Genomic DNA, 57,671 nt, shown 5'->3' on the forward strand with positions numbered 1-57,671 from the left:
CTGAGCCAGGATCAAACTCTCAAGTTGAGAATTCAATCATTGACTATTGTCACGTTATTCTGAATCGACGAGAACTCACATCAATTTCATCCAAGCATCTCTGCTCGCAAAATTGGTGTTGTCTCATTAAAACGTGACCGTCAAAGTCTATTCCATCAGAGCCTGAATTCCTTCAGACCCCGCAAGCTTCGCCGCCCACGTTTCTCTTTCTTCTCATATTCAATTGTCAAAAAACAGACCGCTCAATGCAGTCACAAAATCAAACCCCAAAAGCAAAAGCCCCTGGAAAACAACAAGCAGTCAGCTCATCAACATGATTTCTTTAGAACGAAAGACTTCGTCGCCAGCAGCGCCGCCGCCCTCGTTCAGTGAGCGGACTTATAAGAGATCACCCTCAAACAAGTCAACACACCAAAATACAAATTCTAAAAAAAACATTCAAAGTATTGATTTTAAAGGATAGTTTGAAATTAGTCATACAAACTAACAGATTTTAACGTTTCGGAGCTGCATGACGGGAGCTAGGACTTTTCCTACCACGACGAGGGCGCTCTCTTGGGCATTGCAGGCATTGCGCCCTTCCCAGTCTTATTCGGAAGACGGGCTGAAACGGGCGACCAGAGCGTGCGCATTGCCGGGATAGGTGAAGCGTACATAGGTGACGGCACCCGAATTGCTCCATGTGCGCCGCTCCACGACAAGGCAGGCCTGCCTGTCGGAGATACCCAACAGGCGTGCCACATCTTTCGAAGGCGTTTCGGCACTGATGCGGTGTTCGGCATTGCTCCAGGGAACATGGCCAAGCAGCCAGGGTCCGGGTGCAATCTCCGTGAAGTCGATTTCAGCGGCATCGGGAACGGTTGCCAGATTGACGAGACGCTGCTCGATACAGAATTCCCGCGTGCCCGCAAAATGAATGCAGACGATATCGAGCAGCGATGTACCAATGGCAATATCGAGACTTGTCCGATCCTCACGCTTTGCGACACGCTGCGTGCGCTTCAGAACCTTGAAGCCATATTCCAGGCCAAGGGATTCGACTTCCGCCCTGATATCGTGGATTTCGAGAACCGCGGACTGGATCTGCGGCTGGCGGACGAAACTGCCGGATTTCTTGCGGCGCTCGATCAAGCCGGCCTTCACAAGCTGGCCCATGACCTTGTTGACGGTCATTCGGGAGCAATCGTAGTGGGCGGCGAGATCAACCTCGAAAGGCAACCGGTGACCCGGCGGCCATTCGCCCGATACGATCCGGCCCTCGATATCACCGAGGATTCGCTGGTGCAGGGTTTGCCCGGCCGATGCTTTCGTCACGTCCGCAATGCCTTCCAACGGCTCGATGTCGTTCCTATCGAGCGCATATCAGCTATCGACAAGTTCGGCCATGACCTTGTTGAAGCGATCCGATATTTCATGGCGATGGACGTGCCGGCCCGCTTGCACCAGTTTTTTACCGCGCACCCAGACGGTATCGACATGGACGCTACTCGCGAACATCCACTGGTCGAGAATCTGGGATGCCGGAAGATGGGGAATGGCCGAGCAATCAAGCGCGACAAAATCAGCGCTTTTTCCCGCTTCTATCTGATTTTTTGAATCCAGCGCCCTGCCACCGCCGTGAAGCGCCTGCTGGAACAGTTTCTCGCCCGTGGAACGACCGGCATCGGCGATGACATTTCGCGCCCGAAGCGACAGGCGCTGCGAATATTCGAGCATCCGCAATTCTTCCGGCACGGAGATCAAAATGTTGGAATCCGAACCGACACCGTAATGGCCGCCTTCCGCGATGAAACCGGGAGCGGGGAAGATGCCGTCGCCAAGATTGGCCTCGGTGATGGGGCAAAGGCCGGCAACGGCACCGCTTTTTGCCATGCGGCGGGTTTCGGCTTCTGTCATATGCGTCGCATGGATAAGGCACCAGCGATCATCGACCGGCGCATTCTGCAAAAGCCACTCCACCGGCCGCGCACCTGAAAAGGCGAGCGAGTCCTCGATTTCCTTGACCTGCTCCGCCACATGAATGTGGATCGGGCCGCCTTTCGCCAGCGGTTCGATCGCCGCCAGTTCTTCACCAGTTACGGCACGGAGACTGTGTGGCGCGATGCCGAGCGTTGCACCCGGAAGCCCATTCACCACGGCTTGGGCGCCCTGCATGAGCCTTTCGTAACTGTCGAGCGAATGGATGAAACGTTTCTGACCGTCGATCGGCGGCTGACCGCCGAAACCGGAATGCGCATAAAATACCGGCAGCAAAGTCAGGCCGATCCCCGTTTGCGAGGCGGCGGCACCGATACGTTCGGCCATTTCGGCGATATTGCCGTAATGCGAACCATCCATATCGTTATGCAGGTAATGAAATTCACCGACCCGTCCAAAACCGGCTTCCAGCATTTCCATATAAAGCTGGGCAGCAACCGCCTCGACATGATCCGGTGTCATTGACAGCGCGAACTTGTACATGACCGTGCGCCAGCTCCAGAAGCTGTCATCGGCAGGTCCGCGAATTTCAGCAAGCCCTGCCATGGCCCGCTGAAAGGCATGGCTGTGGAGATTGGGCATGGCTGGCACGATAACGGCATGCCGTTCATCCTGCGGCTGCGGAGAAACACCGGTTTCGACGGATGAAACAGCACCGCCCCTGCAGTGGATGCGAACATCTTGCACCCACCCATCGGCCAGAAGTGCTGCGCCCGCGTGAATTACCGTCATGCCACCCTCTCCTCTTGATCTCTTCTGACAAGGCCACGTCGCATACGAAATTACGGCTTGCCAACATGATTATTATGTATATACATTTGGCACATAAAAGAAAGGCGAAAAGCAAATGCCAGGGAACAAATATACAAAGGGAATGGCGACGGGTGACACTACCGCATTGTGGCGCAATGCCCGGCTGGCGACGTTTGATCCTACCATGGATGGCATCGGCGCTATCGAAAATGCTGCCATTGCCATACGCAACGACCGCATCGTCTTTGCCGGCGCCGAAAGCGATCTGCCCGCCGACCTGGCAACGGCCGACGAGATAACCGATTGTGAGGGACGCTGGATCACCCCGGCCTTGATAGACTGCCACACACATTTGGTCTTCGGCGGCAACCGCGCCATGGAATTCGAAATGCGCCTCAATGGCGCGACCTATGAGGAGATCGCCAAAGCGGGCGGTGGTATCGTTTCTTCGGTACGCGACACGCGCGCCCTCTCGGAAGAGGCTTTGGTGGCACAGGCATTGCCCCGTCTGGATACGCTTCTGGCGGAGGGTGTCTCGACCCTCGAAATAAAATCCGGTTACGGTCTTGATATCGAAACCGAACTGAAAATGCTGCGCGTCGCCCGCAAACTTGAGACGTTACGGCCCGTTAGAATCGTCACCAGCTACTTGGCCGCGCATGCGACACCGGCCGAATATAAGGGCCGTAACGCCGACTACATTATGGACGTGGTTCTGCCGGGGCTGGAAAAAGCCAATGCGGAAGGACTGGCGGATGCGGTTGACGGTTTTTGCGAAGGCATCGCCTTTTCCGTTGAGGAAATGACCCGGGTTTTCGAAGCGGCAAAACAGTACGGTCTTCCCGTCAAGCTGCATGCCGAACAGCTTTCCAACCTCGGCGGTACGGAGCTTGCCGCATCCTACGGTGCGCTTTCCGCCGATCATCTGGAATATCTTGATGAGGCCGGTGCAAAAGCATTGGCTAAAGCGGGAACGGTGGCCGTGCTTCTGCCCGGGGCCTTTTACGCGCTCCGCGAAAAACAGCTGCCCCCGGTTCAGGCCCTGCGCGATGCAGGCGCTGACATCGCGCTGGCTACCGATTGCAATCCTGGCACCTCACCACTGACTTCCCTGTTGCTGACCATGAACATGGGTGCCACGCTTTTTCGCATGACGGTGGAGGAATGCCTGACGGCGACCACGCGTAATGCCGCAAAGGCGCTCGGCCTGCTTGCGGAAACTGGCACGCTGGAAGCAGGAAAATCCGCTGATTTCACCATCTGGGATATCGAACGCCCGGCTGAACTTGTCTACCGCATCGGCTTCAACCCGCTCCACGCCCGCATTTTCAAGGGACAGAAGGTTTCTACATGACTATCACGCTTCACCCAGGCAATGTGACCCTTGCTGAACTTGCCGCAATCTACTGGGATAACGGCAGAGCGAAACTCGACCGTTCGTTCGATGCCGGCATAGAAAAAGCAGCGGCCCGCATCGCCGAGATCGCCGCCGGCAACGCTCCGGTCTATGGCATCAATACCGGTTTCGGCAAACTCGCCTCGATCAAGATCGACGCAGCCGATGTGGCGACGCTGCAGCGTAACCTCATCCTGTCACATTGCTGCGGCGTCGGTGCGGCGCTTCCGGAAAATGTCGTGCGCCTGATCATGGCGCTGAAGCTGATTTCGCTTGGTCGCGGCGCCTCCGGCGTGCGGCTGGAACTGGTGCGGCTGATTGAGGACATGCTGGAAAAGGGTGTCATCCCTTCCATCCCGGAAAAGGGTTCGGTCGGAGCGTCGGGGGATCTCGCGCCGCTTGCCCATATGGCCGCCGTGATGATGGGCGAAGGCGAGGCTTTCTATGAAGGTACGCTTCTGCCCGCCGGCGAAGCTCTCACTAAAGCCGGGCTGACCCCGGTCGTGCTCGCCGCCAAGGAAGGGTTGGCGCTGATCAACGGCACGCAAACCTCGACGGCGCTGGCGCTTGCCGGTCTTTTCCGCGCTCACCGCGCGGCACAGGCAGCGCTGATAACAGGTGCGCTTTCCACCGATGCCGCCATGGGTTCTTCGGCTCCCTTCCATCCCGATATTCACACATTGCGCGGCCACAAGGGCCAGATCGATGCGGGGGCTGCACTGCGCAACCTGCTGGAAGGATCCGAAATCCGTGTCAGCCATATCGAAGGCGACGAGCGCGTTCAGGATCCCTATTGCATCCGCTGCCAGCCGCAGGTGGACGGCGCCTGCCTCGATCTTCTGCGGCAGGTAGCCCGCACGCTTGAAATCGAAGCCAATGCCGTGACGGACAATCCGCTGGTGCTTTCCGACAATTCCGTCGTATCCGGGGGCAACTTCCACGCTGAACCGGTGGCATTTGCCGCCGACCAGACGGCGCTTGCCATCTGCGAAATCGGCGCGATCGCGCAGCGCCGCGTGGCGCTGCTTGTCGATCCGGCTCTATCCTATGGCCTTCCGGCATTTTTATCGAAAAAACCGGGGCTGAATTCCGGCCTGATGATTGCCGAAGTCACCTCCGCTGCGCTGATGAGCGAGAACAAGCAGATGGCTCATCCGGCTTCGGTCGATTCGACGCCAACCTCAGCCAATCAGGAAGACCATGTATCCATGGCCTGCCACGGCGCGCGCCGCCTGCTACCGATGACGGAGAACCTTTTCGCCATCCTCGGCATCGAGGCGCTTTCGGCGGTTCAGGGCGTTGAGCTGCGTGGGCCATTGAAAACCAGCCCGGAGCTGCAAAAGGCAATCGCCGTGCTGCGTCAGGCGATCCCTTCACTGGAAGAGGACCGTTATATGGCACCCGATCTGAAGGCGGCATCCGACCTTATTGCTACCGGCGCTCTTGTGTCCGTGATTTCCGACGGCATTCTTCCGAAGCTGGAGGCGTGAGATGCGCGTCTTCGATATTAAAGAAGGCACATCGCCCGTCATTCTCGGCCTGCCCCACACCGGCACCGATGTTCCCGCAGCGATTTGGCAACGCTTGAACGACAACGGCAAGATGCTTGCCGATACCGACTGGCATATTCATGATCTCTACGCGGATCTGCTCCCCGACGCGACGACGGTTCGCGCCACCTTTCATCGTTATGTGATCGATGCCAACCGCAATCCTGAAGGCGTTAGCCTCTATCCGGGACAAAACACCACAGGCCTTGTTCCGGAAACCGATTTCGACGGCAAATCGATCTGGAATGAGGGGCAGGAACCGAATCAGGACGACATCGTCTCTCGGCTGGAAACGTTTCATGCACCCTATCACGCGGCCCTTGCCGCGGAAATCGAGCGGGTTAAGGCCATTCACGGCATCGCCATTCTCTATGATTGCCATTCGATCCGCTCGCATATCCCGTTCCTGTTCGAAGGCAAGCTGCCGGATTTCAACATCGGTACGGATATGGGCAGGACCTGCGACCCAGCCATCGAGACAATGGCGGTCGAAGCGACCGCTTCGGCAGAAGGTTACACCAGCATTCTCAACGGTCGCTTCAAGGGTGGCTGGACGACACGCCACTACGGAAAGCCCGAAACCGGCGTGCACGCCATCCAGATGGAACTGGCGCAATCCACCCATCTAACGACAGAGGCACTGCCGTTTGCCTATGACGACGCCAAGGCCACCAAGCTTCGTATCCACCTGAAAGACATTCTCACGCGCATCGAAACGACTGCGCTGACACTCCCACACACCAAAAGGGGAACCAAATGACCAATCCTCGTCACAATATCCGCGACGTCCGCGCTGCGCGTGGAACCGAGCTGACCGCGAAATCGTGGATGACAGAAGCGCCGCTGCGCATGCTGATGAACAATCTCGATCCTGAAGTGGCCGAGAACCCGCATGAACTTGTGGTTTATGGTGGCATCGGCCGTGCCGCCCGCACCTGGGCGGATTTCGACAAGATCGTCGCGACCCTGCGCGACCTTAACGAAGACGAAACGCTGATGGTCCAGTCCGGCAAACCGGTCGGCGTGTTCCGCACCCACAAGGATGCGCCGCGCGTGCTGATTGCCAACTCCAACCTCGTGCCGCACTGGGCGACATGGGATCATTTCAACGAGCTGGATAAAAAGGGTCTTGCCATGTACGGCCAGATGACCGCCGGTTCGTGGATCTATATCGGCAGCCAGGGCATCGTGCAGGGCACCTACGAAACCTTCGTGGAGGCCGGTCGCCAGCACTATAACGGCGATCTCACAGGCAAATGGGTTCTGACCGGCGGCCTTGGCGGCATGGGCGGCGCCCAGCCACTTGCCGCCGTGATGGCCGGTGCCTGCTGCCTTGCCATTGAATGCAATCCCGATTCGATCGATTTCCGTCTGCGCACCCGCTACGTCGATGCCCGCGCCGAAACTCTTGATGAGGCGATGGAGATGATTGAGCGCTGGACAGCCGCCGGTGAGGCAAAGTCCGTCGGCCTGCTCGGCAACACCGCTGAAATCCTGCCGGAAATGGTCCGCCGCGGCATCCGTCCAGACATGGTAACCGACCAGACCTCGGCGCACGACCCGATCAACGGCTATCTGCCGAAGGGCTGGACGATGGCCAAGTGGAAGGAAAAGCGCGAGAGCGACCCGAAAGCCGTCGAAAAAGCTGCCCGTGCCTCGATGCGCGAACATGTCGAAGCGATGATTGCCTTCCAGGACATGGGCATTCCGACTTTCGACTACGGCAACAACATCCGCCAGGTGGCAAAAGAAGAAGGGCTGGAAAACGCTTTCGCCTTCCCGGGCTTCGTTCCGGCCTATATCCGCCCGCTGTTTTGCCGCGGCGTCGGCCCGTTCCGCTGGGCGGCACTATCGGGTGACCCGGAAGACATCCGCAAGACCGACGCCAAGGTGAAGGAACTGCTGCCCGACAACAAGCACCTGCACAATTGGCTTGATATGGCCGCCGAGCGCATCGCCTTCCAGGGCCTGCCGGCGCGTATCTGCTGGGTAGGCCTTGGTGATCGCCATCGTCTCGGTCTTGCTTTCAACGAAATGGTCAAGAACGGCGAGCTCAGCGCTCCGATCGTCATCGGCCGCGACCACCTCGACAGCGGCTCCGTCGCCTCGCCGAACCGCGAGACCGAAGCCATGCAGGACGGTTCGGATGCCGTATCCGACTGGCCGCTGCTGAACGCGCTGCTCAATACCGCATCCGGCGCGACATGGGTTTCCCTGCACCACGGCGGCGGAGTCGGCATGGGCTTTTCCCAGCATTCCGGCATGGTCATCTGCTGCGACGGCACCGATGACGCGGCCCGCCGCATAGAGCGCGTGCTGTGGAACGACCCGGCAACCGGCGTCATGCGCCATGCCGATGCCGGTTACGAAATCGCCGTGGAATGCGCAAAAGAGCAGGGCCTGCGACTGCCCGGCATTCTCGGTAACTAAAGAAAAAACTCGGCGCAGTCTTCAGGCTACGCCGTTTATCTGATCCGGGAAGAGAGCCGCGATCCACCCATCGTACAGTGCCGACAGCGGTGCCGCATCAGTTTCGACGCCGCTGTCGGCGCCCGGTGGAACTTCTGTTCTGTCTGCGGCTTTCTTCCGTTGCTGTTTTTAACCGACCGACTGTATGCTCGTTTGAAAGCCGCGCTAACCGTTAGGCAGGCATGAAGGACATGGTAGATCAAAGAATGGCGCACAGGTTCCTTCCGCTTGCCTTTACCCTCCTGCTCGGGGCACTTCTTCCGGTTTCCGCTACGAATGCCGTGGCGTCCGAAAAGCAGCAAAATGTTCCCGTGCGGATCGATGTGGGCGGCTACAAGCTGAACAGCATCTTGGTCGAGCCGGGAAAAAGCGCCGAGCTTCCGCCGATCCTCTTCATTCACGGCGCAAGCGCCAGTCTCTATGATCCGATGTTTTCGTTTCTCGAAAAGCTGAGAGGCCGTGCAAAACTGCTATTTGTCGACAGGCCAGGGCACGGCAATTCGGATATCGGCGGCAAGGCAAATATTCTCCCGGATGGACAGGCGGACGCCATTGCCCAGCTTATGAAAAAGCGAGGCGTCCCGAGAGCGATTATCGTCGGACATTCCTTTGGCGGCGCCATCGCGGCATCGCTTGCGGTCCGTCATCCGGAGATGGTCGCGGGCCTCGTATTCCTTTCTCCCGCTGTCTATCCATGGGAGGGTGGCATCGCCTGGTATTACACAGCGGCAAATGCGCCCTTTACCGGTCCGCTGTTCAGCACCTTCATTGCTCCGCCCGCCGGCCTCCTGGCATTGGATCAGGCAACGCGCGGTGTTTTTGCACCCAATTCCAGACCCGCCGGTTATGTGGAAGCAACGCATTCCGTAGCGGCCCTGCGGCCCAGGGCCTTTCGGCACAATGCGCAGGAGGTCGCGGCTCTCAATGAATGGGCGCGTGGAGCTTCCTCGGAGTATCGGCGCATCACGGCACCAACCGTCATCATAACCGGTGATACGGACACGATCGTCTCGCCAGAGGTGCATTCCCGTCATCTCGCCAGAGATATTCGCGGCTCCACTTTGATCGTCGTGCACAATCTCGGGCATAAATCTGACTATGTCGCCAGTGACCTTGCCATTGCCGCGATCGAAAAGGTTGCCGGCCGGCCATCCGATTTAAAGGCGGTCCAAAAAACGATTGAGCGACGCATCGAGAATGATCGCGGATCGTAAACTTCCGCCCCCGCCCCCTTAACGACCCGATTCTGGACATCACATGAGAATATTACGCGCTTCCGAATACAAAACCATGCCGTGGAAAAATGGCGGCGGCGTTACGGTGGAAATCGCCATCCATCCGCCGGGTGCTTCCGTGGATGCATTCGACTGGCGCGTCAGCATGGCGACCGTTGCTCAGGACGGACCATTTTCCAGCTTCCCCGGCATAGACCGCACGCTTGCGATTATCGAGGGAAACGGCCTTGCACTCGCTATTTCGGGTCATGAGCCGGTGGCGCTGACGACGAAGAGTACCCCCATGCCCTTTGCCGCCGATGTTCCCGTGGATGCGACCCTGATGGACGGCGCGATAGTCGACCTGAACATCATGACGCGCCGCTCATCCTTCGCCCACGGCGTGCAAAGACTATCCGGCAGCCGCTCGATGCAAGCGGCAACGGGAACAAGGCTGATCCTCGCGCTCGATCCTCTGACGGTCGCCGTCAACAACGACACAGCCCGGCTGGAGAAGCTGGATAGCGTTTTCATCACGGAAAGCGTGCCGTTCACCATCGAGGCAGATCATGGTGAAGGCATATTCTTTCTGATCACGCTACAAGATATCTGAAGCGCCGCAGCCTCAGTCCAACCCCAGCGGATCGGCCACCCGTGGCCATAGCTGGAGGCTTGCCTTGCGATAGGCGGTTGTGGCCGGATCGGTCGGATAGGAAGTGGGCGCGGCGATATAAACGATCTCGGAAGCGACCGGCGCAAAACCCGCATGGAAGTGGTTGGTGGACTTCACCAGCAGCACGTCTTTCCTGGCAAAATCAATGCCGAGATTGGAAAAGATATCCGGCTCATAAGTTTGCGTGCGGCTGGTAATGAGAATGATATCGATTTCCGTTCCGACCGGTCGAACGACGGCGGCGCGGCCGAGCGTGACGCGGCTATTTCGGAAACTCTGCCACCCTGCTTCTGCAGTGCGCATGACCCTGATCCGGAAATCGAGCGGCTCGCCACCTTCGGGACTGGATTTGCCGCCAATACGCAGATCAATCTCCGCCCCCTCGCCTGCCGCGTGACAGAAAGACACAGCAATCGGATCCCAGATCGTTGCCACACCGATATTGTCCATGCCGCGCTCCACCATGCGCCGCAGAATATGGGTGGCATCACCCGCAACGCCGCCACCGGGATTATCCCATATATCCGACACCACGACCGGCATATCCGGATGCTCACTACGAATGGCGAGAGCCCTGTCGAGACCCGATTCCGTGTCGAGCATCGGCATGGCAGTCAACTTGCGCATGGCATAAAGCTCATGGCCGCGTTTTTCGGCCAGTGCGTCACCTTTTGCCCTATCATTATCTGTCACGACGACGATACGCGTGCCCATATCTGGTACATCGCCTGCCATGAAACCGTGAATGATGGAAATAGACAGCACGCCGTCCTTGCCCTCCAAAGCCTTCAAACGGTCAACATAAGAACGCATCGGTTCGCGGCTGGTGGGGTAAATGGTGATCATACGGCAATCGAAAGTGGAAATAACCGGCCTGATTTCTCCGCGGAGGGTGCGAAGTGCCAGTTCAACGACGTGCTCACCACGTTCCTCAAAATCCGTATGCGGGAATTCCAGAAACGTCGCCATGATATCGAGATTTTCGACCCTTAAAGGGGTCAAATGGCTGTGGGGATCGAATTCCGCCGCGATCAGTACGTCGGGACCAACAAGCGTGCGGACATGTGACAGGAAATCGCCTTCCGGATCATCATAACCCTGCGCGACCATGGCGCCATGTAGACCAAGAATTACCGCGTCGACCGGCAGGGCGGCGGCAAGCTCGGCAAGAATCGTATCGCGCAGCGTTTCATAGGTCTGGCGCTGTATCAGCCCCGCCGGTTCCGCCCAGCAGGAGGTACCCTCGATTACCGTAAACCCTTCCGCTTTCCCGCGCCGGCGCAGAATTGGTACCGGTGAGGAGCATAGTGTCGGCGTTTCCGGATGTTCGCCGGGCCCAGCGTAAAAAGCCGCGCGAAAGGCGTCCATGTCCGTCGGGACGGGTGAAAACGTGTTGGTTTCGGTGGCAAGCGATGCCGTGAATATGCGCATGACTGTCATTCTCGTTGCCGATGCCCGCTTTTCAGCAGCATTTTTTTGCAATTTAATTAGCCGGGTAATGTTACCAGACGGTGCCGCGTGCTGTGACGTCTTCCACCCGCGTCACGATACCGTTTCGATGGAAAACCATCCTGTCGAAAAGATTAGTAATGACGCAGGTGTGGTTCGGCACAACCTTGACCAGCTCACCGATTTCCGGCCGCCCCGATGTGCAGCCCGACAAATCGACCACCGCATGTTCTTCCGAAAGCGACATGATTTTCGCGCCTTCATACCCTTCAATCAGCCCGTAATCGCTGAACCCAAGGAGATCGGAGGTCAAAGCCTTGGAGCCACAATCGAGCACAGCGCGATCAGGTGTCGGTCGCGACACCACGGTGGCAAGAACATGCATTGCCAGGTCGCCAGCGTTGCAATGTCCGGCGCGCAGCATCGAACGATCATTATATACATAGGTGCCCGCCCGATATTCGGTTGCGGAGGGAACGAGGTGAGCAGAGAAAAAATCCGGTGAGCCGCCACTGGAGCGAACCGGGCAGTCAATGCCCTTTTCCGCAAGCAACGCCATGGTTTCCCGAATGAAGTTCTCCACCTTTTCAGCGCCACCGGGTGCCGGATAGGTCAAAATGCCCTTGAAATTGAGGCCCGGTGCCGCGACGATCTTTTCTGCAAGCTGCAACACGGCTTCCGGGGTCTGCACACCGCAGCGTTTTCCGCCGGTATCGCATTCGACAAGAACGGAAAGCGGTCTTTCCGCGTCGAATGTGCCGGCAAGGCCGGCAATCGTCACGGCGCTGTCGGCGACGACGCTCAGTTGCCTTATACGCGCATTCAATGCCCTCAGCCGCGAGAGTTTCGCCACGCCGAGGATATTGTAGGTAATGAGAATGTCGTCGAAACCGGCATCCGCGAAAACTTCCGCCTCGCTGACCTTCTGGCAATTGATGCCAATGGCGCCCGCCTGAAGCTGCTGCTTCGCAATGGCTGGTATCTTATGCGTCTTGATATGGGGGCGAAAAATCTTGTCATGTCCATCAAGATAGGACTGCGCCCGCGCAATGTTGGCGGCAAGTCGGTCCTCGTCGATCACGGGCATCGGCGTCGAGATCGCATCGAGTGGAGTGCCTTCGTCAGGCCAGGGGTAGGTCATCGTCAAACGCTCTCAGAATCGGAAATTGGCAATCAAACCAGTGGCTTATAGGCTATAACATCCATTTCAACCTTCGCATCGACCATCAGGGGCGACTGCACGGTTGAACGTGCCGGTGGATGATCGATGAAATATTTCTGGAAGACCGCGTTGAAACTCGAAAAATCCCGGGCATCATCCAGCCAGACATTGACCTTGACGACATCGGCGAGTGTACAATCCGCAAGCGCCAGAACATCCATGATATTGGCCACAACCTGCTCGGTCTGAGCCACAATGCCGCCAGTTACTACTTCACCATCGACTGTTGGCACCTGTCCAGACACATAGACGAAATCACCGGCCCGCACGGCCTTGGCAAAAGGCCTGCGCTGTCCGCCAGCCTGAGCGTCAGCCGTCTCGAATCGTACCAGTTTCTGCTTTTCCATAGATGCCTCGCAAATAATTTTCATAGAAATCGTATTTTTAAGGGTTTAATAGCTCGTTTTGCATCAATATTCCATAAGTGATGTAAATAATTTAGCAATTGTGTAAATCATCAACTCGCGGACGGATGGACGTCACGGTGAGCTATTCGTATCGCCGCACGTTGTCGAACCGAATAATGAGGCTCAAAACCCATTGTCTGTCGCGATCTATGGAAGCGGCTATTGGCTGAGCCACGGCTCTTACTAACCCTTAGCTCTATCGCGTAATGAGGAAAGTCCGGTACATTCGGATGGCTGCCTGATGAGAGAAATAGAGAGGTTAGCCGCGGCAAACCTCAGTATCTGAAAAGTTAGAGGAACAGTCTCAAGCGCAAAATCTTCAAGACCTGGCACTGTGCGAGTGTTCTTTCCTTCACATCAACCGTGTGCCGAAACCCGCCGGTCCGACACTACTCTATCCGTGACAGCTTGCGCGATCTTTTGCGCCTGCACGCGGATATCCGGCACGGCGGTTATCTCCCAAAAGCGGCCCGCCGTCAGCGCCCCGGCGGCAAACAGGCCAGGCCAGACCTGCCCGTCCGAGCTTGACAAGCGCGACTGGCCATCGACCTCGACCCCAAGACCAAACGCGTCGAGCAAAAGCACGCCATCGTCCCGCATGGTTTCCAGAAGCCGTGAATGACCGATCCCCGCCCTCTCCATTCCGGTACAATTAACGACCCAATCGACCTGAAACTCTCTAAGCGTCTCCGTATGCCGACGGCGATAAAGTACGGCGATCCCCTCGTCCTGCTCGTCGAGAGAGCGGAGATAACCGGCATGGATCTCTAGAACGCCGTCAGATAACAGCTTTTCAAAAGCCTTATGCACTTCGGGCGCGATTCGGTGCCGGTGAATGTTCCACCAGGGCAAAGCATGGCGGAGAAACCGGCTTCGCTGCTCAGATGTCAGGCTCTGCCAAAGCAGCTGGGTCTTCGGCCGTAGACCATCCATGACACTACGCCACGACGCACCATCTTTCACCTGCTTACGCAGAGCCTGCACTAACCGGCTGATCTCGGTCGAACCTTCTTGTAAGCGCGGATCAGCTGGCGACAGGGGTGGGCTGATATGTGGATGCGGCACAAGTCCCCGGCGGGACAATACGTGGATTGGGCCACGGTGTCCCTTTCCTCGAAGCGTCAAGACCTGATCTATCATCGTCAGGCCAGAACCCAGAATACAGATGCGGTCCCCCGCCTTTACTTTCGACAGCCATCCGGACTGCCAGCAATGCCCGATAATGCGATGCGGCGCGTCGTCATCTTTCGCCAGAGTTTGCACCGGCAAACTTGCCGCGCCGACACCAAGACATAAGACAACATTTTTCGCGCGCAGCTTCTCACCATTCTCCAGTGCAAAAGAGAAACCGCCATTGCCATCCGGGCGACAGGCTGAAGCCTTGGCACGGATGAAGTCCACCCTCGCCCGCTGATCCCGGCTTCTCAGCAGGCTGGCGAGCCTGTCCCTGAGATAGAGGCCGTAGTCGCCACGTGAGGCAAAAGCCAATGGATCATTGCCGAGCCCATTCTCCGTCAGCCAATCGAGAAAGTCATCCGGCCTGTCGGGGAATACGCTCATCCGCCCTGCGGGCACATTGAGCCGGTGATAGGGCAACTCGGTACGATAGGCCGTACCGCGCCCGAAATCCGACTCGTCGCCGACAATGGCGATCGACGCGTCCCCGGGCAGGGATGATAAGAGATGAGCGGCGGTACAGATGGCCGAGAAACCCGAACCGACGATAGCGACATCATAGGACATTTATTCCTCCAACCTGCGACAGCACGAAAGGTCAGGCGGTGGGCGCCGAACCCGTTGATACTCTAGTCGATGAGTAGAGATTAAACATCTGCCAATGTCTACCCTTCACTTTCCGCCGGCGGGATCGCGCCTTGCACATTTGGTGCGCGGGATTCCCAAAGTTAGCCGCGGCAAACTTTCGCTCTGATCGCTCCTTGTCAGTTTTAAAGGAAGTCGAAAAACCGCGTCTCAGCCAGAACGAAGATGAAGTTAGCCGCGGCTAACCGAAAAACTGTCACAAAAAGCAAAACTGATTCTTCCACAATGCCTTAGCGGTACTTCTGCATCCGGGAAAAAAGCCTATTGCGCCAAAAAGAGAATCGGCGCTTATATCTCAGTTGCGGAAAAAACCGTCTTTTTCGAAAAAAACCGCAACTGCAATATCGAGCGAAAGTAGATCCATGACACAGAGTGCCGACTCAAGATTTGCTGCAGGGGCACCCGACCTCACGAGCCTTATACAACAGCATTCGGCCGCATTGTCAGCCCAATTGCAGGCGCATAATGCGAATACGTTTTCACCGCATACCGAAAAGAGTATGCGCCATTTTTCGCCGGCAGAAACCGCCCGGCTGATCGGCATCGGTGAAGCCTATCTTCGTCAGATCGCCGCTGAGCGTCCGGAGCTCGATGCAGCGCAGGCATCCGGTCGTCGTTCCTATTCGGTAGAGGATATGGACGAGATCAGAAAGTTTCTCGATCAGGGCGCGCGCGGCACGCGTCGCTATCTGCCCCACCGTCGCGACGGCGAGGAATTGCAGGTCATCGCCGTGATGAATTTCAAAGGCGGTTCGGGTAAGACCACGACATCCGCGCATCTGGCACAATATCTGGCACTGCGTGGTTACCGGGTTCTGGCTATCGATCTCGATCCGCAGGCCAGTCTCTCCGCTCTCTTCGGTCACCAGCCCGAAATGGATGTCGGCCCGAATGAAACGCTCTACGGCGCGATCCGCTACGATGACGAACGCCGGCCGATCGCCGAAATCGTTCGCGGCACCTATATTCCCAACCTTCATATCGTTCCGGGCAATCTGGAGCTTATGGAGTTCGAACATGATACCCCGCGTGCACTGATGCGTCGCGCACCAGGCGACACGCTGTTCTTCGCTCGCATCGGCCAGGCAATCGCCCAGGCCCAGAATTTCTACGACGTCGTGGTCATCGATTGCCCACCGCAACTCGGTTACCTGACGCTTTCGGCGCTGACGGCAGCAACATCGGTTCTCGTGACCGTTCATCCGCAAATGCTTGATGTCATGTCCATGAACCAGTTCCTTGCCATGACTGGCGATCTTCTCGCTGAAATCGGCAGGGCCGGCGCACGCTCCGATTATAACTGGATGCGTTACCTCATCACGCGTTTCGAACCGAGCGATGGGCCGCAGAACCAGATGGTGGCTTTCCTGCGCTCGATCTTCGGTGAAAACGTCCTCATTCACCCGATGCTGAAAAGCACGGCCGTTTCGGATGCCGGATTGACCAACCAGACGCTTTTCGAGGTGGAAAGAACCCAGTTCACGCGCTCCACCTATGACCGCGCACTGGAAGCCATGAACAACGTGAACGCTGAAATCGAGGGATTGATTAAAAAAGCGTGGGGTAGGGCAGCATGAGCAGAAAACAGATTTTCGCCAATCTTGGCACGCCAGGCACAGACAACGATACCACTCCCGAGCGGTCCCGTCCGCGTGTCAGACCCATCCTCGGTTCTCCCGAACTGGTGACGGATGTGTTGAACTCGCCAGTCGGCATGATCGGCCAGTCTCTGAACGAAGTGTCGGAACGCTCCAAGCGTGCTGAAGAGATCGAAAAACGGCTCGCAGAGGGCCTTACGATCGTTTCGCTCAATCCTGCTGATATCGATCCGTCCTTCATACCCGACCGCATGCCAGCCTCAGAAGAGGCGGATGCAGGCCTGGTGGAGGCTATTCGTGAGCAGGGCCAGCAGGTTCCCATTCTGGTGCGCCCTCATCCCGAATTTCCGGGACGTTATCAGGTCGCATTTGGCCATCGCCGTCTGCGCGCCGTTTCCAACCTGGGTATTCCGGTCAAGGCCGTGGTTCGCGATCTCAGCGACGAACAGCTGGTCGTCGCCCAGGGACAGGAGAACAACGAGCGCCGTGACCTAACCTATATCGAAAAGGCGCGCTTCGCCCAGAAACTGCAGATGCGGTTTCCGCGTGATACGATCATGGCGGCGATGTCCCTGCACAAGGGCGATCTTTCCAACATGCTATCGGTTGTCGGTCGCATTCCCGAGGATCTGGTCGATCTTATTGGTCCGGCACCCACCGTCGGTCGCCGTAACTGGATGGATCTCGCAGATCAGCTCTCCTCGTCACAGGTCAAGGAAGCGGCGCGCGCTTATGTACGGGAGCCATCCGTTGCCGCTCTTCCGTCCGAAGAACGCTTCAAGTCGCTTCTGGATTTTCTGAAACCCAAGGCACAGGCAAAGAAAGCCGGTGTCTGGTCTTCGGAAACTGGCAGCAGACTGGCAAAGGTGGTCGAAAGCGACCGTAAGCTGGATATATCCATCGACAAGAACGAGGCGCCGGAATTTGCCGATTTCGTTCTGGAACATCTTCAGGCGCTGTTTGCCGAATACCGGTCCAAGCAGTGATTGTTAATACCAACGACTAACAGGAGACGCATTACAAAAGAAAAAAGCCCCCGAACGTTGCCGCACGGAAGCCTTTCTTTGATCTAAGCAACCAAAGAATCTCATTTCCGCGAATCATAGTCAAGAGTCTTGGCATCGAATTTTTCGGTGAGCGATTTTCTTTTGCCTTGTGAAAGGTGAAAGACATGGACAGCACATGTGTAACGACGCCCTTTGGGCGGCGAGCGATGTCGTTTGGCGTCCTCGCAACTCAGTTTGCCGCGCAGAAAAACAAAAAGACCGAGGCGGTCGATAAATGGAAACTCTACCGTTCGGTCTGTGAAGCCAGACCATTGCTCGGCGTGACCGATCGTTCTCTCGCGGTCTTGAACGCCCTTCTGAGTTTTTATCCGAAAAATGAACTCTCCAGCGAAGCCGGATTGGTCGTCTTTCCGTCGAATACGCAATTGTCATTGCGAGCACATGGAATGGCAGAACAGACATTGCGCCGCCATCTCTCGGCTCTCGTCGAGGCCGGTCTCATCATCCGCAAGGATAGTCCAAACGGAAAACGCTACGCCCGTAAGCACAGGGGCGGGGAAATCAGCGAAGCCTATGGTTTTTCGCTGGCACCGCTTCTCGCCCGCAAATCGGAAATCGAGGAACTCGCCGAACGCATCGTTCGCGAGCGGCTCGACCTTCAGCGGCTTCGTGAAAACATCAGCCTGTGCCGCCGCGATATCCATAAGCTTTGCGAAATGATAGCCGCCAGCGGTGAAGTCGTAACGTCAGAAGGATTCCAGGCGCGCTACAATGCCATTGCCCGGTCTCTCGGCCGTAATTCAAAGCCTGTCGAACTCAAGGAAATCGCCGGATTTTTGGTCTCCCTGCGTGCAGAAGTGACCAACTATCTGGAAAATATTGAAAATTCGGAGAAATCGGGCGGCAATGACTGCCAAAATGAGCGCCTCATAAAGAATTCAGAATCCGAATCTATATCTAAACCGCAAAATTTGCGTGAACCGGTAATCGTCGCACCTGCCGACACGACAGTCGTACAGCCAGAATACGCCGTACCCGTCAGTGCAAAGCCGTCATCGCAACAGCCAAAGCCTGTTCTTCATAAGCAATTTTTTGTTCCTGATATTGTTTTGGTTGTGAAGGCTTGCCCGGATATTTCCCTCTATGCACCCGGAGGAGCAGTGACTGGATGGCGTGATCTGGAAGTGGCGACATCAGTCATCAAAACCATGTTCAACGTTAGCCAGTCGGCCTACCAGGACGCCCTCACCACTTTCGGTCGACAGGGAACAGCGGCGATTCTTGCCTGCCTGCTGCAAAAGGCGGACCAGATCAGCTCGCTGGGCGGATATCTGCGCAATCTCACCCGTAAGGCCCATGAGGGCGGGTTTGATCTTCAGGCCATGCTTCTGGCGCAACTGCGGGGTCGAACTGACGGGATAGAGAGAAGCATGGCCGTATGAGCTCTTGAGGACGGACAGAAAATGGCGTCGGCTTGCCGAATTCCCAGTCTGCAGCTACATTGACGCTGTTTCTGCAAGACTCCGAAGATTCGCTGTGAGGCTGCCAGTGTTTACGAACAGACTGTGCTGGCAGGGGTCCCTATGGTTAATGCAAAGTAATGAAAGTTAAGCCTTGATTGACTTTCGTTTGAGTTATTCCATGATTGGTTTCAATCGGTTGAGTCCGGGTATCTTTTAGCGGTAGTGCGATGATACGGGCAGGAAAAGCGCGATTTTTATGCGTTTCTTGCCTGACTAGACCGGGGTAATGCCGAGATTTCGATATGGCACGATGTTGGAACTGAACCTTCCTTAAGATCGTGCGTTTCCCTATCTATGTTGGAAGGGGGGCGGTGAGCCTATGGTTTTTCCAGACGATATCGAGCTGGCTGTCGCTGTTTACATGGCAGACATTGCCTTGCCTCGACATACCGCCATCGAAAAGCTCTTGAAGGCGGGACTTGAAGAAGCCGGTTATTTGACCGGAGGTGAGGGGCGGCCGCCGGAAATTATCGACGGGCAACCAAGTTCGGACTATGTGCAATATCGCACATATCTGGACGAGGACAGCTGAAAGACGGCTGGAACCAAACCGGGCGAAGGCTGTTTATGGCGCAGTCAATTGTGACAGGATGTGCCGATGTTCTCCAAGTCCCTCTTTATCGCGACAATTGTCATCTCCGCGACGAGCCACCCGATATTTGCTCAGCCATTAGAGGTCAGCATATTGGAACCGACCAAGACCCGTAGCGCCGAATTCTCGCCTGGGGCGACCGCATCGAATTATATTACCGATGTCTCCGGCAAGACAGTGCGTCTGGTAGGACCGCGTTTTTACCCCGACAATGCGCGGGCGCTGCAGTTTCCCGGCCGGGACTCGAATGTTAATTCTTCGGATGAAGCGCAACGCTAACGCGATCGCAATAATTCATATTGACGAACAGGGGCAGAATGGGAACCGAAAGCGAAACGTCCGGGCAGAAACCGGATGCGCAAACCTGGATCAAACAGGACGGGCACGAAGCAGAAAAGGCGACCTTTCCTGAACTGTTCTTCGATCTGGTTTTCGTTTTCGCGCTCATTCAGCTTTCCCATGCGCTAGCAAAGGACTTCGGACCGACAGCGGCGCTTGAGGCGGGCATACTGATATTGTCACTTTGGTGGTTGTGGATACACACCACCTGGATCACCAACCTGCTGAATACCGAAAAGGAGCCTGTCCGGATTCTGCTTTTCGTCCTGATGTTCGGCGGGGTTCTTTTGGCCATCGCGCTGCCGGAGGCTTTTGCGGAACAGGGTTTCGTGTTTGCCCTTATCTACAGTGCCATGCAGGTGGGACGGAGCCTGTTTGCACTTTATGCCTTTAAGGGAGAGGACAGGCAGTCTTTTCTGGTTTTTGTGCGCGTGACGATCTGGCTAGTCGTATCGAGCCTGTTCTGGATGGCTGGTGGGCTTGTCGATCTGACGGATCGAATCCTCCTGTGGGGTATAGCGCTCGCGATAGAATATGCCGGACCCGCTTGTCGTTATGTCGTCCCGGGATTGAAAGCAAGCGATGCGGACAAGCTGCATCTCTCCGGCGAGCATCTTGCGGAGCGCTGTGCGCTTTTCGTCATCATCTGTCTCGGGGAAACGATCCTAACCACCGGCCGCACGGCCACGGAATATATGAATTCTGGCCTCACATTCATCGTCTTTTGTTCGGCCTTCGTCAGCACCGTCACAATGTGGTGGATCTATTTCCATCACGGGCAGGAAGAGGCCTCCAGAAAGGCCGAACATGCCGACGAGAAAGCGAAGATTGCCCAGAATCTTTTCAACTACGGACATTTGCCTATCGTGGCCGGCATCATCCTTACGGCAGTTGGAGAGGATTTCAGCCTGTCCCATGCCCATGAAGGGACGACGATGAGGGAGTCACTCGCCATTCTTGGCGGCCCGATCCTGTTTCTAGCCGGTAATATCGGCGTCAAGATTGCTGCCACCTATCAGCGGCCGATCTCGCATTTTGCCGGAGTAGCGGCGCTCTGCCTGCTTCTGCCGGTGCCGGGCGTGCCGCTTTTTGCGCTGCAACTGGCAAGCACGGGGATTTTGCTGCTGGTGGCGCTGTGGGAATATCTGGCGCTGAAAAAATCAGTCACCAACGCCTAAGCAGTGGCGAAATCGCGTGCCCTGTCGTTCCACAGCCGCAGGCTGCGGGCATAGGCCTCTTCGAAAGGCAGAACCATATCATTGACCAGCATCAGGGCAATGGCAGCGGTGGAGACGATGATGGTTTCCGCTCTCTCGTCTCTGGCCGCCCCCGTCCAGACGGCGCGCCAATATTCGAAGGTGGTGAACATGGTCGGCATTTCGGCCGGTGGCGTTTCGCGGGCGGGAATGACGAACTCGACATCTTCGCCCTTGGAAAGACCGAAGATCCGGGTGCTGCGGAATGGAGTAAATTGCGCGAAATCCCGCGTATTGCCGAGAATGGCAAGGCTCTCGACGGAAAGCAGCCGCGCCGTATCGCGATGAAGCTCCTGATAGGAGGGGCGGGCGACGCCGATAATGGTGCTTCTGGCGCGAAGCGGATTGAGAAGATGCACGACCGTATTGAGCGGCAGGCGCATTTCCAGAATGCCGTGCAGGCCAAGTAGGCTCTGAAACTGTAACGATAGTCCACCGATCGGCAGATAGGCGATCCCTTGCGAAGCCGTGGCCTTGGCCGCCTGCGAAAGTGAATGGCAGAGCGGTATGCCGCAGGCTTCAGCGGCGAGTTCGAGCTTACCGCCATTTTCTCCCTGGCCCACATGGCCGTGTAACAAGACGCTATATCCCGCCATGGAAACGAGACGCGCGGAATGCAGGAACCAGGGTGCATCGCGATGTTTGGGCGACATATAGGCCGGCCAGTCGAGATCGACCGATGCGGGCGCTTGCTGGTCTCTTTTTATATGGCCCCACATGGCTTCGATAAAACCGGCAAGCTCTGCCGCGGTCACACCGCGATATTGCATGGTCGCAAGCAGCGCTCCTATCTGTATGGGATCTGCATCGCCTTCGAGAATGATCGAAAGCGCGTCCATCGCCTCTTGCTGGCTGAGCGGGCGGCTGTTGCCGATGCCCATCGCCGAGGTCGCTATATATTTGGCGAGCCTGTGCTGCGGATCGGCATTGTGGCCGATGCGAGCAAGGCGGTCCGCTATATTTTCCGGTGTCGGCTGACCTTCCAGAAGAACGCTGGGGCGCAGCGAAAGAGGCGGCGCCTTCATCAGCACCGGCCGTTCCCAGCCGCTAACATTGGCGGCGGTGGGAGCTGCCGCTTTTTCCTGTGAATAATCGATCAGGTTTTCCGCCTCCGCCGCCAGCGAACGAATGCGCAGCCGCATGGTCTCGGCAAAGGGGGTGGGTCGCAAACCCTGGCCGGTGCGTAAGAACAGCTGGTCGCCGTATTTCTCGCGCAGCTGCTGTAGTATCCGGCTCATCGATGATGTCGGCAGTCCCATGCCTGCCGCTGCGCGGCTGACGCTTCCTTCCCGCAACAACGCATCGAACGCGACAAGTAGTTTCAGCTGACCAAGCCTGTCGGGCTTTGTCGGGGAAGCTGGTTCTTCTTTTCTCTTGCCGGTTGTCATCTTGCTGTTTTTTTACCCCGCCCCCGATTAGAGGGGGCCTTTTTGCAATTTCTGGAATTTAGAACTGTTCGAAAACAAACGCGTTGCGCCAGACCTCCCTCCTAAATAAGTGGGGGTAAATTCTCAAGTTAAATGCGGGGGCGTAACATGGAATTGAAGTACCGCGGGCAGGATATAGCCGCGACGATAATAAAGGCTGGCATTTCCGTCGCCATGGCGGGAACGGCGCTCAGCGTTGCCTTGCCTGCTGTCGCGCAGCAGGCGACCGACGGAACCACCGTTCTTCAGCAGATCGTGGTGACCGCGTCCGGCTTCGAGCAGAATGTAAAGGATGCTCCGGCCAGCATCACGGTCGTGACGCGAGAAGATCTGGAAAAGGGGTCTTACCGCGATCTGACAGACGCCTTGCGCGAAGTTCAGGGCGTGTCTGTCACCGGCATTGCCAATGAGAAGGATATTTTCATTCGCGGATTGCCCGGCGCTTACACGTTGATCCTAGTTGACGGTAAGAGGCAGAGCACGCGCGATGCCCGTACCAATGGTAATTCCGGCTTCGAACAGAGTTTCGTGCCGCCGGTTTCGGCGATCGAACGCATCGAGGTCGTGCGCGGCCCGATGTCCTCTCTTTACGGTTCCGATGCCATGGGCGGCGTCATCAACATCATCACCCGCAAGGTTGGCGATGTCTGGTCTGGCTCCGTCACCAGCGAGGGTACGGTTCAGCAACATTCAAAATTCGGTAATAGCGGTCAGGTGTCCTGGTATGCCAATGGGCCGATCCTGAAGGACCGGCTGGGGCTGCAGATCTGGGGCAGGGGCTTCACGCGCGGCGAAGACCGCATATTGAATGGTACGACGGGCGCGAAGGAATATGATTTCAATGGACGTTTGACCTTCACGCCGAATGAGGATCACGACATCTATCTCGAGGCTGGCAAAGCACGGTTGCGCCGCGATGCCAAGTCCGGCGAGACGCTGGCAGCCAATGCAGACGGCACCTACAACACCAATACGCGCGACCATTGGTCATTGTCGCATACCGGCCGGTGGGGACCGACCACGTCTGAATTCTCCTTCCAGCAGGAATGGGCCGAGCGCACCAACTTCACCAGAAACTTTCGCACGGGACGCGTCACTGAAAATCCGCGCTCGCCGGAGGTTCGCAATAGCGTTCTCGACGGCAAGTTCACCACGCCGTTCGAACTGTTCGGCAACCATACGCTCGTCACCGGCGGTCAATATTTCGAGGCACAGCTGAAGGACCAGAATCCGGGACGCCGTACCGGTCGCGACGAAACTTTCTCGGCGACGCAATGGGCGCTCTTCGTCGAGGATGAATGGCGCATCGTCGATAGCTTTGCGCTGACGGGCGGCCTTCGTCTGGATAACCATGAAAAATATGGCAATCATTTCAGCCCGCGCCTTTACGGCGTCTGGAGCGCAACCGACGATCTTACGATCAAGGGCGGCATTTCAACAGGTTTCCGCGCACCGGAAATCCGCCAGATCGCACCGGGTTACGCCTATACGACTGGCGGCGGTGGGTGCACCTATGCCTCGAACGGTACCTGCGGCGTGATCATCGGCGATCCGGGTCTGGAGGCGGAAAAAAGCACGAGTTATGAATTGGCAGCACTCTGGGACAATGGTGATGTTGCCCTCGGTGCCACTTATTTCTACACAGATTTCAAGGACAAGATTTCTAACGCGCTCGTGCTCAATCCGGATGGTACGCCTGCCCGCTGGAGCGAAGATAGCAATTATCGCCTCTGGTACAATTACAATATCGACGACGCGGTCATTCAGGGCATAGAACTGACGGCAGCATGGTATGCGACGCCGGAACTGACATTGCGCGGCAACTATACCTATACGCATTCCGAACAGAAGACGGGCGATTACGAGGGTTTTCCGCTGGCGCGGACGCCGGAGCACATGGCCAATCTGAGAGGCGAATGGGTCACCCCGGTGGACGGGCTGGAAGCCTGGGCCTCGGTGAATTATCACGGATCGGAAATCAATGCGGGTCCGCGCATCGGTACGAACGGCAAACCGGTTACGATCAACGGCAAGGCCGGGCGTAAATATGACGCTTACACCACCCTCGACATCGGGGCGAAATATGCGGTGGCCGAAAATGTCGATCTCAACGCGGCGGTTTACAATGTATTCGACAAGGAAGTCGGCGCTGACGATTTCAACACGGTCATGGAAGGCCGCCGCTTCTGGATCAGCATGACCGCCAAATTCTGATCCGCGATATTTAAGAATTCAGAGGCGCCCGATTGGCGCCTCTTTTTGCCATCCATCCTATTGACCTCAACTATGGTTGAGGAATTATACCGGCTGCTCTCTAGTGTGTTTCCGCGGTTTTCAGAGCGGAGGCCGTTCAGAAAACGGAGCCGGCATGGAAAATACCATCTTTAAACACAGCCTGACGGTTGGGGAGGTTGCGCGTCGTAGTGGCGTCGCCGTTTCCACCATCCATTTTTACGAGGCGAAGGGATTGATCGAAGGCTGGCGCACCAGCGGGAACCAGCGTCGTTATCATCGCGCCGTCCTGCGGCGCATTGCCATTATCCGCATTGCGCAGCGAGCAGGTATCCAGCTCAGCATCATCAGGGACGCCTTGGCGGATTTGCCGCAGGACAGGGTGGCGACAACGGCTGACTGGCGCGTGTTCTCGCAGTCCTGGCGGGAAATGCTGCAGCTTCGTATCAACAACCTGATTATGCTGCGCGACCAGCTTACCGGCTGTATCGGTTGCGGTTGCCTCTCACTTGATGATTGTCCCTTACGCAATCCGAACGATGTTCTGGCCGATGCCGGCGCGGGCCCGCGCCGTCTCGTATCCGTCAAATGAGCAAGGTTTCCGGCTAGCCGCTTTAAAAGCAATTGTTCCTACTCGACGTCGGCCGGAACCCAGACACTGACGCTGCCGCCATTGGTGGAAAACAGACCCTTACCATGCTCGTCAAGGGTGATCTGTTCGTGACGGTGACCAAGGAAATCGCGCCATACAGCTCCCGCCTGCTCAGGGCCGAGATCTATCTGTTTTTCCGCCGCCTCGCCGTTCGACATCACCACAACGCAGCCCGGCTCATCGGCGGTACCGTGGCGAATAAACGCAATGCAGCTCGGATCGTCGAAAATATCCGTCTGGGCACCGTTGGAAAAGCGGCTGCGTGCCTCGATAAGCTTCGGAAGGCATTCGATAGCCGGCATGACGATCTCATGGTCGTTGCCGTCATTGCCGGTGTCTGTATACGTCGTACCGAAAAGATCGGGATAAAAGACGCAAGGCACACCGTCTTCGCGCAGCAGAATGATCGCATAGGCCAGAGGCTTGAACCAGGGTTCTACCGGCGCTTCCAGAGATTGAAGCGGCTGCGTGTCGTGGTTGTCGACAAGGGTGACGGCGTGATCTGGAACAGCGGAAAGCAGCGAACCATCGAAGATAGTGCGCATGTCGAAATCGCCGCCCTGCTTGGAAGCGTCATGGAAGCGGTGGTGAAGGGCGACATCGAAGAGCATCAGCTGCTTGTCGACCAGATCGAGATAGCTTTTCAGCGCGTCTATATCGGGGTGCCAGTATTCCGCCACAACGAAGAGGTCGGGATTAATCGTGTCGCGCATATGGCCTACCCAGTCGCGGAAGAACCATGCCGGAATATGTTTGGCCGCATCCAGACGGAAACCATCCACCTGCACCTGTTCGGCAAGCCACCGGCCCCAATATTTCAGTTCCTCATAGACAGCCCTGTTTCGGAATTCGACATCCGCGCCCATGAGATAATCGAAGTTGCCGTTTTCCTCGTCGACCTCCTCATTCCATTCGCCGTCGCCATATTCGTTGACGAGACGGAAAATGCCGTCCTCATCAGGCTCTTCGATGTGGTCGACGCCGCTGAAGCACTTCAGGTCCCAGATGAATTTGGAATGCGTGCCGTTTCGGCCGGGAAAGGTGAAGCGCGTATAGGCGTGCGCCTCGAAATCCTCGTCCTCTATCTCGGTGCGGTCATCGGGATTGACGCGGCGAACCCGCACCTTCTCCCGTTCATCCGCGCCCATCTTGTGATTAAGAACCACGTCGTGAATGACGCGGATGCCGTTTTCCTTCAGCGTCCGACCAGCCTGTTCGAGGGCAGCGCGATCACCGTATTTGGTCGCGACTGTTCCCTTCTGGTCGAATTCGCCAAGGTCGAAGAGATCATAGGTATCGTAACCTACCGAAAAACCGCCCGCAGAACCCTTGTAGGCCGGCGGTAGCCAGACGTCGGTAATACCCATTCGGGCAAGGCTTTCCGCCTTTTCGGCCACCTCGCTCCATAATTTCCCTCCGTCCGGATAGTACCAATGGAAGAATTGAAGCAAGGTGCGTCCGGCCATATTTCCCTCATGATGGTTAGCAGGTCGCGCCATAAACGGCCCGGCGGCGAAAGGGTTCCGCCACCGTATTGACCAAACTTCGATTGTGAGGGGACCACCTTCCCTGATGGGTCCGGTGGCCTGGTCTATGCGTTATTCCGCAATTTCGAGAAGTGCCGCGCCCGCCTGAAGATAGTCGCCTTCCTTGACGATCAGGCGGACCTTGCCGGCCTTCGTCGCCACGATTTGCGTTTCCATTTTCATGGCTTCCATGACGGCCAGAAGATCGCCTTTGGAAACAGTTTCGCCATCGGTCACCTTGAACGATTGCAAGGTGCCGGAAACGGGAGCGATAATTTCACCTTCCTTCTCCTTGACCGACGCGCCGGGGGCAGCGGCATTGCCGCCGCTGACAGCGCCGAGGCCGGAGAGCAGCAGGTTCGGCAGGCCGACAGAAACACGCTTGCCGTCGATTTCCAGAAAGGTGCGCGTGATGGAAGGGTCTTCAGCCGGTGCAGGACGTTCCATGGCGTCAGGCATGGCGGCGAAATCGGTCTCGATCCAGCGGGTATGAACCTTGAAACCGTCGGTGCCGATGAAGTCGTCCGTCTCGATTGCGGCGCGATGGAACGGCAGAACCGTGGCAATGCCTTCGATACGGAATTCTTTCAGCGCGCGGCGCGCGCGGCGCAGAACCTGATCGCGGTCGGTACCCGTAACGATGAGCTTCGCCATCAGCGAGTCGAATACGCCAGGCACGCTGGAGCCGCTGACGACGCCGCTATCCATACGGATGCCGGGGCCGGAAGGAGCATCGAAAATCGAGATCGTGCCGGGTGTTGGCAGGAATCCTCGGCCGGGATCTTCGGCATTGATGCGGAATTCCATAGAGTGGCCGCGCGGTTCCGGCGTTTCAACCACCCGCAGGGTGTGGCCCTCGGCGATGCGGAACTGCTCGATGACGAGATCGATACCGGTGGTTTCCTCGGTAACGGGATGTTCCACCTGCAGGCGCGTATTGACCTCCAGGAAAGAAATCGTGCCATCAACGCCGAGCAGGAATTCGACGGTGCCGGCACCGGAATAGCCCGCGGCGGCACAGATCGCCTTTGCCGCGTCGTGGATTTTTTGTCGCTGTTCGGCAGACAGGAACGGGGCCGGAGCCTCCTCTATCAGCTTCTGGTTCCGACGTTGCAGCGAGCAATCGCGGGTGCCCAGCACCAGCACATTGCCGTGCTTGTCGGCCAAAACCTGCGCCTCGATATGGCGGGGCCGGTCGAGGAAGCGTTCGAGAAAGCACTCGCCGCGACCGAAAGCGGCGGTCGCTTCGCGAACGGCGGATTCGTAGAGATCGGCGATCTCTTCCATCTTCCATGCGACCTTCAGGCCGCGCCCACCACCGCCATGCGCCGCCTTGATGGCGACGGGCAGGCCGTATTCTTCGGCAAAAGCGGTGACTTCGGCGGCGGTAGAGACGGGGCCGTCACTGCCGGCGACCAGCGGCGCGCCGACGCTGGTGGCGATGCGCCGCGCTTCCACTTTATCGCCCAGCGCTTCAATGACATGTGGGTCGGGGCCGATCCAGCTAAGGCCGGCATCGATAACCGCCTGCGCAAATTCGGCGCGTTCGGACAAAAAGCCGTAACCGGGATGCACGGCATCCGCGCCGGCGCGTTTGGCAATCGCGATCAGCTTGGCGATATCGAGATAGGTTTCGGCGGGGCGGACGCCTTCCAGCGCATAGGCCTCATCCGCCAACCGAACGAATAGCGCATCCTGATCGGGATCGGCATAAACGGCAACCGATTGCAGGCCGTAATCACGGCATGCGCGGATGATCCGCACCGCGATCTCGCCGCGATTGGCAATCAGCACTTTTTTCATCGCTATTCTCCCTACAGACTTTTAGCCGCCGCGATTTCGGCAAAAGGGCCGATCGGGCGGAACTTGATTTTGGCATTGACGGGGATTTGCCCCGCAAGATCGAGATGGTATTCCGCGACCGCGCCGATGACGGGATAGCCGCCGGTCAACGGGTGGTCGGCAAGGAAGAGAACGGGCTGACCGCTATGGGGAATCTGGATTGCTCCGGTGGCCGTGCCTTCGCTCGGCAATTCGGCACTGTCCCTGCGCTCCATCGGCACTTCGCCGGCAAGGCGGATGCCGACGCGGTTCGATTGCGGCGTGACCTGCCAGAGCTGGCCGGTCAGCGTATCGAGGCCCTTTTGCGTGAACCAGTCGGTACGCGGTCCAAGAACCACGTCGAGCATCACAATATCGCCGGTTGCCGGCGGATCGAAGGCCGGAGCCTCGTCGACAGACACGCTGGAAAGTCCTGTCTTTTCGCCCTTCAGCGGCAGAGTAGTGCCCGCAGTCACGCTTTCTGGACCGACTACGGCGAGCGTATCCGTCGCATAGCTGCCCAGCACGGGCTCGACATCGAACCCGCCACGCACAGCAAGATAACAGCGCATGCCCTTCGGCGGCTGACCCAAGGTTACGATATCGCCGGGTTCGAGAGACACGGGAACATGGGGTTGTGCGGTGAAACTGCGATCTGCGGTCTTGACGGTGATGGGGCAGGGCGCGCCCGCAATGCCGATGACGGCGCGGCTCGTGCTTTTGAAGGAAAAGCCGCCGAGCGTCAGCTCGAGACACGGCGAGTTAACGGGATTGCCGACGATACGGTTGGCGGCGTTAAACGCGCCACGATCCAGTGCGCCGGAGGCGGAGACGCCCTGTCCGGTTTGGCCGAAGCGGCCGAGATTCTGAAAAATGGCGGGCATGGGGGCCGCGAGCACCTCGAAATGCGGGCCTTCTCTTGTCATCTCAGGGCGGGCGGTGCGCGGCGCTGAGGTGGGAACATCAACCGTTCTTCCGGCCTTGTCCATATCGAAGAAACGCACGCGATAACCCGGCTGGAAAAGCGCGCCGGGATCACGGTCTATATCCCACATCTTCACCGGTGTGGTGCCGATGATCTGCCAGCCGCCGGGGCTGTTTTGCGGATAGACGCCGCTGAAGGCGCCAGCCAGCGCCACCGAACCCGCCGGAATGCGGGTACGCGGGCTTTGCCGGCGCGGCACGTGAAGAGCCGTATCGCCGCCAACCAGATAACCGAAGCCGGGCGCGAAACCGCAGAAGGCCACGGTGAATTCGCTTTCGGTATGGCGGCGGATGACTTCTTCGATGCTCATGCCGGTCAGTTCGGCAACGTCGGCCAGATCTTCGCCGTTATAATGGACGGGGATTTCCACCAGATTGTCCGAGGGCGCGATTTTTGCGGAGAGATCGCGGCTGGAAAGCCGTGCAACCAGCGCCTCTGCGCCAATCTTTTCGGGGCGGAAACGGATCATCAGGGTGCGGGCAGCCGGAACCGTTTCGTCGATGCCCTCAATCGGATCGTTCTGAAGCGAGGCGAACAGCGCCAGCGTTTCATCGAGATCGGCAAGTTCGACGAGAATGGTGGTGAGGCTGACGGGGAGAAAACGCATCATATCCTCACGCGTGATAGGCAGAATCGGGAATGTCGGTGATGAACATGTGCCCGGGCGCATGGGTAATCGCGAACGGCACGCCGGACGCCATGACTGCAGCCTGAGGCGTCACGCCGCAGGCCCAGAAAACTGGAACCTCGCCGGGTTCGATCCGCACCGCATCACCGAAATCCGGCTTCGCGAGATCCGATATGCCGATTTCTTCCGGCGCGCCGACATGCACGGGCGCACCGTGAACCGCCGGAAAACGTCCTGAAATTGTCGCGGCATCGGCCACGCGCGAAGCCGGGATCGGTCGCATGGAAACGACCATGTTGCCCTTAAATCGGCCGGCCGGCCGGCAGGGGCGGTTGGTCAGATACATCGGAACGTTGCTTTTGTCGGTCATGTGACGGATTTCGATACCCGCTTCGACCATCGGCGTTTCAAAGGTAAAGCTGCAACCGATCAGGAAAGCGACGAGATCGTCACGCTCTGCCCATGCGGCGGTCGCATCCGCCGTTTCCTCGGCAAGTTTGCCGTCCCGCCAGATACGGTAAAGCGGTAGGTCGGTCCTGAGATCGGCACCGGGGGCAAGAAGCGTGGTTGGTGAGCCGGGATCTGAAACATCGAGCACCGGGCAGGGCTTGGGATTACGCTGCGCATAAAGCAGGAAATCGAAGGCCCAGTCGCGCGGCAGCACGATCATGTTGGCCTGCGTGAAACCGGGAGCGATGCCGGAGGTCGGTGCAACGAGGCCGCCACGATAATCGGCGCGGGCCGTCCGGGCGGCATCCGCATTGGTGTGGCTCAGAAAGGATAAGGGTATCGTCATTGGTCGCCCTTTTAGAGAATGGATGCAAAAGAGCGGATTTCGATGCCCTCGGCTTCGAAACGGCGGCGGATTTCCTGGGCGATCGCCACCGCGCCGGGGCTGTCGCCATGCACGCAGATGGATTGTGCTTCGATCTTGATGCTGCTGCCGTCGATGGCTTCGAGTGTTCCTTCGCGGGCAAGTTGCACCATCCGGTCGGCGATTTTGGCAGCGTCGTGCAGTACGGCGCCCGCCTCGCGGCGCGAGACGAGTTGGCCTTCTGGCGTATAGGCGCGGTCAGCGAAGGCTTCCCCGACGACGGCAAGGCCTGCCTTGCGGGCGAGATCGAGGATGGGCGCATTGGCAAGGCCCATCAGCACCAGCGAGGTATCGACGGCCTTTATACCGTCGATGACCGCTTGTCCCTGTTTCGCGTCATTGGCGATGCGGTTGTAAAGCGCGCCATGCGGCTTCACGTAACGCACCGTGGTTCCGGCAGCGGCGGCGACACCCTTCAGTGCACCGATCTGGTAGATGACATCGGCGATCAGCTCTTCGGAGGTCGCATCCAGATCGCGGCGGCCAAAGCCGACGCGGTCCGGGTAGGAAACATGGGCGCCGACGACCACGCCTTTTTCGGCAGCGGCCTTAACGGTGCGGTAAATCCCGGCCGGGTCACCTGCGTGAAATCCGCAGGCGATATTGGCGCTGGAAACGATGGCAAGCATCGCCTCGTCATCTCCCATGCGCCACGCGCCGTAACTTTCGCCAAGATCGCTGTTGAGATCGATAGCGGCCATGTTTGCCTCCCTTTAGAGCATTTCCAGCAAAAATGCGTAGCGGTTTTGCGTCGGGAAAATGCGTAATAACAAATATATAGAGCGTTTCCGGTTTTCTCCGAAATGCGGAAACGCTGTAGTTTTTACAGGCCGAGCAGGCCGAAAATGGTGCCGGCGGACTTGTAGCCCATGTACCACGTCAATGCGCATGTCAGAACGCCAAGCCCGAGCAGAATGCGCGAGTAGCGGTGGCCGCCCATCAGGTCTTCGCGCTTCCATGCGGCAAACAGGAAGATGCTGAGGCCGATGGGCAGGATAAGACCGTTCAGGCCGCCAACGAAGACCAGCATGGCGGCGGGCGGCGTCGTGATGAGCAGGTAGCAGACGAGCGAGACAGCGATGAAGATGACCGTCGCCATGTTGCGGGCGCGTTCCGTCATATCCTGCTTGAACACGGGCAGGAACGAGACGGAGGTATACGCCGCGCCGATGACGCTTGTGATGGCCGCAGCCCAGAAGATGATGCCGAATAGGCGGAAGCCGAGATCGCCCGCGGCCGACCGGAAAGCCTGTGCGGCGGGATTGGCGGCCTGGCCCGATGTATCGATGACGACGCCGCTGGCGACAACGCCGAGAATGGCGAGGAACAGCACGTAACGCATGATGCCGGTGACAGCGATGCCGGTCAGAGCGGCGCGGTTGACGGCGGGCAGGTTTTCAATGCCGACCATTCCCCGGTCCAGCAGGCGGTGCGCGCCGGAATAGGTGATGTAGCCGCCAACGGTGCCGCCGACGATGGTGGTGATGGTCGCGAAATTGATTGTGTCCGGCAGGAAGGTCTGGCGGAAGGCATCACCGACCGGCGGCGCGGATACGAATGCAACGTAGAGCGTCAGCACGATCATCAGGATACCGGCGAAAATGATGAACCGGTCGACGGCGAGGCCAGCCCGTTTGGAAACGAAGATGGCGATGGAAAAGATTGCGCTGATGGCGCCGCCGATTTTCGGATCGAGCCCGAAGATGGCGTTCAGGCCGAGGCCTGTGCCGCCAATATTGCCGATATTAAAGAAAAGGCCGCCGATGATGACGAGAATGGCGAGAAGATAGCCGGAGCCCGGAATGGCAGCATTGGCGATGTCGGACGCACGCATGCGCGTCAGCGTTACGATGCGCCAGATGTTGAGCTGAACGACGAAGTCTATGAGGATGGAAGCAAGAATGCCGAAGGCGAATGCGGCACCAAGCTGCATGGTGAATGTCGCCGTCTGCGTGATGAAGCCGGGACCGATGGCAGATGTTGCCATCAGGAAGATTGCTCCCAGAAGAGATGCACGTTTTGACATTTTGAGATCGGCAGTCGGGGTGAGCTTTTTCTGCTCCATGGATTTTCTCCGCTCCTGTCGCAATCCGCCCCTCGCGGATGCTTTATGCCACCGATCTTGTCTTGTTCCGTGAGATTGTCAATATTGTTCAACAATAAATGATAATCGTTCTTTTATTTTGTCTATTTGTTGGACGTTATGAGTATGAATTCATCACGTTTTTTTGGCGCTTTGCTGAAGCTTTGTGCTATGGGCAATCATGCCGTGTCCGAACATGCCTGTCACGGAATTCCCAACGTTGCATTGCTCTTAAGGAAAGCGCCATGACGGAAACGATAGAGGGTCTGCCGCTTGCGGATCGATTGGCAAAGGGTATTCGCACCCTGCTGATCTCCGGTGAACTGATGCCGGGCCAGCGTCTTTCGGAAGCAGCCTTCAGCGAACGTTTCGAGGTCTCCCGCAATTCGCTGCGTGAAGCCTTTCGTCTCCTGACCAAGGATGGTCTGCTGCGTCACGAGGCCAATCGCGGCGTTTTTGTCGCCGTTCCCACCCTGGCTTCGGTGATTGATATTTACAGGGTGCGGCGCATGGTGGAATGCGGGGCGCTGCGTCAGGCCTGGCACAAGCACCCGGCCATCCGGACAATGCGCACGGCGGTCGATGATGCCAGGATAAAGCGCGACCAGGCAGACTGGTTAGGCGTGGGCAGCGCCAACATGAAGTTTCACGCCGCCGTGGTCGACCTTCTCGACAGCGCTCGTCTCAGCGATTTTTACGAGCGAATCGCCGCTGAGCTCAGGCTTTGTTTCGGCCTGCTGAAAGACCCGGAGCAGCTACATTCCCCCTTTGTGGACATGAACAGCAAGATCCTGTCGCTGATGGAAGAGGGCAAGGCGGCTGAGGCCGGTGACGAGATGGAAATCTATCTCAATCTTTCCGAGCGGACGGTTTTGAAGGCGCTCGAACGGGCGTCCTGAGAAATCAGGCGGAGCGGGTTGAAAACGTCCCTTTCACGTCCGCTCCATTTTTATATCGGCGCCTGATTGCCAAGTTTGTTGCGGTGCGTCATCAATGCCGACATGACGCTTCGCGACCTCACCATTCTCGTTATAGACGAAAACGCGATCCGCGCCTCGATCATCGAGGAGGGGCTGCGCGAAGCCGGGTATAATCGCGTGACGCTCATCCATGAGGTGCACGGCGTGGCTCGGACCATCGAGACGCTGCAGCCCGATGTCATCTTCATCGATCTTGAGAATCCCAACCGCGACATGATGGAGCATCTGTTTCAGTTGACACGCACGGTCGGCCGGCCGATCGCCATGTTTGTCGACCGCTCCGATACCGCGTCCATCGAGGCGGCCGTTGAGGCCGGTGTTTCCGCCTATGTCGTTGACGGGCTGAAGAAAGAACGCGTCAAACCCATCCTCGATATGGCGGTCAGCCGCTTCAACGCTTTCAGCCGTCTGCGACAGGAACTTGCCGAAGCAAAATCGGCGCTTGAGGAGCGCAAGGTCATCGAGCGCGCCAAAGGCATTTTGATGAAAATGCGTGGCCTGTCCGAAGAGGAGGCTTTTGCGCTTCTGCGGCAAACGGCGATGAACGAGAAAAAGAAAATATCCGAGATCGCGCAAAGCGTGGTCACCGCGGCCGGTCTGTTGATGTAACGAACCCGCCGGCAGGACAGTCGAGGAGTGTATGATATGGCGGCACAGGAAAAAACGGCCGGTTCAAAAGCGGGCGCGCCGGCAATTGTTGGCAGCGACCGGCAAAAAATCCTGCGGGCAGGTTTTATTCCTCTTGTCGATGCGTCCGTCCTCATTGCTGCGGCGGAATTCGGCTTTGCCGAGCGCGAAGGCCTGACGCTCGATCTCGTCAAGGATGTTTCCTGGGCGAATGTGCGCGACCGGCTGGCATTCCGGCAATTCGACATTGCCCATATGCTGTCGCCGATGCCCGTTGCCTCCATGCTCGGACTCGGCTCGAACCCTTCGCCGACGATCACGCCGTTTTCACTTGGGCGCGGCGGCAATGCGATAACGCTTTCGACGCGGCTTTTTGCCCGGGTGAGGGCGTTGACGGGGCTTTCCGAAACGGCGGGGGCGCTGGAAAATGCGAAGGCCTTAAAGCAGGTGCTGGATGACATGCGAGCGCGGGGCGAAGCTACACCGACGCTCGGCATGACCTACCCGTTTTCCTCGCACAATTACGAATTTCGCTATTGGCTCGCCGCTGGTGGCATTCATCCCGATCACGACGTCAAACTGGTGGTCGTACCACCGCCATTGACGTCGGATGCATTGGCGGCGGGCGCCATCGATGGTTTCTGTGTCGGTGCGCCGTGGAACATCGTTGCCGCCGAGCGCGGTGTGGGCAGGATCGTCGCTGCCAAGCAGGATTTGTGGCCGTCTGCGCCGGAAAAAGTGATCGGGATGCGGCCTGAATGGGCCGAAAGCCAGCAGGAAACGGTCAGCCGGCTGCTGATGGCGCTCGATGCCGCCGCGCGTTGGTGCGACCTTGCGGAAAATCACGATGATCTGAGCAGGACACTTGCCGATCCGCGTTATATCGGTGCGCCGCAAAGCATCATCCGCCATGTGCTTGCCGGTGAATTCAACATCGACAGCCAGGGCAACCGCCGGGTCATCGACAAATATTTCCTCTTCCACGGCGGCCATGCCAATTATCCGCGCCAGAGCCAGGCACTGTGGATTTACAGCCAGATGATCCGCTGGGGGCAGACGGAGTTTTCGCAAGGTGGTGTGGAGGCCACCCTGTCCGCTTACCGTCCAGATATTTATCGGGCGGCACTGGGCGATGCCAATGCGCCCGATGATGCCGATATTCGAGTCGAAGGGCAGGAGGCGGGTGACCGGTTCGTGGACGGTTTTGTTTTCGATCCCGCAGACATTGCTGGATATGTGAATGGCTTTTCCGTGCGCAGTTCTGCCCCGTTTTCCATCTCCCAAGGCGAGGCCTGACAGCCGTCGGCCGGGCAAGCTGCGCAAATTTCAAGCGCAGAATTTATCCATTTGCGCAAACCATAGACAAAATTCCTACTGATTAAAATTTAATCGTCCGATTCAATCTCGGAAATTCCGTTTTTTTTCCAAGGCGATAGCTTCCACAAGTAAAACTGGCACGCCTCTTGCGTCTTCGTCTTTGCACTGGTCAACGGCGATCGGGGCGAGCAGGGCGCGGCATAAGCGCTTTCACAGACATAGACGTCGCAAGGTTTTGCTGCCCGGAACATTTACCGTTCCGAAGGCGCAAACACCGAGCGGCGTTTTTTTATTTTCAGGTTTTTTCGCAAGCGAACGCGCCATCCATGCGGTGGTCCAATAAGGGGAAGATGCGAATGAAAAAGATATTCTCGGGCGATGTCAGCCGCCGCACCATACTGAGGACGACAGCCGCCGCAGCCCTTGTTACCGCCGTGCGCACCGCTTTTCCGTCAGGCGCTTTCGCAGCCACGGCTGAGCCGGAAGTGAAGGGCGCGAAAATCGGCTTCATCGCGCTGACCGACGCCGCCCCGCTTATCATCGCGGCGGAAAAGGGACTGTTCGCCAAGCATGGCATGCCGGATGTCGAGGTTCTCAAACAGGCATCCTGGGGTGCGACACGTGACAATCTCGTGCTCGGCGGCGCATCGAACGGCATTGATGGCGCGCATATCCTGACCCCGATGCCCTATCTCATGCATACCGGCAAGGTGACGCAGAACAACGTGCCTGTGCCGATGGCGCTTATCGCCCGCCTCAACCTCGACAGCCAGGGTATTTCCGTCGCCAAGGAATATGCTGAAACCGGCGTTCAGCTCGACGCGTCCAAGCTGAAGGCAGCTTTCGAGAAGAAGAAGGCAGAAGGCAAGGAAATCAAGGCTGCCATGACATTTCCCGGCGGCACGCATGATCTGTGGATCCGCTATTGGCTGGCCGCCGGCGGCATCGACCCGGACAAGGACGTCTCCACCATCGTCGTTCCGCCGCCGCAGATGGTCGCCAACATGAAGGTCGGCAATATGGACGTCTTCTGTGTGGGCGAACCCTGGAACGAGCAACTCGTCAATCAGGGCATCGGCTTCACTGCCTGTACCACCGGGGAACTCTGGAAAGGGCATCCCGAGAAGGCGCTCGGCATGCGCGCCGACTGGGTGGAAAAGAACCCCAACGCCACCAAGGCATTGCTGATGGCCGTGATGGAGGCCCAGCAATGGTGCGATGAGATGGCGAACAAGGAGGAGATGTCCACGATCCTCGGCAAGCGCCAATGGTTCAACGTGCCACCGAAGGACGTTCTTGGCCGCCTCAAGGGCAATATCAATTACGGCAACGGCCGCGTGCTGGAAAATACCGGTCTGCAGATGAAGTTCTGGCAGGATCACGCGTCCTATCCCTTCCGCAGCCACGACAGCTGGTTCATCACGGAAAACATCCGCTGGGGTAAATTTGCACCCGATACGGACGTGAAGGCGCTGGTTGCCAAGGTCAACCGCGAGGACATCTGGCGCGACGCTGCAAAGGATCTCGGTGTTGCCGATATTCCCGCCTCCACGTCGCGCGGCAAGGAAACCTTCTTCGACGGCAAGGTCTTCGACCCGGAAAACCCGTCGGCCTATCTCGAAAGTCTTTCCATCAAGGCAGCCTCCTGAGGAGGAGACACGGGTGTCGCCCCTCCTCTGCCGGGTTGCCATTTAATGATGGACACCAAAGGCCGGATGAGGGGCGAGACCCTGACCGCAACCGAAATCCAAAGGAAACGCTATGTCCGCATTGGCTCGAAATTTCAAGGAACAGCCGCAGCAACCGGTGGTACAAAAGGCAAACGTCGTGACCCTTCCGCCCAAACATCCCTCGCGGTTCAATCTGCGTAAACTGGGTGCTGCGGCGGCCCGCAATATCATACCGCCATTTGTCGTCCTCGCCGTTCTGCTGGGCGTCTGGCAAATGCTCTGTTCCGCCCCCGGCTCGTCCCTGCCGCCGCCAAGCCAGGTATTCGAGGAAAGCTACGATCTCATCGTATCGCCGTTCTTCCATAATGGTTCGCAGGATATCGGCCTCGGCTTGCGCGTGCTGGTCTCGCTGGAGCGTGTGGCATACGGTTTCGGCCTTGCGGCTATCGCCGGCATCATTCTCGGTGCGGTCATCGGCCAGTCGGTCTGGGCCATGCGCGGCCTAGACCCGATTTTTCAGGTCCTGCGCACCGTGCCGCCGCTCGCCTGGCTGCCGCTTTCACTTGCCGCCTTTCAGGACAGCAATCCGTCGGCCATTTTCGTGATCTTCATCACCTCCATCTGGCCCGTCATCATCAATACGGCGGTCGGCGTGCGCAACATTCCGCAGGATTATCGCAACGTTGCGAAGGTGCTGCGGCTCAACCAGATCGAATTCTTCTTCAAGATCATGCTGCCGTCGGCCGCCCCCTACATCTTCACCGGCCTGCGCATAGGCATCGGCCTCTCCTGGCTCGCCATCGTGGCGGCGGAAATGCTGACCGGCGGCGTCGGTATCGGCTTCTTCATCTGGGATGCGTGGAACTCCTCGCGCCTGCCCGACATCATCGTGGCACTCGCTTACATCGGCGTTGTCGGCTTCATGCTCGACAAGCTGGTAGCGGCGCTCGGCAAGGTCATCACCCGCGGCGCTGCGGCCAACTAAAAGGGCGACCATCATGAACGCTTATCTGAAACTCGATCATATCGACAAATATTTCGACAAGGGCGGTTCGCGCGCCGAGGTGCTGACAGGCATCAACCTGACCATCGGCAAGGGCGAATTCGTCTCGGTCATCGGGCATTCCGGCTGCGGCAAGTCCACCATGCTCAACCTCATCGCCGGGCTGACCAAAGTCTCAGCAGGCGTCGTGCTTCTGGAAAACCGCGAGGTCAACGAACCTGGCCCGGAACGCGCCGTCGTCTTCCAGAACCACAGCCTGCTCCCCTGGCTTTCGGTTTATGAAAACGTCAACTTGGCCGTCGCGAAAGTCTTCAGCAGTACCAAGACCAAAGCGGAACGCCACGACTGGGTCATGCGCAATCTGGATCTCGTGCAGATGGCCCATGCCAAGGACAAGAAACCGTCTGAAATTTCCGGCGGCATGAAACAGCGCGTCGGCATTGCCCGGGCGCTCGCCATGGAGCCGAAAATCCTGCTGCTGGACGAGCCTTTCGGCGCACTGGATGCGCTGACGCGCGCCCACCTTCAGGACGCCGTGATGGAAATCCACGCCCGGCTTGGCAACACCATGGTCATGATCACCCACGATGTGGATGAGGCGGTGCTGCTGTCCGACCGTATCGTGATGATGACCAACGGTCCCGCCGCCCATATCGGCGAAGTGCTTGACGTGCCGCTGCCGCGCCCGCGCAACCGCATCGAGCTTGCATCCGACAAGACCTACCTCAAATGCCGCGAGGCCGTGCTGAAGTTCCTTTACGAACGTCACCGCTTCGTCGAAGCTGCGGAGTAACCACCATGGCGCAAAAACTCGTCATCATCGGCAATGGCATGGCGCCGGGGCGCATGCTGGAAAACCTTTTCGAAACCGCCCCCGGCCTCTACGACGTCACCATTTTCAACGCCGAGCCGCGCGTCAATTACGACCGCATCATGCTCTCGCCAGTACTCTCAGGCGAAAAGAGCTATGAGGATATCGTCATCCACAATGACGAATGGTACGCGGCCAACAATGTGACGCTGCACAAGGGCGCCAAGGTCACCGGCATCGACCGCGACAACAAGACCGTAACCAGCGAAAACGGCATCACCGTTTCCTACGACAGGCTGGTGATCGCCACCGGTTCCCTGCCCTTCATCATTCCCGTCCCTGGTCATCAATTGCCGGGCGTTCTCGCCTATCGCGATCTCGACGATGTCACGAAGATGCTTGAAATCTCCGAAGGCAAGGGTCGCGCCATCGTCATCGGCGCCGGCCTTCTGGGTCTGGAAGCAGCTTATGGGCTGAAGCGCCAGGGAATGGACGTCACCGTCATCCATCTGATGCCGACGATCATGGAGCGGCAGCTCGATCCGGCAGCGGCTTATCTTCTGGAAAAGGCGCTGAACGAGCGCGGCATCGACATCATCACCAAGGCCAATACCAAATGCATTCTCGGCGCGGAGAAGGTTGAAGGCATCGAGCTGGAAGACGGCCGCGTCATTAAAGGCGACATGGTGGTGATGGCGGTCGGCATCCGTCCCGCCTCGGGTCTCGCCAAGGAAGCCGGCATCGCCGTCAATCGCGGCATCGTCGTGGATGATGGCATGATGACGTCGGATGCCTCGATATATGCGCTTGGCGAATGCGCCGAGCATCGCGGCATGTGCTACGGGCTGGTCGCGCCGCTTTATGAATCTGCGCGGGTGCTGGCGGACCGTCTTTGCGGCGGTTCAGCCGAGTATCATGGTTCGGTCACCAATACCAAACTGAAGGTCACCGGCATCAACCTGTTTTCCGCCGGCGATTTTGCCGAGGGCGACGACCGCGAGGAAATCGTGCTGCGCGATGCCACCGCCGGTGTCTACAAGCGCCTGATCCTCAAGGAAAATCGCATCATCGGCGCGGTTCTTTACGGCGAGACGGCGGATGGTTCGTGGTTCTTCGACCTGATGAAGAAATCGACCGACATTTCCGCCATGCGCGAAACCCTGATCTTCGGCCAGGCCTATCAGGGAGGGTCCCCGCTGGACCCTATGGCGGCCGTTGCAGCCTTGCCGGATGATGCGGAAATCTGCGGCTGCAACGGCGTCTGCAAGGGCAAGATCACCTCGGTCATCACCTCGAAGGGGCTGACCTCGCTGGATGATGTGCGCGCCCATACCAAGGCATCCGCCTCCTGCGGCAATTGCACCGGCCTTGTCGAACAGCTCATGACGCTGACGCTTGGCGACAGCTACAATCCCGCTGCCGTGCAGCCCATGTGCAAATGCACAGATCTCGGCCACGATGATGTGCGCCGTCTCATCAAGGCCAAGAGCCTGAAGACCATTCCCGCCGTGATGCAGGAACTGGAATGGAAGACCTCCTGCGGCTGCGCCAAGTGCAGACCGGCGCTCAACTACTATCTCGTTTGCGATTTTCCCGACGAATATGCCGACGACTACCAGTCGCGTTATATCAATGAGCGCGTCCATGCCAATATCCAGAAGGACGGCACCTATTCCGTCGTTCCGCGCATGTGGGGCGGCGTCACATCTTCCTCCGAACTGCGGGCGATTGCGGATGTGGTCGACAAGTTCGAAATCCCGATGGTGAAGGTGACAGGCGGGCAACGCATCGATCTTCTCGGCATCGAGAAGGAGGATTTGCCGGCGGTCTGGGCCGATCTCGGCAAGGCCGGTTTCATTTCCGGCCAGGCCTATGCCAAGGGGCTTCGCACCGTGAAGACCTGCGTTGGAGAACAATGGTGCCGCTTCGGCACGCAGGATTCCACCGGCCTCGGCATCCGCATCGAAAAATTCATGTGGGGCTCATGGACGCCCGCGAAGCTGAAGCTTGCCGTTTCCGGCTGTCCGCGAAACTGCGCTGAGGCGACATGCAAGGATATCGGCGTCATCTGCGTCGATTCCGGTTTCGAAATCCACTTCGCCGGTGCCGCCGGTCTCGATATCAAGGGTACGGAAGTGCTGGGCCTCGTCCCTACCGAGGATGAGGCGCTGGAGCATATCGTGGCGTTGACCCAGATGTACCGCGAGCAGGCGCGCTACCTCGAGCGCATCTATAAATGGGCCAAGCGCATCGGTTACGACGAAGTCCGCCGCCAGATCATGGACGATGCCGACAAGCGCCGGGCCTATTTTGACCGCTTCGTCTTCAGCCAGAAATTCGCGCAGGTCGATCCCTGGTCGGAACGTGTGTCCGGCCACGACAAGCACGAATTCAGGCCGATGGCGGCAATCGGTTTCAACGAGGCAGCGGAGTGAGAACGATGGACAGCAACTGGATCGATATTGGCGACATTTCCGACATTCCGCTGCGCGGCGCGCGCTGCGTGAAAACGCCTATGGGCAAGATCGCCGTATTTCGCACGGCTGACAATCAGGTCTTCGCCATCGAGGATCATTGCCCGCACAAAGGCGGCCCGCTGTCTCAGGGCATCGTGCACGGGGCTTCGGTGACATGTCCTTTGCACAATTGGGTCATTTCGCTGGAGACCGGCAAGGCGTTGGGGGCGGATGAGGGTGAGGTGAGGACCATTCCTCTCCGCAATCTCGACGGGCGGCTTTCGATTGCGCTCGAAACTTTGATGATTGCGGCGGAGTGATATCAGATGTTGGCGACGATACTCCCCTCTGTCCTGCCGGACATCTCCCCCTCGAGGGGCAAGATCGACAAGTGGCACGCTTCTCGCTTCATCTCTCTTGTCGGAGACGAAAGCTGTAAAATAGAGCCGGTGCCACAATTGATCTACCCCTTTGAGGGGCAGATGTCCGGTAGCGCAGAGGGGGGTAAACGCCACTTGCTCACGGGGCAAACCCATGCCCGTTGAAACGAAAACCACCTGTCCCTATTGCGGTGTCGGCTGCGGTGTCATCGCCACCGTTGCCGATGACGGCACCGTTTCCGTCAAAGGCGATCCGGACCACCCCGCCAATTTCGGTCGACTTTGCTCCAAAGGTTCAGCTCTGGCCGAAACCATCGACCTCGACGGACGGCTGCTCCATCCCGAAATCCACGGAAAGCGGGTGGCATGGGACGAAGCGCTTCAACTCGTTGCTTCAAGATTTTCCGAGGCCATTTCCGAGCACGGCCCGGATTCGGTTGCCTTTTACGTTTCCGGCCAGTTGCTGACGGAGGATTATTACCTCGCCAACAAGCTGATGAAAGGTTTCATCGGATCGGCCAATATCGATACGAATTCACGGCTTTGCATGTCGTCTTCGGTCGCCGGCCATCGCCGCGCCTTCGGGGCCGATACGGTGCCTGGCACCTATGAGGATATGGAGCTTGCCGATCTGGTAATCCTCACCGGATCCAATCTCGCCTGGTGTCATCCCGTCCTCTATCAACGGCTTGCTGCCGCAAAGGCGGCGCGGCCGGACATGAAGGTGGTGGTCATCGATCCGCGCCGGACGATGAGCGCCGATATTGCCGATATGCACCTCGCCATCCGCCCGGATGGAGATGTGGCGCTGTTTACCGGTCTTCTGGCCCATCTTTCCGGCAGTTCCGCGTTCGATAACGCTTATGTTGGAAACCACACAGTAGGCCTCGATGCCGCGATGCAGGCAGCGACCGGGCACAGCCTGCCGGAGATTGCCGACAAGACCGGTCTGACAATCGCGGAACTGATTTCCTTTTACGAATTGTTCGAACGCACGCAAAAAACCGTCACCTGCTACAGTCAGGGCGTCAACCAGTCGCAAAGCGGCACCGACAAGGTCAACGCCATCATCAATTGCCATCTCGCCACAGGCCGCATCGGCCGGCCGGGCATGGGGCCGTTTTCGCTGACCGGCCAGCCCAACGCCATGGGCGGACGCGAGGTGGGCGGGCTTGCCAATATGCTGGCGGCCCATATGGCGATCGAGAACGCTGAAGACCGCGACCGCGTGCAGCGCTTCTGGGCCTCGCCGGCGATTGCGCAGAAGCCTGGCCTCAAGGCCGTGGATATGTTCGGGGCGGTTGCCGATGGCCGCATCAAGGCGCTGTGGATCATGGCCACCAACCCCGTCGTTTCCATGCCGGATGCCGGTGCCGTCGAGGCGGCGATCAAGGCCTGTCCCTTTGTCGTGGTGTCCGATGTCATCGCCAATACCGATACCGCCCGCCACGCCCATGTGCTGTTGCCATCGCTCGGCTGGGGTGAAAAAGACGGCACGGTCACCAATTCCGAACGACGTATTTCCCGCCAGCGCGGTTTTCTTGACGCGCCCGGCGAAGCAAAGGCCGACTGGTGGCAATTCGCCGAAGTTGGACGGCGCATGGGTTTTGACGCCGCCTTCGGCTACCGGCAACCTTCTGAGGTTTTCGCCGAGCATGCCGCTCTCTCCGGCTTCGAGAACGCCGGAAGCCGCGATTTCGATATCGGCGGGATCGACCGTGATTCCTACGATACGATGACACCGTTTCAATGGCCAAAAGCCGAACCCGGTGAAGCCGCCACGACCCGCTTTTTCGCGGATGGCCGCTTTTTCCATGCGGATGGCAAGGCCCGCTTCATCGCCACGGCACTGCCGGAGACCGGCAGGACATCGGCGGACTACCCGCTGACGCTGAATACTGGCCGTATCCGCGACCAATGGCACACCATGACCCGCACCGGCAAAAGCGCGCGGCTTACCGCCCATATCGCCGAACCCTTTGCCGAACTTCACCCGCGCGATGCACAGTTGCTGGGCATCGACAGCGCCGATCTGGTGGAGATTGAAAGCCCGCACGGCAAGGTCCTGCTGCGGGCTCTGGTCAGCGAGAGGCAGGCACGGGGAGCTGTGTTTGCGCCGATGCACTGGAACGACCAGTTCGCCTCGCAGGCCCGCATCGATATGCTCGTGCCAGCGGTCACGGACCCGCATTCCGGCCAGCCCGCTTCGAAGAATGTCGGCGTGAGTGCACGACGTTTTGTGGCGAAAGCCTATGGATTTGCGATCTCCCGCACCCGGCCTGATGCGCCGGGCTGCGCCTATTGGGCAGTTGCGAAGGCGGATGGCGGCTACCGCATGGAGCTTGCCTTCGAGGAACAGCCGCAGGACTGGACGCTCTGGGCGCGACAGGTTTTCGGCATCGATATCAGGGTTGAGCCTCTGGGTTACAGTGACCGGCAGACGGGCGATCTGCGGCTTGCTTTCTTCGACGGTGGTACCTTGCTGGCAGCGCTGTTCGTCGCCAGAGAGCCGGTGGCCGTTGCCCGCAACTGGGCGATTTCACAGCTGAACGAACGCCATGAGGATTTGCGCATGCGTTTTGCCCTGGTCGCCGGGCGTCCCGGCGCCGGCCGCGCCGATCCGGGGGCGACGGTCTGCTCCTGCTTCAATGTCGGGGTCAACCAGATCACGGCCGCCATCCGCAATGGCTGCCACAGCGTCGAAGCCATAGGTGCTGCGTTGAATGCCGGAACCAATTGCGGCTCCTGCCGCGCCGAGATCAGGGGGATCATCGATGGATGTCTTAAAACCGCAGCGGAATGAACCGAACCGCATGGAGAAGCTCGCCAAGTTGCCGGTCTTCTGGGGGCTTGAGGGCAAGCGCGTGGTGCTGGCGGGCGGATCGGATGGGGCCGCATGGAAAGCGGAGCTACTGCTTGCCTGCGGGGCGGAACTTCACCTCTATTGCGAGGAAAGCGAGCTTTCGGAATGCTTTAAGGCGCTCGTCTCGACAAGCCAGATGCTGACATGGCATGACCGTTCCTGGGGTCCGGATAGTTTCAAAGGCGCGGAACTGGCGCTGGCGGATTGTGAAACCGACGAAGAGGCGGGACGATTTTACAATGCCGCGCGCTCAGCCGGCGTGCCTGTCAATGTCATCGACAAGCCGGAATTCTGCCAGTTCCAGTTTGGCTCCATCGTCAATCGTTCGCCGGTGGTGGTGTCGATCTCCACCGATGGCGCCGCACCCATTCTGGCGCAGGCCATTCGCCGGCGCATCGAGACTTTGCTGCCGCTCGCTCTCAAGGATTGGGGCGCGCTTGCCCAGACCATCCGAGAGCGGGTCAATATACGCCTCGCGCCCGGCCCGGCGCGGCGTTCATTCTGGGAGAAATTTGTCGACCGGGCGTTTACCGAAAGGCTGGATGAGGGCAGCGAAGAAAGGCTGCTGACAGACATCGGCACGCAGGCAGGTCGGAAAGGATCGGCACGCGGCCTTGTGACGCTGGTCGGTGCCGGACCGGGCGATGCCGAGCTGCTGACGCTCAAAGCGGTACGCGCCTTGCAGGCGGCGGATGTCATTCTGTTTGACGATCTCGTTTCATCCGAGGTGCTGGAACTGGCGCGGCGGGAGGCGAAGCGCATGCTGGTTGGCAAACGCGGCGGCCGGGAAAGCTGCAAGCAGGAAGATATTAACGACATGATGATCCGCCTTGCCAAGGCCGGCAAAAGGGTAGTGCGGCTGAAATCCGGCGATCCGATGATTTTCGGACGCGCCGGCGAGGAGATCGCAGCGCTGGAGGCTGAAAACATCCCGGTCGAAATCGTACCCGGCATCACCGCGGCAAGCGCCATGGCTTCGCGGCTCGGCGTTTCCCTCACCCACCGCGATCACGCCCAGTCGGTCCGCTTCGTCACCGGGCACTCCAGACAGGGCAAGCTGCCGGAGAATATAGACTGGCAGTCCCTGTCGAACCCTTCCGTGACCACGGTTTTTTACATGGGCGGGCGAACCGCTGCCAGCATCGAGGAAGCCCTTCTGGCGCATGGCATGCCGGCCTCGACGCCCGTCGCCATCATGATTTCCGTCAGCCGCGAAAATGAGCAGCGCTGGTGCGGTTCGCTCGTGCAACTGGCTGCGGCGGTTGAGCGAATGGGCGTGAACGAGCCTATATTGATCGGCATCGGTGATGCGTTTGGTGCTGCAATCTCTGCGTTTTCCGAGATCGGCCTGCCGAAGCCGGTCCCGATGTCAATTCAGAAAGCCGGCTAATAATCTTGCTGGTTCGTGCGGATACGTTTTTCGCGTACCTCCGCAAGTGGACCTGATCGGCGCCACAAAACCGTCCCTTGACATTGGTTTTTCGTTCGCTCTTCAATAAAACGAAAAAATTGAAAGAGGAGGGAGGGTGAAATGATGCTCACACCGCGTCAGGATGAAATCGTTGCGCTGGCGAAAGCAAGCGGGCGTGTGCTGGTGGACGAGCTGGCCACGCGGTTTTCGGTAACGCCACAGACGATCCGCAAGGACCTCAACGATCTCTGCGATACGCGGGTGCTGACGCGCATCCATGGCGGCGCACTTTTTCCGAGCGGCAACGAAAACGTCAAATACGAGGCACGCCGTGCGATCGCCTCCTCCGAAAAGCAGGCGATCGGCGCCGCTGCCGCTGCCCTCATCCCCAACAACTCCTCGCTTTTCATCAATATAGGTACGACGACCGAGGCGGTGGGCGAAGCGCTGGCGGATCATCACGAGCTGATGGTCATCACCAACAATATTAATGTTGCCAACAGGTTACGGGTTTTTCCGGGCATCGAGGTGGTGATCGCTGGCGGCGTCGTGCGCGGTTCCGATGGCGGCATCGTTGGTGAGGCCGCAGTGGATTTTATCCGCCAGTTCAAGGTCGATTTCGCCGTCATCGGCGTTTCTGCGATTGATGAAGACGGCGCTTTGCTGGATTTCGACTTTCGCGAGGTCAAGGTTGCCCAGGCGATCATGTCCAACGCTCGCCACGTCATTCTTGTATCGGATTCACTGAAATTCGAGCGGACGGCGCCGGTGCGCATCGGCCATCTTTCACAGGTGCACACCTTCATTACCGATCATTGTCCGGTCGATTCGATCCGATCCATCTGTGCCGATCATGACGTCAGGTTGATTGAAACCGAGGTTGGGGAGCCTTGATCCGAACCGCCCTGGAATTTCGTTTGACATTCGTTTTGTCTTCAAATTAGATGTCCGTGCTTTCAATATATCGATGAGGAGAGCGTCGATGAAAGCGCGGGAGGGTCCATGTCTGACGAGGCAATCCACGATGTTTTCGTGATCGGCGGCGGCATCAACGGCTGCGGCATCGCGCGTGACGCTGTCGGCAGGGGTTATTCCGTTGCGCTTGCGGAAATGAACGATTTTGCCTCCGGCACCTCTTCGGCCGCCACAAAGCTCATTCATGGCGGTTTGCGTTATCTCGAACATTACGAATTTCGTCTGGTGCGAGAAGCGCTGATGGAGCGCGAGGTGTTGTGGGCCATGGCGCCGCACATCATCTGGCCTATGCGCTTTGTTCTGCCATTCCAGAAGGGCGGCGTGCGCCCGGCCTGGCTCGTGCGTCTCGGGCTTTTTCTTTATGACCATCTCGGCGGCCGCAAGCTTTTGCCCGCCACCCGCTCGCTCGATCTGCGCCGTGATCCCGCAGGGAAACCGCTGAAGCCGATTTTTGCCCGGGCTTTCGAATATTCTGACGGCTGGGTGGACGATGCCCGTCTTGTGGTGCTGAATGCCCGCGATGCCGCCGATCGCGGTGCCTTGATCCTCAACCGCACGCAGGTCGTTTCGGCACGGCGCGAAGGCGCCTTCTGGCGGGTCGAAACTAAAAATGGTGCCGGAGAAACCGCGACCTACCGGGCGCGCATGCTGGTAAATGCGGCAGGTCCCTGGGTGGACAAGGTTCTGGCTGCGACATTCGGTAAAAACAATGTCCACAATGTCCGCCTCGTGCAGGGCAGCCACATCATCGTGCGCAAGAAGTTTTCCGATCCGCGCGCCTATTTTTTCCAGAACCCGGACGGGCGCATCATCTTCGCCATCCCGTATGAGCAGGATTTTACCCTGATCGGCACGACGGATCGCGACTATACCGCCGACCCCCGGGCTGTTAAGATCAGCGACGAGGAGATCAGCTATCTTTGCAACGCGGCGAGCGAATATTTCGCTGAACCGGTGACGTCGGCCGATATCGTCTGGACCTATTCCGGCGTGCGGCCGCTGTTTGACGACGGCGCATCGAAAGCGCAGGAGGCAACCCGCGATTATGTGCTGAAAACCGAAGGAGCTGAAGGCGAAGCGCCGCTTCTCAATATCTTCGGTGGCAAGCTCACCACCTATCGGCGGCTTGCCGAACATGCTCTTGAAAAAATCGGTGATGCGCTGGGTGAAAAGGGCTCGCCGTGGACGGCAGGTTCACATTTGCCGGGCGGAAATTTCGGTGCCGAGGCTTATGCGGGAGAGGTCACGGCCCTGCGGTCGCGTTATCCTTTCCTCGATGAGAGGCATGCGAAGCGGCTCATCCGCTGCTACGGAACGGACGCCGCGTCGATTATTGGCAATGCCGGGGACATGGCAGGGCTGGGACGGCATTTCGGCGGCACGCTTTATGAGGCCGAGGTGCGCTGGCTGATGGCCCGGGAATGGGCGCTGACGGCGGAGGATATTCTGTGGCGCCGCACCAAGCAGGGGCTTTTCTTTACCCAAGAAGAGGTGCGCGGGCTGGAGGATTATATCGATGACATTGCAGGTGGACGCTTGAAGGCAATCTGACGATCCGAATCAAAAAGCGGAGGAGGCTTTGGATCACCATGCTTGAATTGCGAAACGTCTCGAAGATGGCCGGCGGTGAATATCATATTCACCCGACCGATCTGACGTTGCAGCGCGGAAGCCTGAACGTCCTGCTTGGACCGACACTTTCGGGCAAGACGACACTCATGCGGCTGATGGCCGGGCTGGACAAGCCAAGTGGCGGTACGATTCTCTTTAATGGGGAGGACGTGACGGGCTGGCCGGTTCAGAAGCGCAACGTCGCCATGGTCTATCAGCAGTTCATCAATTATCCGGCGCTCAGCGTTTATGAAAACATCGCCTCGCCGATGCGCGTTGCCGGCAAGGACAAGGCAACGATCGACAGGGAGGTGAGGAAGGCCGCCGAGCTTCTGAGGCTGACGCCCTATCTCGATCGTACGCCTCTCAACCTCTCCGGTGGCCAGCAACAACGCACGGCACTTGCCCGCGCCATCGTCAAAAACGCCAATCTGGTGCTCCTCGACGAGCCGCTCGCAAATCTCGATTACAAGCTGCGTGAGGAGTTGCGTGAGGAATTGCCGCGCATCTTTGCCGAATCCGGTGCGATCTTTGTTTACGCCACGACGGAACCCTCCGAAGCTCTGCTGCTTGGTGGCAATACCGCGACGCTTAACGAGGGCAAGGTAACGCAATTCAGCCGCACGATCGAAGTTTACAGGCGTCCGGTGGATATAGTAACCGCGAAAATATTTGCCGATCCGCCACTCAACACCATCGAGGTCATCAAGACGGGCGGCGCCTTCACGCGCGCCGACCATGCGGTTGTGCCGGTGCCGGCGCATCTTGCTGCCATGCCTGACGGTCCAGTGACCATTGCCTTCCAGCCACATCATCTTTTCCCCCAGCAAAAGGGACAGGCGGCGCAATCCATCCGGGCGCGGACACTGATCTCGGAGATCGCCGGATCGGAAAGCTTCGTACATGTGGAATTTTCTGGCCAGCGTTGGGTGATGCTGGCGCAGGGCATTCACGACATCGAGCCGGACACGGAGATCGAACTGTTTCTCGATACGCGGCACCTGATGGCTTTCGATACACACGGCCACGCCATCGGCGAAGCGGCTTAAGGGGAGATCGATCATGGCACGCATCACGCTCGATCATATCCGCCACGCTTACAACGCCAAGGCGCAGGCGGCAGGTGATTATGCCCTGAAGGAAGTTCATCACGAATGGGAGGATGGCGGTGCCTATGCGCTGCTTGGCCCTTCCGGCTGCGGCAAGACCACGTTGCTCAACATCATTTCCGGCTTGCTGCGCCCCTCGGAAGGTCGCATCGCCTTTGACGGAACGGATGTCACCGATCTTTCCACCGAAGATCGCAACATCGCCCAGGTATTCCAGTTCCCGGTCGTTTACGACACGATGACAGTCTATGACAATCTGGCTTTTCCGCTGCGCAACCGGCAAGTGCCGGAAGCCGAAGTCGACCGCCGTGTGCGGGAAATTCTCGAGATGACCGATCTTTCCGGCATGGCCAAACGCCACGCGCGCGGACTTACGGCGGACCAGAAGCAGAAAATTTCGCTGGCGCGCGGGTTGGTGCGATCCGACGTCAATGCCATCCTCTTCGACGAGCCGCTGACGGTGATCGATCCGCATATGAAATGGGTGCTGCGCTCACAGTTGAAGCGCCTCCACCGCCAGTCCGGTTTCACCATGGTCTACGTCACGCACGACCAGACCGAAGCGCTGACTTTCGCCGACAAGGTGGTGGTCATGTATGACGGACAGATCGTCCAGATCGGCACACCCGCCGAGCTTTTCGAACGCCCGGGACATACGTTCGTCGGTTACTTCATCGGTTCGCCCGGCATGAATGTGATGCCTGCCAGCATCGATGGCGCAACGGCGGTTGTCGGCGGCCTTGGCGTTCCGCTTGCCGGCGTGCCGGTGGTGGATGGATCGAAGCGGATCGAAATCGGCATCCGCCCGGAATTCGTTCGGCTGGAGCGGGGTGGCATGCCCATCACCGTTGACAAGGTCGAGGATATCGGCCGGCAAAAGATCGTTCGCGCCCGGTTCGCCGGCCAAAAGCTTGCGATTGTCGTTCCGGAGGAGGAGGACATTCCGGCAGAAGCGGGTGTTCGCTTCGATCCGGCCGCTATCGGTGTCTTTGCCGATTCCTGGCGTGTGAAGATGGGGGCCTGACCATGGAAAAGACCTGGAACAACAAAGCGTGGTTCATGGTGCTGCCGGTTCTGGTGCTGGTCGCCTTTTCCGCCGTCATCCCGCTGATGACGGTCGTGAACTATTCGGTGCAGGATACCTTCGGCAACAACCAATTCTTCTGGGCGGGAACCCAATGGTTTCAGGAAATTCTTGGCTCCGACCGTTTCTGGAACGCGCTCGGACGCAATCTGGTATTTTCCGGCATCATTTTGGCGATTGAAATTCCGCTCGGCATATTCATCGCGCTCAAGATGCCCAAATCCGGCATCGGCGTGCCGGTCTGCCTCGTCACCATGGCGCTGCCGCTTTTGGTGCCATGGAATGTGGTAGGCACGATCTGGCAGGTGTTCGGTCGCAGCGATATCGGGTTGCTGGGTTATTACGCCAATCAGCTTGGGCTTGATTACAACTACGTCAACGATCCCGTCGACGCATGGATCACCGTCGTCATCATGGATGTGTGGCACTGGACAAGCCTCGTCGTCCTCCTGTGCTACGCCAGCCTCGTCTCCATTCCGGATGCCTATTATCAGGCAGCAAGGATCGATGGCGCATCGCGTTTTGCGGTTTTCCGGTTCATTCAGTTGCCGAAGATGAAGCGGGTGCTGCTGATCGCATTCCTGCTGCGCTTCATGGACAGCTTCATGATCTACACCGAGCCTTTCGTCGTCACCGGCGGCGGCCCCGGAAATTCCACCACCTTCCTGTCCATCGATCTCGTCAAGGTAGCGCTCGGCCAGTTCGATCTGGGTCCCGCGGCCGCCATGTCGCTGATCTACTTCCTCATCATCCTGCTGTTGTCCTGGGTGTTCTACACCGTGATGACCAGCCACGACGCGGAGACTTGAGACATGAGCGCCTCTGATGTCACCACAAGCGTGGAACTCAACGGTATCGGCAATCCACCGGTAAGAGCCAGTTCGGCAAGAATATCAGGCCTTGCTGCGAATTCACGATCGCGCCGCCGCCATGGGCCATCGCGCTTTTCCTGGCTGGTGCCGACGATCTACATCATCCTGCTGCTCGTGCCGATCTACTGGCTTATCAATATGAGCTTCAAGACGAACACAGAAATCGTCTCGTCGATGACGCTTTATCCGCACCAGCCGACGTTGCAGAATTATCGGACGATCTTCACGGATTCATCCTGGTATTCGGGTTACATCAACTCGATCATCTACGTCGTCATGAATATGGTGATCTCGGTCTCGGCGGCCCTCCCGGCGGCCTATGCCTTCTCGCGTTACCGCTTCCTGGGCGACAAGCACCTGTTCTTCTGGCTTTTGACCAACCGCATGGCGCCACCTGCCGTCTTCGCGCTGCCCTTCTTCCAGCTCTATTCCGCTTTCGGGCTGATCGACACGCATATTGCCGTGGCGCTGGCGCATTGCCTGTTCAACGTGCCGCTGGCGGTGTGGATTCTCGAAGGTTTCATGTCGGGTGTGCCGAAGGAAATCGACGAGACCGCCTATATTGACGGCTATTCCTTCCCGAAATTCTTCGTGAAGATTTTCATGCCGCTCATTGCCTCCGGCATCGGTGTCGCCTGTTTCTTCAGCTTCATGTTCTCGTGGGTCGAGCTTCTGATCGCCCGCACGCTGACGACGACCGACGCCAAGCCGATTGCCGCGACCATGACGAGAACCGTTTCTGCCGCCGGCATGGACTGGGGCCTGCTTGCCGCCGCCGGCGTGCTGACACTCATACCCGGTGCGCTGGTGATCTGGTTTGTTCGCAATTACATCGCCAAGGGCTTTGCGCTGGGGAGGGTTTGACATGACGAAGATGCCCGATTTCACCTGGATGGCATGGACCTGGCAGACGGCCGCGTTTTTCGGTGCCATCGCCGTGTTGCTGGTTGGGATGTGGTTCTGGGAACAGCTCTCGCCCGGCGGCAACCCCCGCTTCGGCCTGCTGCGTTTCGAGACAACGCGTGGCGACAGGTTGTTCATTTCGCTGCTCGGCAGCGCTTTCATTCATCTTGCATGGCTCGGGCTGATCGGCCCGAACCTGTGGTGGGCTCTCGCTCTGTCGGCGGTTTACGCAATTGGCGTTTTCCGTTTCGTCTAGAGCAGGAAGAACGGTGCGGCGGAGGAAAACCGCACCCGGCAGACTTCGTGCAATCGCAACCCTTGGGAGGACTGATATGCGACGGCATCTGATGACGACGACGGCAGCCATGCTGCTGGCAATGACAGGTTCCGCTTTCGCCGGAATGGAGGAGGCAAAGCAATTTCTGGACAAGGAAATCGGCGATATGTCGTCGCTTTCGCGTGCAGATCAGGAAAAGGAACTGCAATGGTTTATCGATGCCGCAAAACCTTTTGCTGGCATGGACATCAAGGTCGTTTCCGAATCCCTGACAACACATGAATATGAATCGAAGGTCCTGGCACCGGCGTTTACCGCTATTACCGGCATCAAGGTCGCGCACGACATCATCCAGGAAGGTGACGTCGTCGAAAAGATTCAGACCCAGATGCAGACCGGCCAGAACCTCTATGACGGCTGGGTGAATGACAGCGACCTCATCGGCACGCATTGGCGTTACCAGCAGGTCCGCAACCTCACGGATTTCATGGCCAATGAGGGCAAGGACGTCACCAATCCCGGCCTAGATCTCAAGGACTTCATCGGCAGCGCCTTTACGACGGCACCGGACAAGAAGCTCTACCAACTTCCCGACCAGCAATTCGCGAACCTGTACTGGTTCCGCTACGACTGGTTCAATGACGACAAGAACAAGGCCGATTTCAAGGCCAAATACGGCTACGACCTTGGTGTGCCCGTAAACTGGTCCGCCTATGAGGATATTGCCGAATTCTTCACCGGCCGTGATGTCGGCGGCAAGAAGGTCTTCGGCCATATGGACTATGGCAAGAAGGACCCGTCGCTTGGCTGGCGCTTCACCGATGCCTGGCTTTCCATGGCCGGCAACGGCGACAAGGGCCTGCCAAACGGCCTGCCTGTCGATGAATGGGGCATCAAGGTCAACGACAAGTCGCAGCCGGTCGGCTCGTGCGTGGCACGCGGCGGCGATACCAACGGTCCGGCGTCGGTCTATTCCATCGAGAAATATCTCGAATGGCTGAAGAAATTTGCGCCGCCAGAAGCGCAGGGCATGACCTTCTCCGAATCCGGTCCGGTGCCGGCGCAGGGTAACATTGCCCAGCAGATCTTTTGGTACACGGCCTTCACTGCCGATATGGCCAAGCCCGGCCTGCCTGTCGTGAACGAGGACGGTTCGCCGAAATGGCGCGTCGCACCTTCCCCGCATGGCGTCTACTGGAAGGACGGCATGAAGCTCGGTTATCAGGACGTGGGTTCGTGGACGCTGATGAAATCCACCCCTGACGATCGCGCCAAGGCCGCATGGCTTTACGCGCAGTTCGTAACTTCCAAGACCGTGGATGTGAAGAAGAGCCATGTTGGTCTGACCTTCATTCGCGATACCACCATCCATCACAAGAGCTTCACGGACCGGGCCGCCAAGCTTGGTGGTCTGATCGAGTTCTATCGCTCGCCCGCTCGCGTGCAATGGTCGCCAACCGGCACCAACGTGCCTGACTATCCGAAGCTGGCACAGCTCTGGTGGCAGGCAATTGGCGATGCATCTTCGGGTGCCAAAACCGCTCAAGCCGCAATGGACTCGCTCTGCGCCGAGCAGGAAAAAGTCATGGCCCGTATCGAGCGCGCCGGTGTGCAGGGCGATATCGGCCCAAAACTGGCGGAAGAACACGATATCGACTACTGGAACAAGGACGCCGTTTCGAAGGGCAATCTGGCACCGCAGCTGAAGATTGCCAACGAAAAGGAAAAGCCGGTCACCGTCAATTACGACGAGCTGGTCAAAAGCTGGCAGAAGTAATGTCTGCGTGAAATCTTAAACCGGGGCGGCTTTGCCGCCCCGTCATTGCGTTTGAAAGGGAGTGACATAATGGGCGGTTATATTCTGGCGATCGATCAGGGGACGACATCGACAAGGTCGATGGTCTTTGATCGCGACATGCGGGTCATCGGTGTCGGCCAGCGAGAATTTCCGCAGCATTTCCCGGCCTCCGGCTGGGTCGAACACGATGCCGAGGATATTTGGAAAAGCGTGCTTGAAACAATCCGGCTGGCGCTTGCCGATGCCGGTATCTCCGCTTCCGATATCGAGGCGATCGGTATCACCAATCAGCGCGAAACGACCGTGCTGTGGGACCGTAATACGGGTGAGGCCGTGCATCGGGCCGTTGTCTGGCAGGATCGCCGTGCTGCACCAATTTGCGAGGATTTGAAACGAAGGGGGCTGGAGCCGCTCTTTTCGAAAAAGACCGGTCTGCTGCTCGACCCCTACTTTTCCGGCACGAAGCTGAAATGGCTTCTCGACAGCGTCAGCGGCCTTCGCGAAAAAGCCGTGAAGGGCGAAATCTGCTTCGGCACGGTCGACAGTTTCCTGATCTATCGCCTCACCGGCGGTCGCCGCCATGTGACCGACGCTACCAATGCCTCGCGAACGCTGATCTACAATATAGAGGACAATGCCTGGGATGACGAATTGCTGTCCATCCTCGACATTCCCCGCGCCATGCTGCCGGAGGTGCTTGATTGCGCCGCCGATTTCGGCGTAACGGACAAGGCGCTTCTGGGCGCGGAAATTCCGATCCTCGGCGTCGCCGGTGATCAGCAGGCTGCCGTTATCGGTAACGCTTGCTTCGAACCCGGCATGATGAAATCGACCTATGGCACCGGCTGCTTTGCGCTTCTCAATACCGGCACCGACCGGGTCGCCTCGACAAACCGGCTGCTGACGACCATTGCCTATCGCCTCGATGGCGTGACGACCTATGCGCTTGAAGGCTCGATCTTTATTGCCGGCGCTGCCGTGCAATGGCTGCGCGATGAGCTCGGTTTCATATCGGTCGCGTCTGAAGTCAGCGCGCTTGCCGAAAAGGCTGATCCCAAGCAGCGGGTTTATCTCGTGCCGGCCTTCACCGGCCTTGGCGCGCCCTATTGGGATGCCGAAGCGCGGGGCGCGATTTTCGGCCTGACGCGTGGCACCGGCCCTGCGGAGTTTGCCCGTGCGGCTCTCGAAAGTGTCGCCTATCAGACCTTCGATCTTCTGGACGCCATGCGCAACGACTGGGCGGGCGACAATGGCAAGACGGTGCTCCGGGTCGATGGCGGCATGGTTGCCTCGGATTGGACCATGCAGCGGCTGGCGGACATTCTCGCTGCACCAGTCGACCGGCCGGTATTCCTGGAAACCACCATTCTCGGTGCGGCATGGCTCGCAGCATCGCGCGCCGGCATCTGGCCGGACCGGGAGGCCTTTGCCGCCCATTGGAAACGGGATCGCCGTTTTCTGCCAGATATGGATGAGACGGAGCGTAAGAGCGCCATCGCGGGGTGGCGTGATAGTGTTGGCCGCTGCCTCTCGAAACGGGAAGATTGACGCAAGCAAGCGTCTTTTTTACGCAAAACTGCCCGGTGCGATGCTCTTGCTGGATACCAGATCGGAAAGGGCGCGCACCAGTTTTGTGTCCGCGCCCTTACTTGGCTGAAGCACGAATTCCACGTCTTCGAGCGCCGGCAGCACATCGGCCTCAATCTCCCTGAGGCCGGCTGGCGCCATGCTGCGCGGTTGCACGAGGATCCCCATGCCTGCCCTTGCGGCAGCGGTCAGTCCGCTAAGGCTGCCACAGGTGCAGACGATCCGCCACGCGAGACCTGCCCGATCCAGCGCTTCCTGTGCCGCCTTTCGAGTAATGCTTGGCGGCGGAAAGGCGATCAACGGCAGGGCGTCCGGTTGGCTCAGCATTCGCTCCGGGTCACGCGCGAGCCATACCAGAGGTTCGCGGTACAGGAAGTGGCCGAGCTTATCACCGAGTCGACGTTTCGCGAGCACGACGTCCAACTCGCCATTATCCTGCATCTGGTAAAGCACGCCGCTCAGC

Annotated in this window: 47 protein-coding genes (1 of these 47 running past the window's edge); 33 read left to right on the plus strand and 14 right to left on the minus strand. The window is 58.3% G+C overall.

The features are described 5' to 3' along the window. Nucleotides 1–588: 588 nt before the first annotated feature. Entirely contained in the window at nucleotides 589–1,314 is a 726-nt protein-coding gene (gene hutC, locus ACQZ63_RS06710) for a histidine utilization repressor (RefSeq protein ID WP_025595286.1), read from the minus strand. A 48-nt stretch (nucleotides 1,315–1,362) separates the two neighbouring features. Continuing rightward, nucleotides 1,363–2,709: a formimidoylglutamate deiminase gene (locus ACQZ63_RS06715; protein ID WP_111801870.1), complete on the minus strand. Its 1,347-nt coding sequence runs from the start codon at nucleotides 2,707–2,709 to the stop codon at nucleotides 1,363–1,365. A 115-nt stretch (nucleotides 2,710–2,824) separates the two neighbouring features. Here ACQZ63_RS06715 and hutI point away from each other — a divergent pair, with 115 nt between their 5' ends. From hutI to ACQZ63_RS06745, 6 genes are all read left to right on the plus strand, one after another. Next, complete coding sequence (gene hutI / locus ACQZ63_RS06720; protein ID WP_035199810.1) at nucleotides 2,825–4,084, plus strand: imidazolonepropionase; 1,260 nt, start codon at nucleotides 2,825–2,827, stop codon at nucleotides 4,082–4,084. After that, entirely contained in the window at nucleotides 4,081–5,616 is a 1,536-nt protein-coding gene (gene hutH / locus ACQZ63_RS06725) for a histidine ammonia-lyase (protein ID WP_003511646.1), read from the plus strand. The genes hutI and hutH overlap by 4 nt, the downstream gene beginning before the upstream one ends. Before the next feature lies 1 nt (nucleotide 5,617). After that, nucleotides 5,618–6,436 carry an N-formylglutamate deformylase gene (gene hutG, locus ACQZ63_RS06730; protein ID WP_111801869.1) on the plus strand — a complete coding sequence of 273 codons (819 nt, stop codon included), beginning with the start codon at nucleotides 5,618–5,620 and terminating at the stop codon, nucleotides 6,434–6,436. Next, nucleotides 6,433–8,106 carry a urocanate hydratase gene (gene hutU, locus ACQZ63_RS06735; RefSeq protein WP_025595291.1) on the plus strand — a complete coding sequence of 558 codons (1,674 nt, stop codon included), beginning with the start codon at nucleotides 6,433–6,435 and terminating at the stop codon, nucleotides 8,104–8,106. Before hutG ends, hutU begins: the two co-directional genes overlap by 4 nt. A 245-nt stretch (nucleotides 8,107–8,351) precedes the next feature. Then, nucleotides 8,352–9,359, plus strand: a complete 1,008-nt coding sequence (locus ACQZ63_RS06740) for an alpha/beta fold hydrolase (protein WP_236768962.1) — start codon at nucleotides 8,352–8,354, stop codon at nucleotides 9,357–9,359. A 43-nt stretch (nucleotides 9,360–9,402) separates the two neighbouring features. Continuing rightward, nucleotides 9,403–9,972 (plus strand): HutD/Ves family protein, encoded by a 570-nt coding sequence (locus ACQZ63_RS06745; protein ID WP_448799112.1) that lies wholly within the window; start codon nucleotides 9,403–9,405, stop codon nucleotides 9,970–9,972. Nucleotides 9,973–9,984: 12 nt separating this feature from the next. Here ACQZ63_RS06745 and ACQZ63_RS06750 read toward each other — a convergent pair whose 3' ends face one another. The 4 genes from ACQZ63_RS06750 to ACQZ63_RS06765 all read right to left on the minus strand — a co-directional run bounded on the left by ACQZ63_RS06750 (nucleotide 9,985) and on the right by ACQZ63_RS06765 (nucleotide 14,853). Continuing rightward, nucleotides 9,985–11,463 (minus strand): M81 family metallopeptidase, encoded by a 1,479-nt coding sequence (locus ACQZ63_RS06750; RefSeq protein WP_448799113.1) that lies wholly within the window; start codon nucleotides 11,461–11,463, stop codon nucleotides 9,985–9,987. 70 nt (nucleotides 11,464–11,533) lie between these two features. Next, nucleotides 11,534–12,622, minus strand: coding sequence for a D-TA family PLP-dependent enzyme (locus tag ACQZ63_RS06755; RefSeq protein ID WP_113555465.1), 1,089 nt, complete (start codon nucleotides 12,620–12,622; stop codon nucleotides 11,534–11,536). A 32-nt stretch (nucleotides 12,623–12,654) separates the two neighbouring features. Beyond that, a complete protein-coding gene (locus ACQZ63_RS06760) occupies nucleotides 12,655–13,050 on the minus strand; it encodes a RidA family protein (RefSeq protein ID WP_003511636.1) in 396 nt (131 codons plus the stop codon). 417 nt (nucleotides 13,051–13,467) lie between these two features. Continuing rightward, nucleotides 13,468–14,853: an FAD/NAD(P)-binding protein gene (locus tag ACQZ63_RS06765; protein ID WP_113555464.1), complete on the minus strand. Its 1,386-nt coding sequence runs from the start codon at nucleotides 14,851–14,853 to the stop codon at nucleotides 13,468–13,470. 440 nt (nucleotides 14,854–15,293) lie between these two features. On the opposite strand from ACQZ63_RS06765, the gene repA reads away from it, so the two are divergent. The 6 genes from repA (at nucleotide 15,294) to ACQZ63_RS06795 (ending at nucleotide 21,168) form a co-directional block, all read left to right on the plus strand. Further along, nucleotides 15,294–16,508: a plasmid partitioning protein RepA gene (repA, locus tag ACQZ63_RS06770; RefSeq protein WP_029658853.1), complete on the plus strand. Its 1,215-nt coding sequence runs from the start codon at nucleotides 15,294–15,296 to the stop codon at nucleotides 16,506–16,508. Further along, a complete protein-coding gene (repB, locus tag ACQZ63_RS06775) occupies nucleotides 16,505–17,515 on the plus strand; it encodes a plasmid partitioning protein RepB (protein ID WP_003511631.1) in 1,011 nt (336 codons plus the stop codon). The genes repA and repB overlap by 4 nt, the downstream gene beginning before the upstream one ends. A gap of 185 nt (nucleotides 17,516–17,700) precedes the next feature. Further along, nucleotides 17,701–18,978 (plus strand): plasmid replication protein RepC, encoded by a 1,278-nt coding sequence (gene repC / locus ACQZ63_RS06780; RefSeq protein ID WP_112200820.1) that lies wholly within the window; start codon nucleotides 17,701–17,703, stop codon nucleotides 18,976–18,978. A gap of 400 nt (nucleotides 18,979–19,378) precedes the next feature. Then, on the plus strand, nucleotides 19,379–19,591 hold the full coding sequence (locus ACQZ63_RS06785; RefSeq protein ID WP_113472810.1) for a hypothetical protein: 213 nt from the start codon (nucleotides 19,379–19,381) through the stop codon (nucleotides 19,589–19,591). Nucleotides 19,592–19,657: 66 nt separating this feature from the next. Continuing rightward, nucleotides 19,658–19,930: a hypothetical protein gene (locus ACQZ63_RS06790; protein ID WP_025595298.1), complete on the plus strand. Its 273-nt coding sequence runs from the start codon at nucleotides 19,658–19,660 to the stop codon at nucleotides 19,928–19,930. Nucleotides 19,931–19,968: 38 nt separating this feature from the next. Next, complete coding sequence (locus ACQZ63_RS06795; protein ID WP_035199801.1) at nucleotides 19,969–21,168, plus strand: low temperature requirement protein A; 1,200 nt, start codon at nucleotides 19,969–19,971, stop codon at nucleotides 21,166–21,168. Here ACQZ63_RS06795 and ACQZ63_RS06800 read toward each other — a convergent pair. Beyond that, the gene (locus ACQZ63_RS06800) at nucleotides 21,165–22,634 is read right to left on the minus strand and encodes a glycosyl transferase family protein (RefSeq protein WP_035199798.1); all 1,470 of its coding nucleotides are present in this window, start codon (nucleotides 22,632–22,634) and stop codon (nucleotides 21,165–21,167) included. The genes ACQZ63_RS06795 and ACQZ63_RS06800 overlap by 4 nt on opposite strands. Before the next feature lie 147 nt (nucleotides 22,635–22,781). Between ACQZ63_RS06800 and ACQZ63_RS06805 the strand changes: the two genes are divergently transcribed. Together ACQZ63_RS06805 and soxR are read left to right on the plus strand one after the other, a co-directional pair. Continuing rightward, nucleotides 22,782–24,887 (plus strand): TonB-dependent receptor plug domain-containing protein, encoded by a 2,106-nt coding sequence (locus tag ACQZ63_RS06805; protein WP_035199795.1) that lies wholly within the window; start codon nucleotides 22,782–22,784, stop codon nucleotides 24,885–24,887. Nucleotides 24,888–25,041: 154 nt separating this feature from the next. Next, nucleotides 25,042–25,497, plus strand: coding sequence for a redox-sensitive transcriptional activator SoxR (gene soxR, locus ACQZ63_RS06810; RefSeq protein ID WP_013761951.1), 456 nt, complete (start codon nucleotides 25,042–25,044; stop codon nucleotides 25,495–25,497). 38 nt (nucleotides 25,498–25,535) lie between these two features. Here the strand turns inward: soxR and amyA are convergent, their stop codons facing one another. The 6 genes from amyA to ACQZ63_RS06840 all read right to left on the minus strand — a co-directional run bounded on the left by amyA (nucleotide 25,536) and on the right by ACQZ63_RS06840 (nucleotide 33,456). Beyond that, the gene (gene amyA / locus ACQZ63_RS06815) at nucleotides 25,536–27,023 is read right to left on the minus strand and encodes an alpha-amylase (protein WP_113555463.1); all 1,488 of its coding nucleotides are present in this window, start codon (nucleotides 27,021–27,023) and stop codon (nucleotides 25,536–25,538) included. A gap of 132 nt (nucleotides 27,024–27,155) precedes the next feature. Then, on the minus strand, nucleotides 27,156–28,886 hold the full coding sequence (locus ACQZ63_RS06820; RefSeq protein ID WP_065662392.1) for an acetyl/propionyl/methylcrotonyl-CoA carboxylase subunit alpha: 1,731 nt from the start codon (nucleotides 28,884–28,886) through the stop codon (nucleotides 27,156–27,158). Between the two features lie 11 nt (nucleotides 28,887–28,897). Beyond that, entirely contained in the window at nucleotides 28,898–30,496 is a 1,599-nt protein-coding gene (locus ACQZ63_RS06825; RefSeq protein ID WP_113555462.1) for a 5-oxoprolinase/urea amidolyase family protein, read from the minus strand. Between the two features lie 7 nt (nucleotides 30,497–30,503). Further along, nucleotides 30,504–31,313 (minus strand): putative hydro-lyase, encoded by an 810-nt coding sequence (locus tag ACQZ63_RS06830; protein WP_003511619.1) that lies wholly within the window; start codon nucleotides 31,311–31,313, stop codon nucleotides 30,504–30,506. An 11-nt stretch (nucleotides 31,314–31,324) separates the two neighbouring features. After that, a complete protein-coding gene (locus ACQZ63_RS06835) occupies nucleotides 31,325–32,092 on the minus strand; it encodes a 5-oxoprolinase subunit PxpA (protein WP_113555461.1) in 768 nt (255 codons plus the stop codon). Nucleotides 32,093–32,214: 122 nt separating this feature from the next. Beyond that, complete coding sequence (locus ACQZ63_RS06840) at nucleotides 32,215–33,456, minus strand: NRAMP family divalent metal transporter (RefSeq protein ID WP_003511614.1); 1,242 nt, start codon at nucleotides 33,454–33,456, stop codon at nucleotides 32,215–32,217. A 263-nt stretch (nucleotides 33,457–33,719) separates the two neighbouring features. Here ACQZ63_RS06840 and ACQZ63_RS06845 point away from each other — a divergent pair, with 263 nt between their 5' ends. The 19 genes from ACQZ63_RS06845 to glpK all read left to right on the plus strand — a co-directional run bounded on the left by ACQZ63_RS06845 (nucleotide 33,720) and on the right by glpK (nucleotide 57,169). Then, on the plus strand, nucleotides 33,720–34,373 hold the full coding sequence (locus ACQZ63_RS06845) for a GntR family transcriptional regulator (protein ID WP_003511611.1): 654 nt from the start codon (nucleotides 33,720–33,722) through the stop codon (nucleotides 34,371–34,373). A gap of 102 nt (nucleotides 34,374–34,475) precedes the next feature. Next, the gene (locus ACQZ63_RS06850) at nucleotides 34,476–35,063 is read left to right on the plus strand and encodes an ANTAR domain-containing response regulator (RefSeq protein WP_003511609.1); all 588 of its coding nucleotides are present in this window, start codon (nucleotides 34,476–34,478) and stop codon (nucleotides 35,061–35,063) included. 36 nt (nucleotides 35,064–35,099) lie between these two features. Then, entirely contained in the window at nucleotides 35,100–36,377 is a 1,278-nt protein-coding gene (locus ACQZ63_RS06855; protein WP_113555460.1) for a CmpA/NrtA family ABC transporter substrate-binding protein, read from the plus strand. Between the two features lie 377 nt (nucleotides 36,378–36,754). After that, nucleotides 36,755–38,047, plus strand: coding sequence for a CmpA/NrtA family ABC transporter substrate-binding protein (locus ACQZ63_RS06860; RefSeq protein ID WP_113555459.1), 1,293 nt, complete (start codon nucleotides 36,755–36,757; stop codon nucleotides 38,045–38,047). A 112-nt stretch (nucleotides 38,048–38,159) separates the two neighbouring features. After that, nucleotides 38,160–39,053 carry a nitrate ABC transporter permease gene (ntrB, locus tag ACQZ63_RS06865; RefSeq protein ID WP_003511597.1) on the plus strand — a complete coding sequence of 298 codons (894 nt, stop codon included), beginning with the start codon at nucleotides 38,160–38,162 and terminating at the stop codon, nucleotides 39,051–39,053. A 13-nt stretch (nucleotides 39,054–39,066) separates the two neighbouring features. Continuing rightward, nucleotides 39,067–39,864: an ABC transporter ATP-binding protein gene (locus ACQZ63_RS06870; protein ID WP_113555458.1), complete on the plus strand. Its 798-nt coding sequence runs from the start codon at nucleotides 39,067–39,069 to the stop codon at nucleotides 39,862–39,864. A 5-nt stretch (nucleotides 39,865–39,869) separates the two neighbouring features. Beyond that, nucleotides 39,870–42,317: a nitrite reductase large subunit NirB gene (gene nirB, locus ACQZ63_RS06875; protein ID WP_113555457.1), complete on the plus strand. Its 2,448-nt coding sequence runs from the start codon at nucleotides 39,870–39,872 to the stop codon at nucleotides 42,315–42,317. 5 nt (nucleotides 42,318–42,322) lie between these two features. Beyond that, nucleotides 42,323–42,658: a nitrite reductase small subunit NirD gene (gene nirD, locus ACQZ63_RS06880; RefSeq protein ID WP_065704499.1), complete on the plus strand. Its 336-nt coding sequence runs from the start codon at nucleotides 42,323–42,325 to the stop codon at nucleotides 42,656–42,658. A 214-nt stretch (nucleotides 42,659–42,872) separates the two neighbouring features. Continuing rightward, nucleotides 42,873–45,521, plus strand: a complete 2,649-nt coding sequence (locus tag ACQZ63_RS06885) for a nitrate reductase (protein WP_111789618.1) — start codon at nucleotides 42,873–42,875, stop codon at nucleotides 45,519–45,521. Next, the gene (gene cysG / locus ACQZ63_RS06890; RefSeq protein ID WP_162695638.1) at nucleotides 45,493–46,971 is read left to right on the plus strand and encodes a siroheme synthase CysG; all 1,479 of its coding nucleotides are present in this window, start codon (nucleotides 45,493–45,495) and stop codon (nucleotides 46,969–46,971) included. Before ACQZ63_RS06885 ends, cysG begins: the two co-directional genes overlap by 29 nt. A gap of 141 nt (nucleotides 46,972–47,112) precedes the next feature. Continuing rightward, nucleotides 47,113–47,886 carry a DeoR/GlpR family DNA-binding transcription regulator gene (locus ACQZ63_RS06895; RefSeq protein ID WP_003511588.1) on the plus strand — a complete coding sequence of 258 codons (774 nt, stop codon included), beginning with the start codon at nucleotides 47,113–47,115 and terminating at the stop codon, nucleotides 47,884–47,886. Between the two features lie 108 nt (nucleotides 47,887–47,994). Then, nucleotides 47,995–49,518 carry a glycerol-3-phosphate dehydrogenase gene (locus tag ACQZ63_RS06900; RefSeq protein ID WP_019564992.1) on the plus strand — a complete coding sequence of 508 codons (1,524 nt, stop codon included), beginning with the start codon at nucleotides 47,995–47,997 and terminating at the stop codon, nucleotides 49,516–49,518. A gap of 38 nt (nucleotides 49,519–49,556) precedes the next feature. Beyond that, on the plus strand, nucleotides 49,557–50,627 hold the full coding sequence (locus tag ACQZ63_RS06905; RefSeq protein ID WP_013761937.1) for an ABC transporter ATP-binding protein: 1,071 nt from the start codon (nucleotides 49,557–49,559) through the stop codon (nucleotides 50,625–50,627). Between the two features lie 13 nt (nucleotides 50,628–50,640). Further along, nucleotides 50,641–51,711, plus strand: coding sequence for an ABC transporter ATP-binding protein (locus ACQZ63_RS06910; RefSeq protein WP_013761936.1), 1,071 nt, complete (start codon nucleotides 50,641–50,643; stop codon nucleotides 51,709–51,711). Between the two features lie 2 nt (nucleotides 51,712–51,713). Further along, nucleotides 51,714–52,580, plus strand: a complete 867-nt coding sequence (locus ACQZ63_RS06915; protein WP_003511582.1) for a carbohydrate ABC transporter permease — start codon at nucleotides 51,714–51,716, stop codon at nucleotides 52,578–52,580. Nucleotides 52,581–52,583: 3 nt separating this feature from the next. Continuing rightward, complete coding sequence (locus ACQZ63_RS06920; RefSeq protein ID WP_003511581.1) at nucleotides 52,584–53,507, plus strand: carbohydrate ABC transporter permease; 924 nt, start codon at nucleotides 52,584–52,586, stop codon at nucleotides 53,505–53,507. Between the two features lies 1 nt (nucleotide 53,508). Beyond that, on the plus strand, nucleotides 53,509–53,802 hold the full coding sequence (locus ACQZ63_RS06925) for a DUF2160 domain-containing protein (protein ID WP_013761935.1): 294 nt from the start codon (nucleotides 53,509–53,511) through the stop codon (nucleotides 53,800–53,802). A 76-nt stretch (nucleotides 53,803–53,878) separates the two neighbouring features. Continuing rightward, nucleotides 53,879–55,600 (plus strand): ABC transporter substrate-binding protein, encoded by a 1,722-nt coding sequence (locus tag ACQZ63_RS06930; RefSeq protein WP_113555456.1) that lies wholly within the window; start codon nucleotides 53,879–53,881, stop codon nucleotides 55,598–55,600. A 69-nt stretch (nucleotides 55,601–55,669) separates the two neighbouring features. Continuing rightward, nucleotides 55,670–57,169, plus strand: a complete 1,500-nt coding sequence (gene glpK / locus ACQZ63_RS06935; RefSeq protein ID WP_003511578.1) for a glycerol kinase GlpK — start codon at nucleotides 55,670–55,672, stop codon at nucleotides 57,167–57,169. 18 nt (nucleotides 57,170–57,187) lie between these two features. On the opposite strand, the gene ACQZ63_RS06940 is transcribed toward glpK, so the two are convergent. Continuing rightward, a protein-coding gene (locus ACQZ63_RS06940) for a LysR substrate-binding domain-containing protein (protein ID WP_065704488.1) crosses the window boundary here: on the minus strand, nucleotides 57,188–57,671 show its 3' portion. 377 nt of this gene lie beyond the right edge of the window; 484 of the gene's 861 nt are visible here — the last part of the coding sequence; the start codon falls outside the window, past its right edge — the gene reads right to left on this strand; it ends in the stop codon at nucleotides 57,188–57,190.

The sequence above is a fragment of the Agrobacterium sp. CG160-95 genome (assembly GCF_053521725.1).

What these genes read in the sequence shown, in the direction of transcription:
- ACQZ63_RS06715 (WP_111801870.1), bottom strand. Translation starts at nt 2,709, where the DNA reads ATGACGGTAATTCACGCGGGCGCAGCACTTCTGGCCGATGGGTGGGTG.
- hutI (WP_035199810.1), top strand. Translation starts at nt 2,825, where the DNA reads ATGCCAGGGAACAAATATACAAAGGGAATGGCGACGGGTGACACTACC.
- hutH (WP_003511646.1), top strand. Translation starts at nt 4,081, where the DNA reads ATGACTATCACGCTTCACCCAGGCAATGTGACCCTTGCTGAACTTGCC.
- hutG (WP_111801869.1), top strand. Translation starts at nt 5,618, where the DNA reads ATGCGCGTCTTCGATATTAAAGAAGGCACATCGCCCGTCATTCTCGGC.
- hutU (WP_025595291.1), top strand. Translation starts at nt 6,433, where the DNA reads ATGACCAATCCTCGTCACAATATCCGCGACGTCCGCGCTGCGCGTGGA.
- ACQZ63_RS06740 (WP_236768962.1), top strand. Translation starts at nt 8,352, where the DNA reads ATGGCGCACAGGTTCCTTCCGCTTGCCTTTACCCTCCTGCTCGGGGCA.
- ACQZ63_RS06745 (WP_448799112.1), top strand. Translation starts at nt 9,403, where the DNA reads ATGAGAATATTACGCGCTTCCGAATACAAAACCATGCCGTGGAAAAAT.
- ACQZ63_RS06750 (WP_448799113.1), bottom strand. Translation starts at nt 11,463, where the DNA reads ATGCGCATATTCACGGCATCGCTTGCCACCGAAACCAACACGTTTTCA.
- ACQZ63_RS06755 (WP_113555465.1), bottom strand. Translation starts at nt 12,622, where the DNA reads ATGACCTACCCCTGGCCTGACGAAGGCACTCCACTCGATGCGATCTCG.
- ACQZ63_RS06760 (WP_003511636.1), bottom strand. Translation starts at nt 13,050, where the DNA reads ATGGAAAAGCAGAAACTGGTACGATTCGAGACGGCTGACGCTCAGGCT.
- ACQZ63_RS06765 (WP_113555464.1), bottom strand. Translation starts at nt 14,853, where the DNA reads ATGTCCTATGATGTCGCTATCGTCGGTTCGGGTTTCTCGGCCATCTGT.
- repA (WP_029658853.1), top strand. Translation starts at nt 15,294, where the DNA reads ATGACACAGAGTGCCGACTCAAGATTTGCTGCAGGGGCACCCGACCTC.
- repB (WP_003511631.1), top strand. Translation starts at nt 16,505, where the DNA reads ATGAGCAGAAAACAGATTTTCGCCAATCTTGGCACGCCAGGCACAGAC.
- repC (WP_112200820.1), top strand. Translation starts at nt 17,701, where the DNA reads ATGGACAGCACATGTGTAACGACGCCCTTTGGGCGGCGAGCGATGTCG.
- ACQZ63_RS06785 (WP_113472810.1), top strand. Translation starts at nt 19,379, where the DNA reads ATGGTTTTTCCAGACGATATCGAGCTGGCTGTCGCTGTTTACATGGCA.
- ACQZ63_RS06790 (WP_025595298.1), top strand. Translation starts at nt 19,658, where the DNA reads ATGTTCTCCAAGTCCCTCTTTATCGCGACAATTGTCATCTCCGCGACG.
- ACQZ63_RS06795 (WP_035199801.1), top strand. Translation starts at nt 19,969, where the DNA reads ATGGGAACCGAAAGCGAAACGTCCGGGCAGAAACCGGATGCGCAAACC.
- ACQZ63_RS06800 (WP_035199798.1), bottom strand. Translation starts at nt 22,634, where the DNA reads ATGACAACCGGCAAGAGAAAAGAAGAACCAGCTTCCCCGACAAAGCCC.
- ACQZ63_RS06805 (WP_035199795.1), top strand. Translation starts at nt 22,782, where the DNA reads ATGGAATTGAAGTACCGCGGGCAGGATATAGCCGCGACGATAATAAAG.
- soxR (WP_013761951.1), top strand. Translation starts at nt 25,042, where the DNA reads ATGGAAAATACCATCTTTAAACACAGCCTGACGGTTGGGGAGGTTGCG.
- amyA (WP_113555463.1), bottom strand. Translation starts at nt 27,023, where the DNA reads ATGGCCGGACGCACCTTGCTTCAATTCTTCCATTGGTACTATCCGGAC.
- ACQZ63_RS06820 (WP_065662392.1), bottom strand. Translation starts at nt 28,886, where the DNA reads ATGAAAAAAGTGCTGATTGCCAATCGCGGCGAGATCGCGGTGCGGATC.
- ACQZ63_RS06825 (WP_113555462.1), bottom strand. Translation starts at nt 30,496, where the DNA reads ATGCGTTTTCTCCCCGTCAGCCTCACCACCATTCTCGTCGAACTTGCC.
- ACQZ63_RS06830 (WP_003511619.1), bottom strand. Translation starts at nt 31,313, where the DNA reads ATGACGATACCCTTATCCTTTCTGAGCCACACCAATGCGGATGCCGCC.
- ACQZ63_RS06835 (WP_113555461.1), bottom strand. Translation starts at nt 32,092, where the DNA reads ATGGCCGCTATCGATCTCAACAGCGATCTTGGCGAAAGTTACGGCGCG.
- ACQZ63_RS06840 (WP_003511614.1), bottom strand. Translation starts at nt 33,456, where the DNA reads ATGGAGCAGAAAAAGCTCACCCCGACTGCCGATCTCAAAATGTCAAAA.
- ACQZ63_RS06845 (WP_003511611.1), top strand. Translation starts at nt 33,720, where the DNA reads ATGACGGAAACGATAGAGGGTCTGCCGCTTGCGGATCGATTGGCAAAG.
- ACQZ63_RS06850 (WP_003511609.1), top strand. Translation starts at nt 34,476, where the DNA reads ATGACGCTTCGCGACCTCACCATTCTCGTTATAGACGAAAACGCGATC.
- ACQZ63_RS06855 (WP_113555460.1), top strand. Translation starts at nt 35,100, where the DNA reads ATGGCGGCACAGGAAAAAACGGCCGGTTCAAAAGCGGGCGCGCCGGCA.
- ACQZ63_RS06860 (WP_113555459.1), top strand. Translation starts at nt 36,755, where the DNA reads ATGAAAAAGATATTCTCGGGCGATGTCAGCCGCCGCACCATACTGAGG.
- ntrB (WP_003511597.1), top strand. Translation starts at nt 38,160, where the DNA reads ATGTCCGCATTGGCTCGAAATTTCAAGGAACAGCCGCAGCAACCGGTG.
- ACQZ63_RS06870 (WP_113555458.1), top strand. Translation starts at nt 39,067, where the DNA reads ATGAACGCTTATCTGAAACTCGATCATATCGACAAATATTTCGACAAG.
- nirB (WP_113555457.1), top strand. Translation starts at nt 39,870, where the DNA reads ATGGCGCAAAAACTCGTCATCATCGGCAATGGCATGGCGCCGGGGCGC.
- nirD (WP_065704499.1), top strand. Translation starts at nt 42,323, where the DNA reads ATGGACAGCAACTGGATCGATATTGGCGACATTTCCGACATTCCGCTG.
- ACQZ63_RS06885 (WP_111789618.1), top strand. Translation starts at nt 42,873, where the DNA reads ATGCCCGTTGAAACGAAAACCACCTGTCCCTATTGCGGTGTCGGCTGC.
- cysG (WP_162695638.1), top strand. Translation starts at nt 45,493, where the DNA reads ATGGATGTCTTAAAACCGCAGCGGAATGAACCGAACCGCATGGAGAAG.
- ACQZ63_RS06895 (WP_003511588.1), top strand. Translation starts at nt 47,113, where the DNA reads ATGATGCTCACACCGCGTCAGGATGAAATCGTTGCGCTGGCGAAAGCA.
- ACQZ63_RS06900 (WP_019564992.1), top strand. Translation starts at nt 47,995, where the DNA reads ATGTCTGACGAGGCAATCCACGATGTTTTCGTGATCGGCGGCGGCATC.
- ACQZ63_RS06905 (WP_013761937.1), top strand. Translation starts at nt 49,557, where the DNA reads ATGCTTGAATTGCGAAACGTCTCGAAGATGGCCGGCGGTGAATATCAT.
- ACQZ63_RS06910 (WP_013761936.1), top strand. Translation starts at nt 50,641, where the DNA reads ATGGCACGCATCACGCTCGATCATATCCGCCACGCTTACAACGCCAAG.
- ACQZ63_RS06915 (WP_003511582.1), top strand. Translation starts at nt 51,714, where the DNA reads ATGGAAAAGACCTGGAACAACAAAGCGTGGTTCATGGTGCTGCCGGTT.
- ACQZ63_RS06920 (WP_003511581.1), top strand. Translation starts at nt 52,584, where the DNA reads ATGAGCGCCTCTGATGTCACCACAAGCGTGGAACTCAACGGTATCGGC.
- ACQZ63_RS06925 (WP_013761935.1), top strand. Translation starts at nt 53,509, where the DNA reads ATGACGAAGATGCCCGATTTCACCTGGATGGCATGGACCTGGCAGACG.
- ACQZ63_RS06930 (WP_113555456.1), top strand. Translation starts at nt 53,879, where the DNA reads ATGCGACGGCATCTGATGACGACGACGGCAGCCATGCTGCTGGCAATG.
- glpK (WP_003511578.1), top strand. Translation starts at nt 55,670, where the DNA reads ATGGGCGGTTATATTCTGGCGATCGATCAGGGGACGACATCGACAAGG.